Annotated in this window: 53 protein-coding genes, 2 pseudogenes and 1 CRISPR repeat array (2 of these 56 running past the window's edge); of the genes and pseudogenes, 28 read left to right on the forward strand and 27 right to left on the reverse strand. The window is 71.8% G+C overall.

Annotated features, from left to right (window positions below):
- Positions 1-414, reverse strand: the beginning of a protein-coding gene (locus ACFV18_RS13155; protein WP_380482442.1) for a sensor histidine kinase. Its footprint begins 795 nt before the window's first position; only the first 414 of its 1209 coding nucleotides appear in the window; the start codon lies at positions 412-414; the stop codon falls past the left edge of the window.
- A gap of 134 nt (positions 415-548) precedes the next feature.
- On the opposite strand from ACFV18_RS13155, the gene ACFV18_RS13160 reads away from it, so the two are divergent.
- The 6 genes from ACFV18_RS13160 (at position 549) to ACFV18_RS13185 (ending at position 8025) form a co-directional block, all read left to right on the forward strand.
- Positions 549-1460: an ABC transporter ATP-binding protein gene (locus ACFV18_RS13160; RefSeq protein WP_380482445.1), complete on the forward strand. Its 912-nt coding sequence runs from the start codon at positions 549-551 to the stop codon at positions 1458-1460.
- Positions 1457-2293 carry an ABC transporter permease subunit gene (locus ACFV18_RS13165; RefSeq protein ID WP_380482448.1) on the forward strand — a complete coding sequence of 279 codons (837 nt, stop codon included), beginning with the start codon at positions 1457-1459 and terminating at the stop codon, positions 2291-2293. The genes ACFV18_RS13160 and ACFV18_RS13165 overlap by 4 nt, the downstream gene beginning before the upstream one ends.
- Positions 2294-2325: 32 nt before the next feature.
- Complete coding sequence (locus ACFV18_RS13170; RefSeq protein WP_380482451.1) at positions 2326-3555, forward strand: alpha/beta hydrolase family protein; 1230 nt, start codon at positions 2326-2328, stop codon at positions 3553-3555.
- Positions 3556-3758: 203 nt separating this feature from the next.
- Entirely contained in the window at positions 3759-5960 is a 2202-nt protein-coding gene (locus ACFV18_RS13175; protein ID WP_380482453.1) for an MMPL family transporter, read from the forward strand.
- 152 nt (positions 5961-6112) lie between these two features.
- On the forward strand, positions 6113-7354 hold the full coding sequence (locus ACFV18_RS13180; protein ID WP_380482456.1) for a sensor histidine kinase: 1242 nt from the start codon (positions 6113-6115) through the stop codon (positions 7352-7354).
- The gene (locus tag ACFV18_RS13185; RefSeq protein ID WP_380482459.1) at positions 7351-8025 is read left to right on the forward strand and encodes a response regulator; all 675 of its coding nucleotides are present in this window, start codon (positions 7351-7353) and stop codon (positions 8023-8025) included. Before ACFV18_RS13180 ends, ACFV18_RS13185 begins: the two co-directional genes overlap by 4 nt.
- Positions 8026-8038: 13 nt before the next feature.
- Here ACFV18_RS13185 and ACFV18_RS13190 read toward each other — a convergent pair whose 3' ends face one another.
- From ACFV18_RS13190 to ACFV18_RS13230, 9 genes and pseudogenes are all read right to left on the reverse strand, one after another.
- Positions 8039-8527, reverse strand: a complete 489-nt coding sequence (locus tag ACFV18_RS13190; RefSeq protein ID WP_380482462.1) for a DUF2231 domain-containing protein — start codon at positions 8525-8527, stop codon at positions 8039-8041.
- 107 nt (positions 8528-8634) lie between these two features.
- Positions 8635-8775, reverse strand: a pseudogene (locus tag ACFV18_RS13195) (ABC transporter ATP-binding protein); the annotation flags it as partial.
- Positions 8776-8804: 29 nt separating this feature from the next.
- On the reverse strand, positions 8805-9053 hold the full coding sequence (locus ACFV18_RS13200) for a hypothetical protein (RefSeq protein ID WP_380482465.1): 249 nt from the start codon (positions 9051-9053) through the stop codon (positions 8805-8807).
- A 73-nt stretch (positions 9054-9126) separates the two neighbouring features.
- The gene (locus ACFV18_RS13205) at positions 9127-9336 is read right to left on the reverse strand and encodes a heavy-metal-associated domain-containing protein (RefSeq protein ID WP_380482467.1); all 210 of its coding nucleotides are present in this window, start codon (positions 9334-9336) and stop codon (positions 9127-9129) included.
- Between the two features lie 114 nt (positions 9337-9450).
- Positions 9451-10137 (reverse strand): sigma-70 family RNA polymerase sigma factor, encoded by a 687-nt coding sequence (locus ACFV18_RS13210; RefSeq protein WP_380482470.1) that lies wholly within the window; start codon positions 10135-10137, stop codon positions 9451-9453.
- Between the two features lie 138 nt (positions 10138-10275).
- Positions 10276-11025, reverse strand: a complete 750-nt coding sequence (locus ACFV18_RS13215; RefSeq protein WP_380482473.1) for a PE-PGRS family protein — start codon at positions 11023-11025, stop codon at positions 10276-10278.
- A 541-nt stretch (positions 11026-11566) separates the two neighbouring features.
- The gene (locus ACFV18_RS13220; RefSeq protein WP_380482475.1) at positions 11567-12100 is read right to left on the reverse strand and encodes a cysteine/serine endopeptidase inhibitor; all 534 of its coding nucleotides are present in this window, start codon (positions 12098-12100) and stop codon (positions 11567-11569) included.
- 263 nt (positions 12101-12363) lie between these two features.
- The gene (locus ACFV18_RS13225; RefSeq protein WP_380482478.1) at positions 12364-12843 is read right to left on the reverse strand and encodes a hypothetical protein; all 480 of its coding nucleotides are present in this window, start codon (positions 12841-12843) and stop codon (positions 12364-12366) included.
- Positions 12844-12968: 125 nt separating this feature from the next.
- Positions 12969-13478, reverse strand: a complete 510-nt coding sequence (locus ACFV18_RS13230) for a DUF4188 domain-containing protein (protein ID WP_380482481.1) — start codon at positions 13476-13478, stop codon at positions 12969-12971.
- A 92-nt stretch (positions 13479-13570) separates the two neighbouring features.
- On the opposite strand from ACFV18_RS13230, the gene ACFV18_RS13235 reads away from it, so the two are divergent.
- The 7 genes from ACFV18_RS13235 to ACFV18_RS13265 all read left to right on the forward strand — a co-directional run bounded on the left by ACFV18_RS13235 (position 13571) and on the right by ACFV18_RS13265 (position 19221).
- Complete coding sequence (locus ACFV18_RS13235; protein WP_380482483.1) at positions 13571-14221, forward strand: MerR family transcriptional regulator; 651 nt, start codon at positions 13571-13573, stop codon at positions 14219-14221.
- Between the two features lie 292 nt (positions 14222-14513).
- Complete coding sequence (locus tag ACFV18_RS13240) at positions 14514-14708, forward strand: hypothetical protein (RefSeq protein ID WP_380482486.1); 195 nt, start codon at positions 14514-14516, stop codon at positions 14706-14708.
- Between the two features lie 46 nt (positions 14709-14754).
- The gene (locus tag ACFV18_RS13245) at positions 14755-15402 is read left to right on the forward strand and encodes a restriction endonuclease (protein ID WP_380482488.1); all 648 of its coding nucleotides are present in this window, start codon (positions 14755-14757) and stop codon (positions 15400-15402) included.
- Between the two features lie 200 nt (positions 15403-15602).
- Positions 15603-16034: an AhpC/TSA family protein gene (locus tag ACFV18_RS13250; RefSeq protein WP_380482491.1), complete on the forward strand. Its 432-nt coding sequence runs from the start codon at positions 15603-15605 to the stop codon at positions 16032-16034.
- An 80-nt stretch (positions 16035-16114) separates the two neighbouring features.
- A complete protein-coding gene (locus ACFV18_RS13255) occupies positions 16115-16396 on the forward strand; it encodes a hypothetical protein (protein WP_380482493.1) in 282 nt (93 codons plus the stop codon).
- 61 nt (positions 16397-16457) lie between these two features.
- Positions 16458-18053 (forward strand): serine/threonine-protein kinase, encoded by a 1596-nt coding sequence (locus tag ACFV18_RS13260; protein WP_380482496.1) that lies wholly within the window; start codon positions 16458-16460, stop codon positions 18051-18053.
- Between the two features lie 661 nt (positions 18054-18714).
- A complete protein-coding gene (locus ACFV18_RS13265) occupies positions 18715-19221 on the forward strand; it encodes an RICIN domain-containing protein (RefSeq protein WP_380482498.1) in 507 nt (168 codons plus the stop codon).
- A 176-nt stretch (positions 19222-19397) separates the two neighbouring features.
- Here ACFV18_RS13265 and ACFV18_RS13270 read toward each other — a convergent pair whose 3' ends face one another.
- Complete coding sequence (locus ACFV18_RS13270) at positions 19398-20636, reverse strand: benzoate/H(+) symporter BenE family transporter (RefSeq protein WP_380482500.1); 1239 nt, start codon at positions 20634-20636, stop codon at positions 19398-19400.
- Between the two features lie 190 nt (positions 20637-20826).
- Here ACFV18_RS13270 and ACFV18_RS13275 point away from each other — a divergent pair, with 190 nt between their 5' ends.
- On the forward strand, positions 20827-22023 hold the full coding sequence (locus ACFV18_RS13275) for a GDSL-type esterase/lipase family protein (RefSeq protein WP_380482502.1): 1197 nt from the start codon (positions 20827-20829) through the stop codon (positions 22021-22023).
- 56 nt (positions 22024-22079) lie between these two features.
- Here ACFV18_RS13275 and ACFV18_RS13280 read toward each other — a convergent pair whose 3' ends face one another.
- Together ACFV18_RS13280 and ACFV18_RS13285 are read right to left on the reverse strand one after the other, a co-directional pair.
- A complete protein-coding gene (locus tag ACFV18_RS13280) occupies positions 22080-22757 on the reverse strand; it encodes a response regulator (RefSeq protein ID WP_380482505.1) in 678 nt (225 codons plus the stop codon).
- The gene (locus ACFV18_RS13285) at positions 22754-24112 is read right to left on the reverse strand and encodes a sensor histidine kinase (RefSeq protein ID WP_380482508.1); all 1359 of its coding nucleotides are present in this window, start codon (positions 24110-24112) and stop codon (positions 22754-22756) included. Before ACFV18_RS13285 ends, ACFV18_RS13280 begins: the two co-directional genes overlap by 4 nt.
- A gap of 291 nt (positions 24113-24403) precedes the next feature.
- On the opposite strand from ACFV18_RS13285, the gene ACFV18_RS13290 reads away from it, so the two are divergent.
- The 3 genes from ACFV18_RS13290 to ACFV18_RS13300 all read left to right on the forward strand — a co-directional run bounded on the left by ACFV18_RS13290 (position 24404) and on the right by ACFV18_RS13300 (position 27290).
- Complete coding sequence (locus tag ACFV18_RS13290; protein WP_380482510.1) at positions 24404-26596, forward strand: MMPL family transporter; 2193 nt, start codon at positions 24404-24406, stop codon at positions 26594-26596.
- A 179-nt stretch (positions 26597-26775) separates the two neighbouring features.
- Entirely contained in the window at positions 26776-27048 is a 273-nt protein-coding gene (locus ACFV18_RS13295; protein ID WP_380482512.1) for a transposase, read from the forward strand.
- Positions 27027-27290 carry a transposase gene (locus tag ACFV18_RS13300; protein ID WP_380482776.1) on the forward strand — a complete coding sequence of 88 codons (264 nt, stop codon included), beginning with the start codon at positions 27027-27029 and terminating at the stop codon, positions 27288-27290. The genes ACFV18_RS13295 and ACFV18_RS13300 overlap by 22 nt, the downstream gene beginning before the upstream one ends.
- A 176-nt stretch (positions 27291-27466) precedes the next feature.
- Here ACFV18_RS13300 and ACFV18_RS13305 read toward each other — a convergent pair whose 3' ends face one another.
- Positions 27467-28300 (reverse strand): NAD(P)H-binding protein, encoded by an 834-nt coding sequence (locus ACFV18_RS13305; RefSeq protein WP_380482513.1) that lies wholly within the window; start codon positions 28298-28300, stop codon positions 27467-27469.
- Positions 28301-28859: 559 nt separating this feature from the next.
- A CRISPR array of direct repeats spans positions 28860-29445; the repeat unit is 29 nt; unit sequence CTGCTCCCCGCGCCTGCGGGGATGGTCCC.
- Between the two features lie 499 nt (positions 29446-29944).
- Between ACFV18_RS13305 and ACFV18_RS13310 the strand changes: the two genes are divergently transcribed.
- Both ACFV18_RS13310 and ACFV18_RS13315 read left to right on the forward strand, forming a co-directional pair.
- Positions 29945-30520 (forward strand): hypothetical protein, encoded by a 576-nt coding sequence (locus ACFV18_RS13310; RefSeq protein ID WP_380482516.1) that lies wholly within the window; start codon positions 29945-29947, stop codon positions 30518-30520.
- A gap of 92 nt (positions 30521-30612) precedes the next feature.
- Positions 30613-31179 (forward strand): DUF4262 domain-containing protein, encoded by a 567-nt coding sequence (locus tag ACFV18_RS13315; protein ID WP_380482518.1) that lies wholly within the window; start codon positions 30613-30615, stop codon positions 31177-31179.
- 2467 nt (positions 31180-33646) lie between these two features.
- Here the strand turns inward: ACFV18_RS13315 and ACFV18_RS13320 are convergent.
- Positions 33647-33952: a hypothetical protein gene (locus ACFV18_RS13320; protein ID WP_380482521.1), complete on the reverse strand. Its 306-nt coding sequence runs from the start codon at positions 33950-33952 to the stop codon at positions 33647-33649.
- Complete coding sequence (locus ACFV18_RS13325) at positions 33949-35109, reverse strand: anion permease (protein WP_380482523.1); 1161 nt, start codon at positions 35107-35109, stop codon at positions 33949-33951. Before ACFV18_RS13325 ends, ACFV18_RS13320 begins: the two co-directional genes overlap by 4 nt.
- 179 nt (positions 35110-35288) lie before the next feature.
- On the opposite strand from ACFV18_RS13325, the gene ACFV18_RS13330 reads away from it, so the two are divergent.
- The 4 genes from ACFV18_RS13330 to ACFV18_RS13345 all read left to right on the forward strand — a co-directional run bounded on the left by ACFV18_RS13330 (position 35289) and on the right by ACFV18_RS13345 (position 38449).
- Positions 35289-36881, forward strand: a complete 1593-nt coding sequence (locus tag ACFV18_RS13330; protein ID WP_380482525.1) for a recombinase family protein — start codon at positions 35289-35291, stop codon at positions 36879-36881.
- Complete coding sequence (locus tag ACFV18_RS13335; RefSeq protein ID WP_380482527.1) at positions 36854-37042, forward strand: hypothetical protein; 189 nt, start codon at positions 36854-36856, stop codon at positions 37040-37042. The genes ACFV18_RS13330 and ACFV18_RS13335 overlap by 28 nt, the downstream gene beginning before the upstream one ends.
- Before the next feature lie 675 nt (positions 37043-37717).
- Complete coding sequence (locus tag ACFV18_RS13340; RefSeq protein WP_380482530.1) at positions 37718-37993, forward strand: hypothetical protein; 276 nt, start codon at positions 37718-37720, stop codon at positions 37991-37993.
- A 42-nt stretch (positions 37994-38035) separates the two neighbouring features.
- Positions 38036-38449: a phage terminase small subunit P27 family gene (locus ACFV18_RS13345; protein WP_380482533.1), complete on the forward strand. Its 414-nt coding sequence runs from the start codon at positions 38036-38038 to the stop codon at positions 38447-38449.
- A 105-nt stretch (positions 38450-38554) separates the two neighbouring features.
- On the opposite strand, the gene ACFV18_RS13350 is transcribed toward ACFV18_RS13345, so the two are convergent.
- Complete coding sequence (locus ACFV18_RS13350; RefSeq protein WP_380482536.1) at positions 38555-39778, reverse strand: helix-turn-helix transcriptional regulator; 1224 nt, start codon at positions 39776-39778, stop codon at positions 38555-38557.
- A 438-nt stretch (positions 39779-40216) separates the two neighbouring features.
- Between ACFV18_RS13350 and ACFV18_RS13355 the strand changes: the two genes are divergently transcribed.
- The 4 genes from ACFV18_RS13355 to tgmC all read left to right on the forward strand — a co-directional run bounded on the left by ACFV18_RS13355 (position 40217) and on the right by tgmC (position 43533).
- Positions 40217-40456: a hypothetical protein gene (locus tag ACFV18_RS13355; protein WP_380482539.1), complete on the forward strand. Its 240-nt coding sequence runs from the start codon at positions 40217-40219 to the stop codon at positions 40454-40456.
- Between the two features lie 736 nt (positions 40457-41192).
- Positions 41193-41456 (forward strand): putative ATP-grasp-modified RiPP, encoded by a 264-nt coding sequence (gene tgmA / locus ACFV18_RS13360; protein WP_380482541.1) that lies wholly within the window; start codon positions 41193-41195, stop codon positions 41454-41456.
- A gap of 11 nt (positions 41457-41467) precedes the next feature.
- On the forward strand, positions 41468-42421 hold the full coding sequence (gene tgmB, locus ACFV18_RS13365) for an ATP-grasp ribosomal peptide maturase (RefSeq protein WP_380482544.1): 954 nt from the start codon (positions 41468-41470) through the stop codon (positions 42419-42421).
- On the forward strand, positions 42418-43533 hold the full coding sequence (tgmC, locus tag ACFV18_RS13370; protein WP_380482546.1) for an ATP-grasp peptide maturase system methyltransferase: 1116 nt from the start codon (positions 42418-42420) through the stop codon (positions 43531-43533). Before tgmB ends, tgmC begins: the two co-directional genes overlap by 4 nt.
- Before the next feature lie 106 nt (positions 43534-43639).
- On the opposite strand, the gene ACFV18_RS13375 is transcribed toward tgmC, so the two are convergent.
- Positions 43640-43990, reverse strand: a complete 351-nt coding sequence (locus ACFV18_RS13375; protein WP_380482548.1) for a VOC family protein — start codon at positions 43988-43990, stop codon at positions 43640-43642.
- Positions 43991-44092: 102 nt separating this feature from the next.
- Positions 44093-44305 (reverse strand): hypothetical protein, encoded by a 213-nt coding sequence (locus ACFV18_RS13380; protein ID WP_380482788.1) that lies wholly within the window; start codon positions 44303-44305, stop codon positions 44093-44095.
- Here ACFV18_RS13380 and ACFV18_RS13385 point away from each other — a divergent pair.
- Positions 44297-45139 (forward strand): annotated as a pseudogene (locus tag ACFV18_RS13385) (aldo/keto reductase); the annotation flags it as partial. The gene ACFV18_RS13380 and the pseudogene ACFV18_RS13385 overlap by 9 nt on opposite strands.
- Positions 45140-45146: 7 nt before the next feature.
- Here the strand turns inward: ACFV18_RS13385 and ACFV18_RS13390 are convergent.
- From ACFV18_RS13390 to ACFV18_RS13425, 8 genes are all read right to left on the reverse strand, one after another.
- Positions 45147-45995 carry an LLM class F420-dependent oxidoreductase gene (locus ACFV18_RS13390; RefSeq protein ID WP_380482551.1) on the reverse strand — a complete coding sequence of 283 codons (849 nt, stop codon included), beginning with the start codon at positions 45993-45995 and terminating at the stop codon, positions 45147-45149.
- A gap of 164 nt (positions 45996-46159) precedes the next feature.
- Positions 46160-46531 (reverse strand): hypothetical protein, encoded by a 372-nt coding sequence (locus ACFV18_RS13395; RefSeq protein WP_380482553.1) that lies wholly within the window; start codon positions 46529-46531, stop codon positions 46160-46162.
- Positions 46528-48234 carry a cytochrome c oxidase subunit I gene (gene ctaD, locus ACFV18_RS13400; protein ID WP_380482778.1) on the reverse strand — a complete coding sequence of 569 codons (1707 nt, stop codon included), beginning with the start codon at positions 48232-48234 and terminating at the stop codon, positions 46528-46530. The genes ACFV18_RS13395 and ctaD overlap by 4 nt, the downstream gene beginning before the upstream one ends.
- A gap of 157 nt (positions 48235-48391) precedes the next feature.
- Positions 48392-49534: a hypothetical protein gene (locus ACFV18_RS13405; protein ID WP_380482555.1), complete on the reverse strand. Its 1143-nt coding sequence runs from the start codon at positions 49532-49534 to the stop codon at positions 48392-48394.
- A 1369-nt stretch (positions 49535-50903) separates the two neighbouring features.
- Complete coding sequence (locus ACFV18_RS13410; RefSeq protein WP_380482557.1) at positions 50904-52052, reverse strand: FAD-dependent monooxygenase; 1149 nt, start codon at positions 52050-52052, stop codon at positions 50904-50906.
- A complete protein-coding gene (locus ACFV18_RS13415; protein ID WP_380482560.1) occupies positions 52049-54052 on the reverse strand; it encodes a LodA/GoxA family CTQ-dependent oxidase in 2004 nt (667 codons plus the stop codon). The genes ACFV18_RS13410 and ACFV18_RS13415 overlap by 4 nt, the downstream gene beginning before the upstream one ends.
- 679 nt (positions 54053-54731) lie before the next feature.
- Entirely contained in the window at positions 54732-55730 is a 999-nt protein-coding gene (locus ACFV18_RS13420; RefSeq protein WP_380482563.1) for a zinc metalloprotease, read from the reverse strand.
- A gap of 343 nt (positions 55731-56073) precedes the next feature.
- Positions 56074-56519: the end of a PucR family transcriptional regulator gene (locus ACFV18_RS13425; protein ID WP_380482566.1), read on the reverse strand. The gene runs 661 nt beyond the window's last position; the window shows 446 of its 1107 coding nt (coding positions 662-1107); the start codon falls outside the window, past its right edge; it ends in the stop codon at positions 56074-56076.

Consider the following 56519-nt stretch of genomic DNA (forward strand, 5'->3'; position numbering starts at 1 on the left):
CACGCGCAGGCCGGAGTAGCCGAGCAGGGTGCCGAGCGCGAGCGCACCGGCGATGACCGAGGTGCGGGTGGGCTGGGTGGCCGCGAGGTAGCAGATCGCCACGTCCACGACGAGGTACTGGAGCAGCGGGATGTCGGCGACGGCCATCGCCATCACCGACGCGACGGTGCCGAACAGCAGCAGGCAGAGCGCGGTCAGCGGGCGGCGCCGGCGGCGGCCCGCGGCGAGCACGGCCAGCACGGCGATCACTTCGTTGAGTTGGTTGCCGGTGCTCAGGGTGAGGACGGAGATGCCGTCCCGCATGTGCATCTGCTCGAAGACGGTGTACGCGGTGACGGCGAACCAGAGCAGCACCATCCAGGTCCCGGGTGCCACGCGGGAGAGGACCTTCGACGGCACCCGGGTGAGATTCATGCCCCGAGCGTAGCGATCATCATTCAAGCGCCGCAGTCCTCCGTGGATGACATCCCGGAGTTGATCGTCCGTCGATCCGACTGTCCACCGTCGCCGAATGTGCCCGGGTGCCGCTGCCCGGCACCGTTGTCCCCGTGATCGAAGTAACCCGTCTCACCAAGCGCTACGGCCGCATCACCGCCGTCAACGACCTGTCCTTCACGGTCCGTTCGGGCCATGTCACCGGCTTTCTCGGCCCGAACGGTGCGGGCAAGAGCACCACCTTGCGGATGATCCTCGGGCTGCACGCCCCGACCTCCGGTTCGGCGACCGTGGCCGGCCGCGACTGCCGCACCCTGCGGCGGGCGCTGCGGCAGGTGGGGGCGCTGCTCGACGCCGGGGATGTGCACGGCGGCCGGACGGCCCGCGACCAGTTGCGTTTCCTCGCCCGCAGCAATGCGATCCCGGCGGGCCGGGTGGACGAGGTGCTGGGCGAGGTGGGTCTTTCGGCGGCTGCGGACCGGCGGATCGGCGGTTTCTCGCTGGGCATGCGGCAGCGGCTGGGCATCGCCGGTGCGCTGCTGGGCGACCCGCCGGTGCTGATCTTCGACGAGCCGCTGAACGGGCTGGACCCGGAGGGGGTGCTGTTCGTCCGCAACCTGTTCCGGCGGCTGGCCGCCGAGGGCCGCACGGTGTTCGTCAGCAGCCACTTGATGACGGAGATGGAGCACACCGCGGACCGTCTGATCGTGGTCGGGCGCGGCGAGTTGCTCGCGGACGAGACGGTGGCGGACTTCGCGGCCCGCGGCGCGCAGAGGACCGTCCAGGTCCGTACGACCGACCCGGCGGCGCTGGTGACGGCGCTGACCGCCGGCGGTGCGCAGGTGACGCAGGCACCGGACGGCCTGCTGACGGTGACCGGCCCGGACGCGACCTCGATCGCCCGGACCGCCCTCGACCACCGCCTGCTGATCCACGAACTGGTGCCCCGCACAGGCTCGTTGGAGCAGGCCTTCATGGAACTGACCGGCAGCAGCGTCGAGTACGCGGCAGGAGAACGAGCATGAGCACCCTTCACCCGACCATCGACCGGGTCGATCCGCCCGCCAGGTTCACCGACCTGCTGGCCGCCGAGTGGATCAAGCTGCGCTCGCTGCGGTCGATCCCCTGGTTCCTGCTGGTCGCCGCGCTGACCATCATCGGCATGAACGCCAACGGCGCCCGCGTCTCCCGCGCCGAGTTCGACTCCTGGACGGCCCAGGCGCAGGCGTACTACGCGCAGTTCGGCGCGCTGCACGACGCGTTCACCCGGCCGTGCGCCTCGCTGGTGCTGCTGATGATGGGTGCGCTGGGCGCGATCGCGATCCTCAGCGAGCAGACCACCGGCCTGCTGCGCACCACCTTCGCCGCCGTCCCGGCCCGCACGGAGCTGATGGCCGCAAAGCTGGTGGTGGTCGCCGCGACGGCCACCGGGTTCGGTCTGCTGGTGGCGTCCGTCTCGTTCTGGCTGGACGAGGCGATTCTGGCCGGCAGGTACGGCGGCGTGTCGATCGGCGATCCGGGCGCGCTGCGGCTGCTGCTCGCCTCCGTGCTGCTGGCGCCGGTGGGCGCGCTGGTCGGTCTGGCGCTCGGCGCGGTGATCCGGCACAGCGTCACGGCGATGGTCGCGCTGTTCGCGCTGCTGTTCATGGTCCCGATGTTCGTCCGCGACAACACCCACTTCGGCGCGGTCGTCGCGCACGCGCAGCCGTTCAACGCCTGGGACCGGCTGGGGCTGGTCGGGGAGCTCACCGGCGTCCCCTACCCGTCCTCGATCGGCGGGGCGTGGACGGTCTACCCGGTGTGGGCGGCTCTCGCGGTGCTGCTCGCGCTGTTCACCGTGCCCCGGCGCGACCAGTGATCCTCCCTGTCCACTCCACCTCTGGAGTCGAAATGTCCCTCCCTCGCCCCGAGTTGACCCGCCGCCGGCTGCTGGGCACCGCCCTGGCCCTCGGCGCGGTCGCACCGTTCGCCGCCGCACCGCTCGCCGCCGCGCGGCCCGCCCGGGCGGAGGGCACCACACCGTCGCGGCTCACCCTGCCCGCCCCCACCGGCCCGTTCCCGGTGGGCACGGCGCCGCTGCACCTGGTCGACACCTCCCGGCCGAACCCGCTGTCCGGCCCCGGCATGAGCCCGTACCGCGAGCTGATGGCGAGCGTCTGGTACCCGGCGTCCCCGGCCCGGGCGGGCGAGGGCCTGCCGCTCGCCCCGTGGCTGCCCGACGGCGCCATGCGGGCGTTCCTGGCGGCCGTCGGCTTCCCGCTCGACCCGGCGCTCGTCCCGCTCACCGCCGGCCGGCTCGGCGCTCCCGTGCACCGCACCGGCCACCGCCTGCCCGTCGTGGTGTACTCGCACGGCTCGGGCAGCCACCGCGCCGACCACACCGTGATGGTGCAGGAGCTCGCCAGCCACGGCTACGTGGTGGTGACGGTGGACCATCTCGGCAACTGCTTCAGCGAACTGCCGGACGGCCGGGTGCTCACCCCGGCGGACCTGCACGGCACGATGTACGCCCTGGACTACTCCGTTGACCTGCGCTTCGTCCTGGACTGCGTCGAGCAGCTGGCCGCCGGACACAACCCGGACGCCGGGGGCCGCCCGCTGCCGGACGGGCTGGGCGCGGCCGTGGACGCCTCGCGGATCGGCATGTTCGGCTGGTCGAAGGGCGGCACGGCCACCGCTTGCACCATGCTGGCCGACCGCCGGGTGCTGGCGGGTCTGGCGCTGGACGGCCCGATGCAGCCCGGCTTCGGCCACCCCAGCATCACCGCCGACCTGGACCGGCCGTTCCTGCTGATGACCGCCGACTTCGCGCGCGCCACGGACCCGTACGTCGCCGAGTTCTGGTCCCACCTGCGCGGCTGGCGCCTGGAAGTCCGGGCGGCGGGCGCCGTGCACCCCTCGTACGGCGACAACGTCACGCTGATCCCGCAGGCGGGCCGCCTGCTCGGCCTGGCCGAGGAGCAGATCCAGCGCATGGTCGGCACCATCGACCCGGCCCGCGCACTGCTGATCCAGCAGGCCTACCCACTCGCCTTCTTCGACCTCCACCTGCGCCACCGCGCCGCCCCGCTGCTCGACGGCCCCTCGCCCCGCTTCCCCGAGGTGGCGTACCTGCCCTGACCTCCAGGCCCGGAGGATGAGCGGACCTGCCCGCAACTACTGCGGACGCAGTACACAACTGTCTGCACAGCGACGACGACGCAGGTGGGGGCGGTGACGAAGGATGAATCATGCTGCGGGCGGACCGCGCCGGAATCCGGTGCCGGTGCCGCCCTCGGCGTGTTCCGCGACCGTGCACCGAATCCGAAGGAGGCCGCTCCCCCGTGGCCACGTTCCTGTACCGCCTGGGCCGATGGGCCTTCGACCGGCGCAAGCTGGTGACCCTGCTCTGGGTCGCCGTGCTGGCCGTCGGCGGAGTGCTCGCGGCCAAGGCGCCCGCCGCGCCCGCCGACGCCTTCGCGATACCCGGCACGGAGGCGCAGAAGGCCTTCGACCTGATGAACCAGCGCTTCCCCGGCGGCCACGCGGACGGCGCCCAGGCCCGGATCGTGTTCGTCGCCCCGGACGGTCAGAAGATCACCGCGGAGGCGAACCAGCAGGCCGTTCAGAAGACCGTCGGCGAGCTGGCGCACGCCCCCGAGGTCACCGGCGCGGTCGACCCGTTCCAGGCGCACACCGTCTCCCAGAACGGCACCACCGCGTACGCCACCGTCACCTACTCGGCCAAGGCCGGCGAGCTGTCCAAGGAGGCCACCGCCGCCCTGGAGCAGGCCGCGCAGCACGGCCGGGACGCCGGGCTGAAGGTCGAGATGGGCGGCACCGCGCTGGCCGGTCACGGCGAGGCGGGCGGCAGCAGCGAGGCGATCGGCATGGCGCTGTCCGCCGTCGTCCTGGTGATCACCTTCGGTTCGCTGGTCGCGGCGGGGCTGCCGCTGCTGACGGCCGTGGTCGGCGTCGGCCTCGGCATGACGCTGATCACCGCGCTGGGCAGCACCCTGGGCCTGTCCGCCACCACCGGCACGCTGGCGATGATGCTGGGCCTGGCGGTCGGCATCGACTACGCGCTGTTCATCATCTCGCGCTACCGCGCGGAGCTCGCCGAGGGCCGCGCCCCGCGCGAGGCGGCCGGGCGGGCCGTCGGCACGGCGGGTTCGGCCGTGGTGTTCGCCGGTCTGACCGTGGTGATCGCGCTGGCCGGCCTGTCCGTGGTCGGTATCCCGATCCTGTCCAAGATGGGCCTGGCCGCCGCCGGAACGGTCGTCATCGCCGTGCTGGTGGCGCTGACCCTGGTGCCCGCGCTGCTCGGCTTCATCGGCCGCAAGGTGCTGCCCCGCAAGGAGCGCAAGGCCGCCGCGGACAGCACCCGCCCGGCGAGCGGTGACAACGGCGGCGCCCGCTGGGCCCGGTTCGTGCTGCGCCGTCCGCTGCTGGTGCTGATCGGCGGCGTGATCGGCCTCGGCGTGATCGCCGCCCCGGCGCTGGACCTGCGCCTGGGCCTGCCCGGCGACGAGGCGAAGCCGACCTCGACCACCGAGCGCCGCGCCTACGACCTGCTGTCGGACGGCTTCGGCCCTGGCTTCAACGGCCCGCTGACCGTCGTGGTGGACGCCAAGGGCTCGCCCGACCCGAAGGCCGCCGCCGAGCAGGTCTCCAAGACCGTCTCCGGCCTGCCCGGCGTGGTCGCGGTCACCCCGCCGATCTTCAACCCGGCCGGTGACACCGCCCTGGTCAACGCGATCCCGGCGACCGGCCCGGCCGAGGCGAAGACCAAGGACCTGGTGCAGGCGATCCGCGACGACGCGGCCGCCCAGAAGTCCGCCACCGGCGCGACCGTGCTGGTCACCGGTACCACGGCGATGAACATCGACGTGTCGCAGAAGCTCTCCGACGCGCTGGTGCCGTACCTCGCGCTGGTGGTCGGCCTCGCGATCGTCCTGCTGCTGCTGGTGTTCCGCTCGGTGCTGGTGCCGGTGAAGGCCGCGGTCGGCTTCCTGTTCTCGGTGGCCGCCGCGCTGGGCGCCGTCGTCGCGGTCTTCCAGTGGGGCTGGCTGGCCGACCTGATCGGCGTCGAGCAGACCGGTCCGGTGATGAGCATGATGCCGATCTTCATGGTCGGCGTGGTGTTCGGCCTGGCCATGGACTACGAGGTGTTCCTGGTCACCCGGATCCGCGAGGACTTCGTGCACGGCGAGAGCGCCTCGGAGGCGATCGTCACCGGGTTCCGGCACAACGCCCGGGTGGTCACCGCCGCCGCCCTGATCATGATCTCGGTGTTCGCCGGCTTCATCGGCATGAGCGAACCGATGATCAAGATGATGGGCCTGGGCCTCGCCACGGCCGTCGCGCTCGACGCCTTCGTGGTCCGGATGGCACTGGTCCCGGCCGTGCTCGCGCTGCTCGGCCGCCGCGCCTGGTGGCTGCCGAAGAGCCTCGACCGGATCCTCCCGGACGTCGATGTCGAGGGCGCCAAGTTGCAGTCCGCGGCCGACGAGTCCGTCGAGGACCGCAAGTCCGTCACCGTCTGACCGGCACCGGAGCGCTCCGGGCCCGGGAATCGTTCGAGCCCGGAGCGTTACCGTTGCAGGGCGGGGCCGTCCTCTCCGGAGCAGGCCCCGCCGCCGCGCGCCGACCCGGCGCATCCCCCCGTCGAACCCCAGCGCCCGGCCCGGAGAGCACCGTGACGACCACCGACCTGTGGCAGCGCCTGCGCCGCGACCACCCCCGGCTGCTGGACGTCGCGGGCGGCGTCGCGCTGGTCCTCGTCGTCACCCAGGGCGTCAGCGCGGACCAGCACAACGGCCGCTTCGTCCTGCCCGACCTGGCCTCCGTACTGCTCGCCGCGGCCTCCACCGCCGCCGTCTTCCTGCACCGCCGCCACCCCCGGGCGGTGGTCCCCGCCACCTTGGCCTGCACCATGGCGCTGGGCGTGATCAACACCCGGCTCACCGTCGCGCTGGCCGCGCCGCTGCTGGTGGCGCTGTACCTGGTGGCCGTCCGCACCGACCGCTCCACCGCGCTGCGCGCCTCGGTCGCCAGCGCGGTGCTGCTCGCCGGAACGGCGCTGGCCTTCGGCCCCGGCGGTCCGATCGGCGAACGGCTGGGCGTGCTGGCCTGGGCGCTGCTGCCCGGCGCCCTCGGCGACTCGGTCCGCAACCGCCGCGCGCACCTCGCCGCGATCGAGCGGCGCGCCGAACGCGCCGAACGCACCCGCGAGGAGGAGGCCCGCCGCCGGGTCGCCGACGAGCGCATCCGGATCGCCCGCGACCTGCACGACGTGGTCGCCCACCACATCGCCCTCGCCAACGCCCAGGCCGGCATCGCCGTCCACCTGATGGACCGGCACCCCGACCGGGCCCGCGAGGTGCTCAGCCACCTCACCGACGCCACCGGCTCGGCCCTCCAGGAGCTGCGCGCCACCGTCGGCCTGCTGCGCCGGGCCGAGGAGCCCGCCCCGCTGGAACCCACGCCCGGCCTCGACCGGCTGCCGGACCTGATCAACGCCTTCGAACAGGCCGGGCTGCCGGTGCGGCTCACCGTCACCGGCGAGCAGCGCCCGCTCTCCCCCGGCGTCGACCTGACGGCCTTCCGAATCGTCCAGGAGTCGCTGACCAACGTCGCCAAGCACGCCCACGGCGCCGACGCCGAGGTCACCCTCAGCTACAGCGGCAGCCGGCTCGCGCTGTCCGTCGCCAACGGCCTGGCCACCGGACGGCCGGTCCCGGCCTCGCTCCAGCAGGACGGCCCGGGCGGCTTCGGCCTGATCGGCATGCGCGAGCGGGCCGTCGCGGTGGGCGGCCGGCTCAGCGCGGACCGCCGCGCGGACGGCGGCTTCCAGGTCACCGCCGACCTGCCGCTGCGCACCGGCAGCCGCGACACCCCCGCCTTCACCGACCAGGAAGAAAAGGACTCCCCCCGATGACCATCCGTGTCCTGCTCGCCGACGACCAGGCCCTGCTGCGCGGCGCCTTCCGGATGCTGATCGACGCCGAGGACGACATGGAGGTGGTCGCCGAGGCCTCCAACGGCCGCGAGGCGGTCGAGCTCACCCGCTCCACCCGGCCCGACCTGGTCCTGATGGACATCCGGATGCCCGGCGGCGACGGCCTCGCCGCGACCACCGCGATCTGCGGCGACGAGGAGCTGTCCGGCACCCGGGTGCTCATCCTGACCACCTTCGAGATCGACGAGTACATCGCCCAGGCCCTGCGCGCGGGCGCCGACGGCTTCCTCGGCAAGGGCGCGGCGCCCGCCGAACTCCTCGGCGCGATCCGCACCGTGGCGGCCGGCGACGCCCTGCTCTCGCCCGCCGCCGCCCGCGCGATGATCGACCGCTTCCGCGCCCAGCCGGGCCCGGCCGCCGAGCCGGCGGCCGACCGGCTGGCCGTGCTCACCGCCCGCGAGCGCGAGGTGATGGCGCTGGCCGCGACCGGCCTGAGCAACGAGGAGATCGCCGAGCGGATCTTCGTCAGCCCGTTCACCGTCCGCACCCACGTCCACCGGGCGATGTCCAAGCTGGACGCCCGCGACCGCGCCCAGCTCGTCGCGCTCGCCTACCAGTGCGGCCTGGTCCCGCCGGGCCGCCCGTCCTGAGGCCTTCGGCGGCTCAGTGGCCGTCGCCGCCCTCGGTGCTGCTGGAGGTGAGGGCGTCCTGCCAGGCGGCCTTCGCGCCGGAGTCGCCGATCCGGTAGACGTCCACGACCGCGCCGACGGCCACCACGGCGCACAGCACGGTGGCGCCGATCCGCATCGCGGTGGAGATCCGCCGGGTGCTGGCGTCGCGGGTGAACCACCAGACGGCCACGGCCAGCAGGAACAGCCCGCCCACCCACGGCAGCAGGCCGTCCCCGAGCTCGGCGTGCTTGCGCACCAGGTCGTTGCGCTCGACGTTGTGCTCCAGCCACTCGCCCGCCTCGGTGGTCAGCGGAACGCACGCCATCGTGACGAAGGCCAGCACCGGCAGCAGCAGGCCGGCCCGGCGGGCAACGGCCGGGCTGAGCGCGCACACGATCAGCGCGAGCGCGGTCAGCGGGACGAAAACCACCACGATGTGGACCAGAAGTATGTGCGTGGGCAGACCGTTGAGCGTGCTCACCGAGAAACTCCTTCCGACCGGCGGGCCCGGCAGCCACCCGGGGGCGGTGGCCGCCGGGCCCGCACCATGGTGGCAGCCCAACTTCTCAGTTCCCCATGAACGGGCACTCAGGCCGCGGGCGCCCGGTGGTCGAAGGCGATCAGCGGGTCGCCGGTGAGCGGATGCGCGGTGACGGCGGCCCGGACGCCGAACACCTCGGCGAGCAGCTCCGCCGTGAGCACCTCGCGCGGCGGCCCGGAGGCCACCAGGGCGGTGACCTGGCTCTGTGCGGTGGCGCTCACCGCCCGCGCCCGTGGCTCTGCGCGGTGGCGTTGGTGGCGTCGGTGGCGTCGGTGGCGTCAGTGGCGTCAGTGGTTTCGATGGCGTCGGTGTGGTCGGTGGCGTCGGTGGCCGGGCGCAGGCCGGGACCGATCGGGCCGAAGGCGTGGCCGAGGGCCCAGGAACCGGCGGGAACCGCGGCAAGCAGCAGCAGCGTGAAGCCCACCGGAATCAGCAACGGCCCGGGGGCCGGTCGGGTTGCGTTCACACCTCAGCAGTCGCGTCGGTCCGCAGCCGGATTCCCGCCGTTTCCAGGCCCACCCGACCGGCCCGGCGGGCGGTCAGATCCGCCCGGTGACGGTGAAACCGGCCCGATCGACGGCCGCCCGGACCTCCTCCTCGTCCACGCCCCCGGTGACGGTGACCCGCCCGGCCTTGGCGTCGGCGCTGACGTCGGTGACCCCGGGCAGGGCGGACAGCCCGGCGCTGACGGCCCGCTCGCAGTGGCCGCAGCTCATTCCCTCGACGGCGAAAACGGTGGTGCTGGACATACCTGCTCCCATGGTTGCGATCAACGATGTGCGGCTCCACGACAGCGCACCGGGAGCGCCGAGGGCACCGGGACACGCGGCCCGGTGCCCCCTTCGGATGGAGCCGGGAACCGTTCAGGCCGCGCAGCCGACGGCGACCTGATCGGCGGGCCCGGCGTCGGCGGGCCCGGCGTCGGCGTGTTCGGCGTCGGCGAGCTTGCGGATCAGCACGCCGCGGGCCCGGTTGACCCGGGAGCGGACGGTGCCGATCGGGCAGCCCGTCAATGCGGCGACCTCCTCGTAGGGCAGGCCGAGCAGCGCGGTCAGCACGAAGGCGTCCCGGCGTTCGGCGGGCAGCGCTTCGAGCAGTTCGCCGAGCGCGATGCCCTCGTCGAAGCCCGGCAGGTGGTGGGGCTGGACCTGCTCGGCGGCGCTCTGCCAGTCGTCGGTGTCGAGCAGCCGGGGCCTGCGGGCGGCGAACCGGAACCGGTCGACCACGGTGCGCCGGGCGATGGACAGCAGCCAGGTGCGGGCCGAGGAGCGTCCCTCGAAGCGGGGCAGGCTGCGCAGCGCGCGCAGGTAGGTGTCCTGGGTGAGGTCGTCGGCGGCCTGGGGTTCGCCGCTGAGGTGGGTGACGAACCGCCGGACGTCGGGCCGGGTGGCGCGGACGAAGCGTTCGACCGCGGCCGGGTCGCCGCTGCGGGCGGCCAGCGCCCAGGCGGTCACGGTCTGGTCGTCGGCGCGCGTCCGTGCAGTGGGGGTGTGGTCGTCGGCGCGTGTCCGCCCGGTGACGGAACGTGGCGCGGGAAGAGCGGAAATCATCTCCGGGTGTCCTTGCTCGGGAGACGGAAGCGGCCGGATCGGGCCGCGAGGCCGGCCCGGGGCGCGCGCCGACGGCACCGCCGCCCGAGCAGGGCGTGCGGTGGTGGGGCGGAGCGGCTCCGGGATGTGACGAGGCCGTCAGCGGACGGCGGCCACCACCGGCGGTCCCCGCGTGGCAAGGGAGTGGACGAGCAGCCGCGACCGCGGCCGGCGCGCCGAGGTCCGGGGCCGGCGCGAGCGCAACGGCACCCAGGCGGGCCGAACCGCGCCGAGCAGCAGCAGGACGGGCGCGAACAGGCGGGCGGCGACGGTCCGGGCCAACGTGTGCACGGCACGCTCGCCGGCCGCCAGCCACAGGCCGAGCAGCAGCGCGGCCAACAGGTGCGCGGCGAGCATGCCGCCGCCCCCGTGCTGCCCGGTCATCGCCATGGCGTGGTGCTCCATCCCCGGCATGCCGGGCATGGCGGACATCCCGGACGGATCGACGAGCGACGCCACCGTCCCCGGGTCGAGACCGGCGGCCTCGACCAGCCGGGCGGCCTGTTCGTCGGTCAACGGCCCGGCATTGCACAGCAGCAGGTGCGCCCACCGGGCGGCAAGCCCGTCCGACGCGGGAGCCGCGGCGGGCACCGCCGCAGCCTGGCCGAACGAGAACACCGTGTGCAGGGCGGCCTGAACGCCGACCGTCAGCGCCGTCACCACCAGCGGCCCGCGCTCCCGGCGAGCCGTCAACCAGCCCACCCCGGCAACCCCACCGAGCGCGGCCGCCAGCACCGGAGCCGCCACCGGCCGCCCGGACATCAGCACGTGCGCGACGGCAGCAAGCAGCACACACCCGGCCGCGAACACCGCAGCCCGGCCTGCCCGTACCACTCGCCCTGCCTCCATGACGGGCTCATCATCACACCCTTCACACCCACCGAACCCCGCCCTCCCCCACCTTTCCCCCACCCGCACGACTATGACGACCGTCACACCAACTCCCCGGGAACCAGGCCGCCTTCCCCACCGACCACTAATGTGCGGCGCCGCCGCGCCCCCGAACGGACGCGAAACCCGGCACCCTCCAGGCGGAAACCCGAAGAGATCTTCAGTCCCCCAGCTCGACCCGACCCCGCTGCCGCCAGGCCCGACCGCGCCACCACTGCGGGCACCACGACAATGCCCCGGACCGGACCAGCCGGGCGGACAGCGCTCCGCTTCACCCGCCCGCTCGGCACCTGTTTCGCCGACCGGGCCGCCCTCGGCCGGGAGCGCGGCAGCCTCGACTTCGCCACCGGCCCGGCAAGTCCGGTGGTCGCCGTGGTGATCGTTGTGGCGGTCCTCGCTCTGGCGGCCGGCGACCGCAGGTGCCACCGACGGGCCGTCGCACCACCCCGGCCGGTGCCCGCCGTTCTGTCACGGAGCGGCGGGCACCACATGGGCCGGTCTAGAAGCCGGTGAGCGGAGCGTCCTGCGGAGCGGACTGCGAGGCACCCTGCCCGCCGCCGGAACCGGTGATCGGGGCGCTGAGCGCGACGGTCTGCCCGGTGAGGGTGGTCTGCACGAACTGCCAGGTGATGCCGTTGATGACGCCCTGGGAGAGCGGGGCGAACTGGGCGAAGGCCGGCTTGCTGAGGTCGAGGTGGGTGGAGGCGCAGGACGGGCACTTGTCCTTGACCGGCAGGGTGAGTGTCTTGCCCTGGTACGTCACCTTGACCGAAATGCCCTTGCAGAGCGGGTCGTTGTTCGGGTTCGCGGTGGTCCACCAGCTGGCGGGGACGGCAACCAGCAGCTGGGTACTGGCGTTGATCTGGGTGCCGCAGGCACCGTAGCCGGTGTCGGTGAAGTAGGTGGCCATGCCGGTCATCGGCTTGTTGATCGGTATCGCGGCACCGGCGGGGCCGGCACCCAGCGCGAGCAGGGCGGCTGTGGCGAGCGGGACGCCCGCCAGCAGCCTCAGGTTCCTACGGGTGGCACGCATGCTTTCCTCCGCATCGCAGCACTCGACGTGGCAGTAGCAACTCGCCGCCCCCGGATGGGAGTTCGGCGATCGCACTGTCACCGGAAGGCACCGAACCTACGGAAGCAACCCTTCGTGGTCCACACCTTTGACATATTGTCATGGCCACAACTCGGTAAACTTTGCCACCCTCCCCCGCGACGACCCCACGAACGACTTCGCAAACGGCCCCGCGAACGCCCCCCACGAACGCCCCCGTGAACGCCCTCACGACTGAAATGCCGTCAGGACCCGACCACGTCCAAGTGGTAGGTGGTGTCCACCTCGAAGTCCCCGGACGCCCCCTTGATCGACAGGACGTACTGGCCGGGCGTCAGCGGTTCGACCGAGCTCCACAGGCCCCACGCGACTCGCGGGAGCACGCCCGCCATGAACCGCCCGGAGGCGAACTCCTGCATCGGCAACGGGCTTCCGTTCAGTTCGGCCTCGGCCCGGGACACCTCCATCGTCCACGGGCGCGAGGAGAAGCCCAGCGCCGGACGGACGTTGTTCAGCACGGGGAAGAACAGCGGCTTGCCGGCCGGTATTTGGCACCGTCGGACCACCCGGCCGCCGTACGTCCCGGCCAGGAACCAGACGTCCGACGGCTGCTGCCAGCCGGCGAACTCGCCGGTCTCGTCCGCGACCGGCGAGCTCTCCTCCGGCGCCGACAGCGCCCACTTCCACCAGCGGGCCGCCAGCTTCCCACCCTGGCCCGGATCCATCGGCCCGACACTGCTTCCCTGCAACACACCCTCGCTCGGTTCAGCCCTCGACGGCGCCCACGCCGGACGCCGTTCCGACCGGACTCTATCCGCCGCGCTGCGCTGACTCCCGGTCAACCCCCATGTCAGGAGGGCTCCGCCGGACCCTTCGCACCGTGTGCGAGCCGCTGGCGGGCGGTGGCGCCGCGGCGCTCGATCGGAAGGGTTCCGGTGGCGGCGGCGAGGCCGTACGGGGGCATGTCGCCGTAGATCGCCTCGTAGGAGCCGGGCGGGACGATGTACGTCTCGTGCCAGATCCCCACGTGCTGACGGGACTTGCGCTCGAAGCGGTTGATCATCGCCCAGGCCTTGCGGTGCAACTGCTGGGGCGCGGCGGCGTACGTGAGCAGTTTCTCCTCGGACTCCCAGTACTGGACCACGTAGTAGGTGCGCGGCGAGCCGGAGAGCAGGTGGTAGCCGAGCAGTCCGCTCTGCGGGTCGCGGGAGAGTTCGCGCAGCATCCGCGGCATCGCGATGAACACGGGCAGCCAGTGGTGCGGCGCCCAGAAGTGGTTGATCCGCATGCCGATCAGGAAGAGAACGACCTTCCCTTCGGCGGCGGCGGTGGTTCGGCCGGGTATCGGCTTGGCGAACATGACGCCCCCTCTCGTCGGACCGTCCATGATTGGATAGCCCCACTCATCAATTGCCTTGGATAGTGACACTCGCCGACGGAGGGCACAAGGGGATGCGTCTGGCAGATCTCAGCGAAATCAGCGGCGTCTCCCTCGCCACGATCAAGTACTACCTGCGCGAGGGCTTGCTCCCGCCCGGCCGCCTGGTCAACGCCACCCAGGCCGAGTACGACGAGTCGCACCTGCGGCGGCTGCGGCTGGTGCGGGCGATGATCCAGGTCGGCCGGATCCCGGTGGCCACCGTCCGGGAGGTGCTCTCGCACATCGACGACGACTCCCTCGGCCTCACCCTCCGCCTCGGCGCGGCGCTGTGGGCGCTGCCCCACCCCACCGAGCCGGCCCTCGGACCGGCGGACGATCCGTCAACCACCGACGCCCGCAAGCTCGTTGACGACCTGCTTGCCCGCCTGGGCTGGGCCCACGTTCGCGAGGTCGGCGAACTCTCCCCCGCCCACCGCGCCCTGATCGCCGCCCTCGCCACCCTCGGCCGGCTCGGCTACCCGCTCGACGCGGACGACCTGCTCCCGTACGCCCGCACCATGGCACAGGCCGCCGCCTACGACCTCGACCGCATGGAGGCACTGCCCACCCCCCAGGAACAGGCCGAGTACGCGGTCGCCGCCGCCGTCCTGTTCGAACCCGTCCTGCTCAACCTCCGCCGCCTCGCCCAGTCCGAGGAGTCCGGCCGCCGCTACGGGGTGTAGGCGGATTTCGCCAATCTGCGGGCGGTGCTCCGGCGTTCGCCCCGCGCAGGCCGTCCTCCCGGCTCGCCCCCGGTGGCCGCGCCCCACGTGGTGCACCGCACCCCCGAACCCCACCGGCCGCCCCCGAGGTGGGAGCCAGGACGCGCCGCGGCGTACGCCCCCGGCGCACGTGTCCTGTTCACGGCCATCGAGCCCTTCGAGTGCGGACAATCGCCCACCGGCCGTCCCCCGCCGCTGGTACACCAATCGGTCAGGCGCAGCGGGCGCCGGACCGACGAGTGGAAGGAACACCGTGGCGAGCAGCGGCGACCGGATCTGGGTACGCGGGCACTTCCGACGCAGGGCCGGTTCCGGCGGCTCCGCGAAGTGGGGGCTGGGGACGGTCCTCGCGATCGCGGCGGCCCTGCTCTTCCTGAACAGCACCGTCCACGACTCCACCCCCGCGCAGCCCGCACCGTCCGCGTCCGCCACGCCGAGCGGCCACTGATGGGACAGCCCAACATCCCTTCTACCAGCCCGACTTGGTGGCTGCGATGAGCGAGGACGCGGTCAAGGTCGTGCTGTGGATCCTCGCCCTGGGCGCCGCCGTGGTGGTGCTGAAGGCGGCCTGGGGGTGGGCCGCCGCACACCTGCTGTACCTGGGCGTCGGCCTCGGCGGGCTCGCCCTGCTGCTCGCCGTCACCGTCACGGCCACCCTGGTCGGCCGGGCGGGCGCGCCCGGCGGGTTGTACGCCGACCCGCGCCACGAGGCCGTGACCGCGCAGTGGTCGGCCGACTACACCCTCGACGACTTCGCGAACTCCTCGCCGCGCGGCTTCGAGGAGATGTGCCGAACGCTGCTCGACCGGGACGGCTTCTCCGGCGCGCTGCGGGTCGGCGGCGCGGGCGACTTCGGGGCCGACGTGATCGCGCACGACGAGGACGGCCGGAAGGTGGTCGTCCAGTGCAAGCGCTACCACCGCCCCGTCGGCAGCCGCGAACTCCAAACCTTCAACGGCACCGCCCGGCCCGTCCACAAGGCGCGGATCGCCATCGTGGTCGGCCTGTCCGGATTCACCGCCCCGGCCCGCACGTTCGCCCACCAGCAGCGCATCCACCTGGTCGACCGGGCCGCGCTGGAGCGCTGGGGCGCCGGCGAGCACCTCTACGACATCCTCGGCATCGCGGCCGCCGCCGCGTAACCGTCAAACGAGCCCGAGACCGTCCAGCACGGTGCGCGCCCCGACGGTGAACGCGGGGCCCGCAGGGGTGGCGTCGCGGGTGGTGAGAGCGGCGGCGAGCAGGGGGAAGGCGTCGGGGGTGGGGCCGGGGTCCGCGCCCTGGTGTTCGAGTTCGAGGGCGCCGATGGTGTAGGCGACCAGCGCGTGCAGGGCGGCGGCCCGTGCGGGGCCGTCCAGCCCGGCGGCGGGCCGCCGGCATTCGCGAGGCGGCCGTCTTCCACTCCCCCGCCCCGGAGCTCCGGCCGTACGCCGACGACCTGCCGTTCACCCTGGTCGCCGACTCCGAGCAGCGCCTGTACCGCGCGTACGGCGTCGAGCACGGCGTCCGCGCGCTGCTCGACCCGCGGGCCTGGCCGGCCATCGCACGGGGCGTGCTCCGCAGCATCCCGCTGATCCTGCGCGGCCGCGAGCGGCCCCCCGCGTCCCGCCCGCTCGGCGGCCGGATCGGGCTGCCCGCCGATTTCCTGCTCGCGCCCGACGGCCGCATCCTGGCCGCCCACTACGGCACCCACGCCGCCGACCACTGGACGGTCGACCAGGTACTCGCCCTCGCCGCCGAGCACCGCGAAGCGCCGCTGCACCAGCCCGGCTGAGCCCGCACGATTGGGCGCCGCCCAGCCGGGCACACGCGGAAGAAGACCCCGTCCGACCCGCGAGGAAGGGAGCCGGCGCCATGGACGAAATCCCGCAGAGCGGCGTGCCCGCGCCCGAGCCGGACCACGAGAAACTCCGTGAAGAACTCCACGAAGAACCCCGCGAGGAGCAGCGCGAGGACTTCCGCGCCGAAGGCCGTCCGCCGACCGTCACCCACGACTGGCCGCCGGACGAGGAGGCCGCACCCGCCAGCACGCTGCGCCGGCCGGTCCGGGAGGCGCACCGCGCCGAAGGCCGTCCGCCGACCGTCACCCACGACTGGCCGCCGGACGAGGAGGCCGCGCCCGCCGACGAGCACTGACGCCCCCGGACCGGCCCGTCCGACTGCACGGGTGTCCGCCGGTGCCCCTACGATGACCGCCATGATGACAGGGGGCGCGGGCGCCCAACTCGTTGACGGCCGTTTCGAGTTGCTGGGTCGGCTCGGTGGCGGCGGGATGGGTCTGGTGTGGCGGGCCAGGGACACCGTGCTGGAGCGCGAGGTCGCGCTGAAGGAGGTCCGGCCGCCGGACCCGGCGATGCTCGCCGCCGACCCGGCCGCGGCGTTCGAGCTGCGCGAGCGGGTGCTGCGCGAGGCGCGGGCGCTGGCCCGGCTCCAGCACCCGCACGTGGTGACCATCCACCACATCGTCGACTCCCCCGAGCTCCCGCACCCCTGGCTGGTGATGGAGCTGGTCGCCGGGGGCTCCCTCCAGGACCGCCTCGCCCGCGGCGCCCTCTCCCCGCAGGAGGCGGCCAGGATCGGCCGTGGCGTCCTCTCCGCACTGCGCGCCGCGCACACCGCCGGCATCCAGCACCGGGACGTCAAACCCGCCAACATCCTCCTGCGCGCCGACGGCACCCCCGTCCTGACCGACTTCGGCATCGCCGCGCTCAGCGAGTCCACCAGCCTGACCGCCACCGGCGCCCTGATCGGCTCCCCCGAGTTCATCGCCCCCGAACGGATCCGCGGCCACGAGGGCGACCCGTCCTCCGACCTGTGGTCGCTCGGCATGACGCTGTACGTCGCCGTCGAGGGCCACCACCCGCTGCGCCGCGCCACCAGCATCGCCACCCTGGCCGCCGTCCTCGACGAGCCGCTCCCCCCACCCGTGCGCTCCGGCCCGCTCGGCGCCACCCTCACCGCCCTGCTCGCCCGCGACCCGGCCGACCGCCCCGACGCCGACCGGCTCGACCGTCTGTTCGCCGCCGCCGAGCAGGGCATCGACGGCACCCTGGGCGGCGGAACCTTCGCCCCCACCCAGCTCAACACCACCGGCGCCGCCACCACGTACTCCCCCACCGAACTCAACGGCACCACCCGCCAGTTGGCCCCCCGCCGCCGACGCACCGCCCCGCTCCTGGCGGCCGCCCTGGCCGCCGTCGCGGTGGCGGGCCTGCTCGGCTGGCAGTTCACCGACAGGCTGCGCACGCCCGACGGCCACCACGCCGCCACCGGCTCCTCCGCCACCGGAGCCACCGGGACCACCGGAACCACCGGAACCACCGGAACCACCGGAACCACGGGGACCACCACCACCGAGAATCTCCTCACCCCGGACGGCGCCCGCGCCCTGGTCGACTCGATCCGGGCCGCCACCGGCGACGCCACCATCACCCAACTGGTGATCCACCCGGAGTTCGCCAGTGCCAAGGTGGTGACCAAGGACAACCCCAAGCACTACGACGACGTCAGCTACCGCGCCGGCAAGATCACCAGCAAGCCCGGTGGCACCCTCGGCACCAACGAGAAGCCCGTGGACCTGACCCGGATCGACTGGACCCAGCTCCCGTCGGTCTTCACCAAGGCCCAGACCGAACTCGGCGTCCCCGCCCCCAAGTCCCGCTACCTGATCGTCGACTACGGCTGGTTCGCCGACGAAATCACCATCCGCTACTACCTCTCCGACGACTACGGTGGCGGCTACCTCTCCACCGGCGCCACCGGAAAGGTCCTCAAGGTGGCCAAGTCCGGCTGACACCAACCCTCTTCGCCGTCAGTCGGCCATGAACCACAGGTAGTTGCCCGGCATCGCCGCACCCGCTTCGAGCATGGCGTCGAGGGCGAGCAGCGCCGACCTCCGACACTCGGAGACGCAACGCTCGGTCAGCACCGCAAGCTCCCGGCGGGCCACCTCGGCCCCTGCTCGTTGATCACGGCGTCCCGGTACGGATCCACCCCCACCGAGCACCCTCGCGCCACGCAGTCCGATCGCGCTCAACGCCCGCGCCGGCCCCTCGCCCCGCCCCTCCTACGTGTCCGATCGTTCCGCCGGGCATCCGTCGGCGACCGCAGAAATGTGTCCGCGATCTGCCAACCCGATGCGGAACCATTCCGGCGGGACGAGCGTTTCGGAGCTGCCGAGAAAAAGAGTTGACGGTCCATCATATCCTGTGCAGTCAAGCCAGGTTGGCGAGCTCCGGAGCCCGGAGAACGGAAGAAGTTCCCTGGTCGTCCCGGCCGACTCACGGTTGCGGTGAGGCTCGGACCGGCGCCGGGCTTGCGCGCCGCCCTCAGTTGCGGATGGCAAAGAAACTGTCATGAAACAGCCAACAGGATCCCCTGGCGAATCAGATCTCGCGACCGATAGAACCGTATCGGGGGGAAGATCCCCTCCGTCTCATCGGGAGGATTCAGTCATGAAGAAGCTGGCACGCATGCTCGCGGTTCTGGGCTCGGTGGCCGCCCTGCTGTTAGGAGTTGCCACCCCCAGCCAGGCCGACGACATCTTCATGTGGGACCCGGCCGCTCGCTACCTGCTCCAGAATGTGAACAGCGGTCAGTGCCTGGTCGTGCAGGACAGGGACAACGGCAATCCCGCCTTCCAGTACCCCTGTTCCAACTACATGGACCAGAGGTGGTGGTACACCTCACTCGAAACCCTGGTCAACAACAACTCGGGCAGGTGCCTGGAGATCGCCGACTGGCGCACGGACAATGGCGCTCCCGCGCGTCAGTGGCAGTGCACCGGGGGTGAGAACCAGCGGTGGCGGGTGCGCTCGAACGGCTGGGCCGGGATCGAGTTCATCAACGGTCATTCCGGCAAGTGCCTGGTTGTGCGGACCCTCAACAGCGGGCAGCAGGCCGCCCAGTACGACTGCAACAACCCTCCCTACCTGGACCAGCTCTGGCGGCTTCGCGCCTGACCCGCCGGCCTCCCGACAGCCCCACTGCCGCTCGCAGCGGGGCTCGTCGCGTTCCTGCGGCAGTAACGCTTCGTTCCTGTCCGGACCCCGGCCGTCGCCCCAGGGCCCCTTGCACCCCCACCGCCGAACGCAAGGGACCCACCCACGCACGCGCACAAATCCGGCCCTCCCGGCCATCAGCGCCGGCCGCGCAGCCGAGGAAGCCCTCCGGGCGTGACCGCGTGGGTGGCGAGGCCGAAGATCAGGCCCCAGAACGCGGAGCCGATGCCGAACAGCGTGGTGCCGGAAGCGGCGGCCAGCAGCGTCACCACGGCGGCGTCGCGGCCGGGTTCGGGGGTGAGCGCGGCGGCGAGGCTGTTCTGCAGCGAGGCGAGCAGGGCGACACCGGCGACCACGGCGACCAACTCCTTCGGCAGGCCGGTGAACAGGCCGACCAGGACACCGCCGAAACTGCCGACGAGAACGTACAACGCACCGGACGACATGCCGGCCACGTAGCGGCGACGCGGGTCGGGGTGGGCCTCGGGGCCGGAGCAGATCGCGGCGGTGATGGCGGCCAGGTTGACGCCGGGCGAGCCGAACGGGGCGAGCAGGACGGAGGCCCCGCCGGTCACGCCGATCAGCAGGCGGTCGTCGGGGCGGTAGCCGAAGGCGCGCATCACGCCGAGCCCGGGGGCGTTCTGCGAGGCGAGCGAGACGATGGTGAGCGGCAGCGCGAGGCCGACCAGCGCGGGCCAGGAGAACGCGGGGGCGGTGAGCACCGGCACGGTCGGCCCGCCGGATCCCGGGTGCAGCCGAAGCCCGACCGTCAGCGCGGCCAGCACTCCACCGGCCACCAGGGCGATCACCACGGCGTAGCGCGGCGCGAGACGCTTGGCGAACAGGAACGCGACGAAGCTCCCGACCACCAGGACGGGTGCCCCGTGCACCGCCCCGAAGATCCCGGTGCCGAAGGAGAACAGGATCCCGGCCAGCATCGCGTGCACGACGCCTTCGGGCACGGCGGCGATCAGCCGGCCGAACCAGCCGGTGATGCCGAACAGGGTGACGGCGACGGCACTCACCAGGAACGCACCGACAGCCTCCCGGTACGGGTAGTGCCCCAGACTCGTGACCAGCAGCGCCGCCCCGGGGGTCGACCAGGCGGTCACCACCGGCGTCCGGGTCCACCAACTGAGCGCGAACCCGGTGACACCACTGCCGATCGCCACCGCCCAGATCCACGACGCGGTGTGCGCAGCGTCCAACCGCCCGGCCGCGGCCGCCGCGAGCACCACCACCAGCGGCCCGGAGAACGACACCGCGACACACACCAGCCCGGCGAGCAGGGCCGGCCCGGACACATCCCGCCGCAGGCTCCGCCGTTGCTCCTCAACCGCCCCGGCTTCTGATCGGACCGTCAGATCGTCTGTCATTCGGGCAGTATCCCGGGGAATCGGCCGGGAGTCGCCGACGGGTCAGCCCCACCCCGAGCCCTCGCCCACCACCGGGGTACCACCCACGACTGGCGCCACAAAGGCTTCGCATCACACCATCACGACCACACCATTTGCCTAAGCCACTTAGGGAGATGCATGATGCGCATAGGCGATCGAAGGAGAGGCCATGGCCACCAAGGCGGAAGCGACGAGCACCGACGCGCCGGACTGGATCACCACCCCCATCACCCCCCAACTCCTGCGCGGCCACCTCGACTTCGAGGTGACGCCGCACGGCCTGCTGCCGCACCGGTTGCCCGACCGCGCGCGGCGGCAGGTGCCGGACCAGCAGTTGGCCGTCGCGGAGGCGCAGCCGTCGGGGGTTCGGGTGGTGTTCCGGACGGCGGCCACCCGGATCGAGCTGGACACCTTGCCGACGAAGCGGGCCTACCGGGGCTTCCCGCCGCCCGCCGACGGGGTGTACGACCTGCTGATCGACGGGCGGCTTACGGCGCAGGCCACGGTGGCGGGCGGCAACCTGCGCACCGTCACGGACTTGGTGACGCAGGCCGCCGAGCTGACCGAAGGGCCGGTCGGCACGGCCCGGTTCGAGGGGCTGCCGGGGCGGGCGAAGGACGTGGAGATCTGGCTGCCGCACGCCGAGGTCACCGAGCTGGTCACCTTGCGCACCGACGCGCCGGTCGAGCCGCTGCCGGAGCGCGGGCGGCCGGTCTGGCTGCACCACGGCAGTTCGATCAGCCACGGCTCCAACGCGGCGCACCCGAGCGGGACTTGGCCGGCGATCGCGGCGGCGCGCGGCGGCGTGGAGCTGGTCAATCTGGGTTTCGGCGGCGGCGCGCTGCTCGACCCGTTCACCGCCCGCGCGATCCGGGACGCCCGGGCGGACCTGATCAGCCTGAAGATCGGCATCAACGTGGTGAACAGCGACGCGATGCGACTGCGCGCGTTCGGCCCGGCGGTGCACGGCTTCCTGGACACCGTGCGCGAAGGGCACCCGCGCACCCCGCTGCTGCTGGTCTCCCCGATCCTGTGCCCCCTGCACGAGGACACGCCCGGCCCGCTCATGCCGGACTTCACCGGCGGAACGCTCCGCTTCCGGGCCACCGGCGACCCGGCCGAACGCGCCGCCGGCCGCTTGACGCTCACCGTGATCCGCGACGAACTGGCCCGCATCGTCGGGCTACGGGCGCTGGACGACCCGCACCTGCACTACCTCGACGGCCGTCAGCTCTACGGCGAGCGCGAGTACGCCGAACTCCCCCTCCCGGACGGCCTCCACCCGGACCAGGCCGGCCACCGCCGGATCGGCGAGCACTTCGCCCGGCACGCCTTCGGACTCGACCGGCCCTTCCGTAGCCGGTGAGCGGCGCCGCCCGCCGAGGGCTTCTCGGTTCCTGACCGGACGCGACCCGCAGGGGGTCAGGCCCGGTGCGGGGTGATCAGTCCGGATTCGTAGGCGGCGATGACGGCCTGGGCGCGGTCGCGGACGTCGAGTTTGGCGAACAGGCCGGTGATGTGGTTCTTCACCGTGGACGGGCTGATCTCCATCGCGTCGGCGATCGCGGTGTTGTCCAGGCCGGTGGCCATCAGCCGCCAGACCTCGCGTTCGCGCGGGGTGAGGTCGTCGGGGACCGGGGCGGCGGCCGGCGGGGCGGGGCGGGGGGCCCGGACGTGGGTGGCGATCAGGCGGGTGAGCAGGCGGGGTGCGACCACGGCGTCACCGGCGTGCACGGTGCGGATCGCGGCCGCGAGGTCCTCCGGGGAGACGTCCTTGGGCAGGAAGCCGTGGGCGCCGGCCCGCAGCGCGGCGACCACGTACTCGTCCAGGTCGAAGGTGGAGAGCGCGAGCACCCGGCAGTCGGGAACCAGACCGGCGAGCTGTTCGGTGGCGGCGACGCCGTCGAGGACGGGCATCCGCAGGTCCATCACCACCACGTCGGGGCGCAGGCGCTGGGCGAGGGCGACGGCCTGTTCGCCGTTCTCGGCCTCGCCGACCACCTCGAAGGACGGGTCCGGGGAGAGGATCAGCGAGAGTCCGCGGCGGACCAGGGGCTGGTCGTCGGCGACCAGGACGCAGATCGCGGGGGCGTCGTTCATGCGGGCACCTCTCCGTACCGGGGCTCGGCCCCGGCCGTCTCCTCGGCGGTCGGGGGCTCGACCCCGACCGTCCCGTCTCCGTACCCGGGTCCGGCCCCGGCCGTCTCCTCGGCGGTCGGGGGCTCGACCCCGACCGTCCCGTCTCCGTACCCGGGTCCGGCCCCGGCCGTCTCCTCGGCGGTCAGGGGCAGTTCGGCCAGCACGGCGAAGCCGCCGTCGGGGTGCGGGCCGCAGCTCAGGCTGCCGCCGTGCAGGACGACGCGTTCGCGCATGCCGATCAGGCCGTGGCCGCCGCTCTCGCCACCCCCGCCGTGACCGCCGCCCTCACCCACGCCGTCGTCGCGCACCAGGACCACCACGGCGTCCGGGCGGTAGGTCAGGCGGACGGTCGCGCGGGCCGCCGGACCGGCATACTTGCGGGCGTTGGTCAGGCCCTCCTGGACGATCCGGAAGACCGTCAGGCCGAGGGTCGGCGGCAGCGGGCGCGGGGTGCCGTGGACGGTCAGCCCGGTGGGCAGGCCGGCCCGGCGGGAGTCCTCCACGAGCCGGTCGAGGTCGTCGGCGCCGGGCTGCGGGGCGGGCGGGACGGCGTCCGGTTCGTCGCCGGCCCGCAGGACGTCCAGCAGTTGGCGCATCTCGCGCAGCGCGAGCCGGCCGGAGGACTCCAGCGTGATCAGGGCGTCCCGGACCACCTCGGGGTCGGCGAGGTTGGCGCGGGCGCCGCCGGCCATCAGCTGCATGGTGGTGATGTGGTGGGCCACGATGTCGTGCAACTCCCGGGCGATGCGCCGCCGTTCCTCGGCCACGGCGCGGTCGGCCAGCAGTTGGCGGTTGGCGGCCACCTCGCGCTGCCAGCGGGCGACCGCCAGTCCCGCGCCCGCCACCAGCAGGCCGGAGGACGGTGCGGCGACCACGGCCTGCCAGTCGGGCATCCGGAAGTGGCTCTGGGTCAGCACCGTCAGCACCGAGGTGACGGCGATGGCTGCGGCGGTCACCCGGAGCCGGCTGTGGCGGGCGAGCGTGTACAGCGCCACCGTCAGGACGGCGCCGAAGTGGATGCCGATCGGCTCGGCCAGGTTGGTGCCCGCCTGGAGCAGCAGCACGCCGGCGAACATCGGCACCGGGTGGGTGCGCCGCGCCAGCAGCGGCAGCCCGGAGATCAGGGCGAGCAGGAAGCCGGGCACGCCCGGACCCCCTTCGGCCGCGGCGAACAGCAGGTAGCCGAGCACGTCCAGCAGGCCGGCGCCGACGGCCACCAGGGCGTCGGCCTGGCTCCACGGCAGGCCATCCGGCCGGCGACGCGAGGCCGCGCCCGCGCCCGGTCCGGCCGTCCTGGGACCCGCCGTCCCCCTCATGTCCCAACTCCCTGGTTCCCGGCCGTCCCCGGGTCGCTGATCTGCAGTGATGGCCCCATTCTCGCACCGGCCGGACGGGCCCGACATGGGCCCCCGGAGGCAGCTCGCCCTGGGAGCACGGTCCCAGACCCGGACGGACGGCGGGAGCGGGGGCCCCACCGCGGATCGTCCGTCGCCAGGACGCCCCGGCCCGAACCGACTGATGAGCTGTGATCAGGCCGGGAACTCCCGGCGCAAGCACCGACGTTCACGCCCATCGGCGGCGCGCGCGTCCATCAGCGGGAGGGTTCCGTGATCCGCGCACTGACCGGATTCGCCACCAGAAACGCCTGGAAGGTCATCGCCGCCTGGGCGGTGCTGGGGATCGGCCTGACGATGCTCGGCCCGCTGCTGTTCGAGCGGGTCACCCAGTCGCAGTCCGGCGACTTCCTGCCCCGCAGCTACGACTCGGCGGCCGCGCTGCGGATCGCCGAGGACCACTTCGGCCTGGACCCGGACGCCACCGTCGTCACCGTCCTGGTCGCCCGCACCGACGGCCGGGCGCTCACCGACGACGACCAGCGGCGGATCGAGGCCGAGGCGGACCGGCTCGGCAAACACCGCGTCGTCATGCCACGCAAGAAGGACGAGCCGGCCTTCCTGCTGCCCGACCACTCGCAGACCCCGAAGGTCGCCCCGGCGATGCTCGCCCCCGACCGCAGCTTCGAGCTGCTCGCCGTCGAACTGACCGGCGACTCCTCGAACGAGGGCGTGCAGGGCGTCTACCGCACCTTCCGCGACGACGCACGCGAGCGGTTCGCCGGCGCCGGGATGCGCACCGGCTTCACCGGCGGCCTGGCCGACGCGGCGGACTCCGCCGACGAGCACCGGACGGCCGCGACCATCGGCAGCGCGCTGCTGGCCGGGCTGATCGTGCTGCTCAACGTGCTGGTGTTCCGCAGCGTGCTGGCGGCCGTCCTGCCGCTGCTGGCGGTCGCGATGATCGGCGGCGCGGCAGGCGGGGCGGTGGCCGGGGCGGCGGCGCTCACCGGGCTGAAGCTGGCCCCGTCGACGTCGAGCCTGATCTCGGTGGTGCTGCTCGGCATCGGCATCGACTACCTGCTGTTCCTGCTGTTCCGGTTCCGCGAGCAGCTGCGGGCCCGGCCCGAACAGCCCGCCCGGGAGGCGGCGGCCGAGGTCGCGGGCCGGGTCGGCACCGCGATCACCTCGGCCGCGCTGACCATCGTCGCAGCCTTCGCCACCCTGGGCGTGGCGAGCTTCGGCCAGTTCCGTTCGCTCGGCCCGGCCGTCGCGGTCGCCGTGCTGGTCATGCTGCTGGGCAGCCTCACGCTGATGCCCGCCCTGCTCGCGGCGTGCGGCCGGGCGATGTTCTGGCCGTCCCGCGCGCTGCGCCGCCCGGCCCGGGAGGGCTTCGCCGGACGGTTCGGCGAGCTGGTCGCCCGGCGACCGGCGGCCCTGCTGCTGGCCTCCGTCGCACTGCTCGGCACGCTGACCGCCGGGGCGGTCGGAATCCGGATGGACTACGGCCAGGGCGGCTCCTCGGGCACCCCGGCGGCGGCCACCGCGGCCGAGATCTCCCGGGCGCTGCCCGCGGGCGTCTCCGACCCGACCACGGTGTACCTCACCGCGACCGACGGCGGCACCGTCGAGGCACGCCAACTGGACGGCCTGGCCCAGGCGTTGGCCCAGGTGGACGGCATCGGCCAGGTCGGCCGGACGGTCCTCGCCCCGGACGGCCGAGCCGCCCGCATCGACCTCTACCCCACCGCCGACCCGCAGAGCAAGGCCGCCCGCGACCTGGTCTCCGGCCCCATCCGCGCCACCGTCGCCGCGCACACCCCCGCCGGAACGAACGCCCACGTCGGCGGCACGGCGGCGATCTTCGCGGACATCTCCACCGCCGTCGATCACGACCTGACGCTGGTCTTCCCGGTCGCGGCGGCGCTCATCGCCGGCATCCTGCTGCTGCTCCTACGCAGCCTGCTGGCCCCGCTGGTGCTGATGCTCGCCGTCGGCGCGGGCTTCACCGCCACACTGGGCGCGGCCACCCTGCTCTTCCAGCACCTGCTGTCCGAACCCGGCGTCAACTTCACCCTGCCGCTGGTGCTCTTCCTGTTCGTGGTGGCGCTCGGCACCGACTACAACATCCTGATCACCGACCGGATCCGCGAGGAGATGCGCCGCCCCGGCTCCGCCCGTGCCGCCGTCGCCCGTGCCGTCCGCCACACCACCCCCACCATCGCCACCGCCGGCCTCGTCCTGGCCGGCTCCTTCGCCACCCTCGCCGCGACACCCGGCACCGAACAGATCGCCTTCGCCCTCACCCTCGGCATCCTGCTCTCCGCCGCCGTCCTCTCCCTCGCCCTCGTCCCCGCCCTCGCCGCCCTCCTCGGCCGCACCCTCTGGTGGCCCCTGCGCCCCACCCCGCGCGAACACCCCTCCGAGCCGACCCACCTCCCCTCGCCGGCCCGTCAACCCCTGTAAGAGGGTGCTCGACGGGGGAATCCCCCAACTGACCGGCTTTGATCGGCACAGCACGGACCCGGTCCCATGACCTCGTGGCGGCCGGGTCCGTGTCCGCGACAGTCATCAACCGTGCCGGAACGGAACGACGCCGGTACCCCTCGGACCTGAAGGACGATCAGTGGTAGCCCATCGAACCGATGCTGCTGCGATGGCGCGCGGCCCGCGCCGAAGGCCGTGAGCCGACCACCGAACTGCGCGAGGTGGCCAACGCGATCCTCCACGCCGCCCGGACCGGAATCGCCTGGCGGTACCTGCCGCACGACTTCCCGCCCCACACCACGGCTACTTCAAGGAGTGGAAGCGCGACGGCACCACCCAGCAGATCCACGACACCCTCCGCGACCAGCCGCGGGCGAAGAAGGGCCGCCGCACCCTGCCGACCGCGGCAATCACCGACGCCCAGTCCGTGAAGGCCTCACCCAACGCCCCCGCCGACTCGCAGGGACTCGACGGCGACAAGAAGACCAAGAGCCGCAAGCGACACATCGCCACCAACACCCCCGGCCCGCTGCTGGTCCTGATCGTCACCGCCGCCGGCGTCCAGGACTCCGCCGGAGGCCGGCAGGTCCTCGACACCCTCGCCAACCGGTGGCCGACCGTGACCAAGGCCTGGGTCAAGACCGCCGAGCGCGTGGAACCCAAGGCCAGCTGACCCGACTGCCGGTCCATGACCGGCGAAGACCTCCTCGACCTCCAGGTCGAGGAGGCCTTCGCCGTCGGCGCCGGGTTCGCCACCCAGGGTCCTCCCCGCGTGCGCGGGGATGCTTGTCGGCGTACACCGGAACGTGCCCAGTCGCGTAAGAGTGACCCCGCTCAAGGCGAGGAAGCTCAGCGGAAGGCTGCAACGTTCTCCGATGCCCACTGTTGGAAGGGCCTGGCCGCTGAGCCGGTGACCCGTGCAACCGTATCGCGCACCCGCTGCAGTGCCTCGTTGACATCTCCGCCCATCACGTCGAGCACCGCGTCCGCAGTCTCGGCGCCGAAGACCGCGGTCATCTGAGCGTGGGCCTCCTCCCGGCTGATCTCGGCGAACGGCACCTCCTGTCCGAGTGCCGCCGCGACGGACTCGACCTGCTGACGGGCTGTCACCTGTTCTGGACCGGTCAGTGCGTATGTCCGGCCCCGGTGACCGGGCTCGGTCAGAGCGACGCGCGCGACGGACGCGATGTCCGCGGGGTGGATCGTAGGCAGCCCGATGTCCGCGTACGGCATGCGGACCGTCTCCTGCTCTCGGATCGACGCCGCCCACATCAGGGCATTCGAGGCGAACTGTGTCGGCCGGAGGATCGTCCAGGCCATGCCGCTGTCCTGGAGCAGCCGCTCGACAGCGAGATTCTCTGCGGCAGGGCCGAGGTGCGGATGGGTCTGGACGGTGATGGACGAGACGAGCACGACATGCTCCACGCCCGCCTGCCGGGCGGCCTCGAGGATGTCGGCGTCCGGACCCAGGCGTGACACGAGGAACAGCGATCGCACACCCTCCAGAGCGGGTTTCAGTGACGCTGTCTCGGCGAAGTCGCCCTCGACGACCTCGACCCCTTCAGGGAACGCGGCCCGTGCAGCATCACGGGTGAGTCCCCTGATCGGGCCGGCACCGCACGCCTGCAGTTCCTTCAGCAGAACACTTCCGATGTTCCCGGTGGCCCCTGTCACGAGGATCACGAGCGTCTTCCCCCTTCGTCGGACGATCAACTGGAAGGGACCCTAGAGATTCAAGCGCGCTTCAAGTCAAGACGGCCCTCGGCGGTTCGCCGGGCACGTCATCCGTACCTGCCTGAGCACCTTCGCGGGTACGCCGACAATGCTCCCCGGACCTCCGAAGCGGTCGCCCGGATCAAGCGCCGCTCCCCGCACGCGCGGGGATGATCCCTGGCGACGGGCGACACGTTCGGACGCTCACCACTGCTCACCGCACGCGCGGGGATCGTCTTGACGTCAGCAGACCGTCGGGCAACACGGCCGGATTGCTCCCCGTGCACGCGGGCGTCGTACTGCCGTGGGAGCATCCACCCACGCGCCACTGCTCCTTGACACCTTCACAGCACCACTGATCCCGGAGGGCGGCGCCGTTGCACTCGAACGCCGCCGGCCGGGCCAGCCCGAGACCGAAGCGGCCCGCGCCGACAGCCGCTCCAGAAAGAGCCGGACGTCGTTTATGTCTGAACCTCTGGAAGTGGGTCATTTCCGCGTCAGCGGCGTATGACACCGCAGGTCAACGAGTCTGCTCCCCGCGCCTGCGGGGATGGTCCCACCTGCGAGGAGCGGGCGTTGGTCTGCACATCCTGCTCCCCGCGCCTGCGGGGATGGTCCCTGTTGTCGACGACCAGGCGCAACCCGCCCGCTCTGCTCCCCGCGCCTGCGGGGATGGTCCCCCGCACACCGGCAAGGACGACTGAACCGGCCGGGCCCGAACCTGCTCCCCGCGCCTGCGGGGATGGTCCCGAGGTGCGACGCGTGTTGCACCCGCGCGCTCACTGCTCCCCGCGCCTGCGGGGATGGTCCCGACTCGCCGCCGCCCTCGGCCGCACCACCCTGCTGCTCCCCGCGCCTGCGGAGATGGTCCCGCCGGATCGCTGGCGGCGCGTTCGTTCAGCTCCTGCTCCCCGCGCCTGCGGGGATGGTCCCGCAGCCTGGCTGGTGCTGACGGGTTTACCCAACTGCTCCCCGCGCCTGCGGGGATGGTCCCTGCTGCCGATGTTGGAGGCGGTGTCCCAAGCCTGCTCCCCGCGCCTGCGGGGATGGTCCCGCCGCCGTCGCGCAGAAGGGACGCCGGGCCGCCTGCTCCCCGAGCCTGCGGGGATGGTCCCCGCCTGCTCCACGAGTGGCAGGACTTCGCCGCCCGCCTGCACGACGCCGGGCGCCAGCTGCCCTGCCTGGTATGGCCCTGACCTGTGGCTTCACCCCTTCCTGATCTTCCTTTCGGGGCTACTCGGAGGACGGTCGGAAGGGGGTCGTCAGACAGCCAGCTCACATTGAGGGCACATCCCTCCAGAAGTGCCCCCACCGGCCGTGCTGCCGCCGCCGGATGACCGCCCGTCGGTGCCCGGCGATAGCGTGTGCGCGCCCGCTCGTGGCCCGCGACTCGGAAGGCTCAATGGTGGATCATCAGCGTCCCTCCACGGAGGAGATCCTGGCACGCATGCCGGAACTCGCACCCTACGGCCGCGAGGCCGCTCTGCTGCGCCCCGAGCGTGGGGCACCCGAGGTCGGCGACAGCTCGATCGGCGGCCCGCTGCTGTGGCCCGCCGACGAACCGTGGCCCAGGTGCCCAGTGCGGGAGGACGACGGGCCGGACGGGTACCCACGATGGTGCCACTGGCGCAGATCCACACTCGTGACGCACCCGGCCCGTGGTGGCCGAACGGCGCGGACCTGCTGCAGGTGCTCTGGTGCCCTGTCGAGCACTGGGACCCGCCGGCCGACCAGGCCGACGGGAGCCCGGTGGTCGAACTGCGCTGGCGGCGCACCGCCGAGCTCTCCGGCCCTCCGGTGGCGGGCCCGCCGGAGCCGTCGATGCACTACGAGGACGAGTACCTGCCCGAGCCGTGCATCTTCTCGGTGGAGCACCTCACCGACTTCCCGTATCGCGAGGAGTTGCCGCCCGAACTGCGGCCCGCCCTCCAGCAACTGGTGAAGGACACCCACCCCCAAGGCAAGGACGTGATTACCCGCGTCGCCGGCTGGAAGCTCGGCGGCTGGCCGACCTGGCACCTCAACCACCCTCACCCATACGAGTGCGAGACCTGCGGGAACCGAATGACGCTGCTCTTCACGATCGCCAGTGACGACGTGACGGGCATCGTCGTCGGCCGCTGGGGCGAACTGCGGATCTTCACCTGCCCGGCCGACCACACGCACCCGTTCACCGCCGACCTGCACTGACATCCACTCGGCGCCGCCAAGCCCATCCCGCAGTGCCCGAGTGGGCAGCCCCCGGGGGCATTGCCACAATCCGCCGCCGTAGGCTCACCGGCATGGATCTCCCCGCCTGCGGCTGTCTGCTCTGCGACACCACCAGCGACAAATCCGCGTGGGACGCACGCGACAACCGCATCGCGGCGAACATCCGCGAGTACGACTGGAACGTCAACGGAGTCGCCGGCGGCGAACTGCCCGGCGACTGGTCCTACTCGATCGGACTCTGGCACACCCTGCGCAGCCCCGAGGTCAGCATCTTCGGCATCCCCTCGCAGACCGGCATGCGGATCGTCAACGCCCTCGCCCGCGAGATCCGAGCCGGGCATCCGCTCGAACCGGACCAGCGCCGCGACGACGTCCTGGGCAGCGGCCTCTCGGTGGCGATCCGGCCGGTCCACCCCAGCTGGTACCTCAGCTTCTTCGGCGCCGGTGTCGACTTCTACCAGCGACCGCCGCTGCCCATCACGCAGATGTTCTGGCCGGACAAGCAAGGACGCTTCCCCTGGGACGAAGGCGTGGACAAGACCTGCCGCACCACCCAGCCGCTCCTGTGGATACCCCGCGAGGAATCCACCGGTCCCTGGGCGAACGCCGAACCCGCCCAGTACCGACCTCACGAGTAACCGGAGCGGGGTCGATCTCGGTCACAGCCCCAGTCGAGCCCAGTCCGCGCCCGGATAGTCGGACTTGCGCTCCCTCGCCCTGCTGGACGGTGCCCTGACCGAGGAACTGTTCCCCGCGCCCGCAGAGATGGTCCCTGGGCCAGGGCCGCAGACCGTACGAACACTTCCTGCTCCCCGCACCCTCGGGGATGGTCCTCGCGAGGTGTCCAGAACGAAGAGGTTGTGCGACTTCTCCCCGCCCGCGCGGGGATGGCCCCCGAGCGGGAACCTCCCGCGGTTCCCACCCGGTCTACTCCCCGCGCCCTGCGGAGATCCGTCCTCGACGCTGCTGCGTACGACCACCAGGCCTGCGCCCCACTCGCGGGGATCGTCTCGCCGTCGGCAGACTGTCGGGCACCACGGCCGGCTGCTCCCCGTGCACACCAGCGTCATGCTGCCGTGGGAGTATCCCCCTACGTACTACTGCTCGTTGACACCTTCACCCCGCAGCTGAAGGGCGGCACCACCGCGCTCGAGCGGCGTCGGCCACAAGCCGGCCCGCGCCGGAAGCATCCGGGAAAAGGGAAAGGTCACTTATGCCCGAATCTCTGAAAGTGGGTAATTCCAGGGTCGGTGGCATGTAACGCCGCAGGTCAACAAGTCTGCTCCCCGCACACGCGGGGATGGTCCTGACGGTCGGTGGGCGGTGCCCGCGTACAATTCCTGCTCCCCGCACACGCGGGGATGGTCCCTGGGCGCCCATCACCTTGCTGGCCTGGCCCCACTGCTCCCCGCACACGCGGGGATGGTCCCTCGGAGATCGTCGTTCCGGACCTGTCGCTGTTCTGCTCCCCGCACACGCGGGGATGGTCCCGACGCACCGTCCGGCACATCCTCGGGCCGGTTCTGCTCCCCGCACACGCGGGGATGGTCCCATCAGCGCACCCCCGTGAACTCGCCGGTGACGCTGCTCCCCGCACACGCGGGGATGGTCCCAGACCCAGCATCAGCTCACATCAACTCAACCCCTGCTCCCCGCACACGCGGGGATGGTCCCAGGCTGGGGGCGATCGCGCCGCAGAGGGCGTCCTGCTCCCCGCACACGCGGGGATGGTCCCGGGTGGATCGTCACCTCGCTCGGTGTGTCAGCCTGCTCCCCGCACACGCGGGGATGGTCCCGCGGTCACGTTGGCGCGCTGATCGGGCTCGTTCTGCTCCCCGCACACGCGGGGATGGTCCCGGGCGGCGATGACGTCGGTGACACGGTAGATCCTGCTCCCCGCACACGCGGGGATGGTCCCCATCGGGATGCGAAGGCCATTTGGAGACCCCCCTGCTCCCCGCGCACGCGGGGATGGTCCCCAGACCATGGAGGCCTCCGCGGTGGCCCGGTTCTGCTCCCCGCGCACGCGGGGATGGTCCCGACGCCTCCGCGCCAGCCTGGCCACCGCGAAGCTGCTCCCCGCGCACGCGGGGATGGTCCCGCGTCTACCGGCAATGGCCGATCATCCCCCGACTGCTCCCCGCGCACGCGGGGATGGTCCCACGCCCTTGAGGTCTGCCGAGAAGTCGGCCAGCTGCTCCCCGCGCACGCGGGAATGGTCCCTCGCCATCAGGGCAGGCGAGTCGTGGGTTCGGCTGCTCCCCGCGCACGCGGGGATGGTCCCAGGCGCTGCTCAACACTTTCGTGAGCGGCGGTCTGCTCCCCGCGCACGCGGGGATGGTCCCTCCGGGCCGGGAGCGAGGGGCATATCGGCCTCCTGCTCCCCGCGCACGCGGGGATGGTCCCTGGGCGTAGTCCAGGGGCGGGGCCACGGTCTCCTGCTCCCCGCACACGCGGGGATGGTCCCGTCCGCAAAGCCACCATCGACGACCTGACGATCTGCTCCCCGCACACGCGGGGATGGTCCCCACGTGATGTCGCGCAGCGGTGTGTGCTGCCACTGCTCCCCGCACACGCGGGAATGGTCCCACCTCAGCCGACGGCAGCTCCGCGTGGGGCGACTGCTCCCCGCACACGCGGGGATGGTCCCTCGAAGTTCAGCGTGCGCACGTGTCGCACCCCCTGCTCCCGCACACGCGGGGATGGTCCCGGGTCGCAGCTGGGGTAGTCGGTGTCCAGCACCTGCTCCCCGCACACGCGGGGATGGTCCTCACGCCGGTCGCCATCGCGCCAGCATCGGTTCGACGAGCTGCCACTGATCGTCCTTCAGGTCCGAGGGGCACCGACGTCGCTCCGTCACAGTTGATCAATATCGCGGGCACGGACCCGGCCGCCACAAGATCACGGAACCGGGTCCGTGCCGTCACGACCAAAGCCGAACAGCTGGGGGAATCCCCTATCGAACACCCTCTGGGAGGACCCCTCGGCGGGAACTCCGTGGGCGGCAGGATCCGTCCCGGTCCGGGTGGGCACCGGCAGTCGGCTCTCCCCCGCCAACGCGGTCGCCCCGCAGCCCCGAACGCCCAACTGAGGGCGCCGGGCAGGTCATCTGTGGTTGACGATGACGGTGATGCCCCAGCCGATCGCGGCGAGCACCACCGCGAACATCAGCCCGGCCATGGCGCGAGCGACCGGCCCAGCGGCAGGCCGGTCGGCGGCGGGCCGGTCGGCGGTGGGCCGGTCGGCGGCAGGCCGGTCGGCGGCAGGCCGGTCGGCCGCAGGCCGGTCGGTGCCCGTTGCCGGGTTGAGCAGGCGCAGAGCGATCGCGAACAGGGCGGGGAGGCCCGCGCCAGTGAGCAGGCCGACCATGACGATCCGCCAGAGCGCGTCCAGGTTGATCCAGGAGTTCACGGGCTCACCTGGTCATTGGACTTGACCCGCTCGGGCACCACCGAGCCCGTCCATACGGCGTTGACGTTGTCCGGCGTGACGGCCGCCCGGCGGGACGCCACGAAGAAGGCCGCCGACGCCAGGACCAGCAGCACGAAGATCACCACCACTCCCGCCGTCCCGCCGATCCCGTCCGCCACCCAGTAGGCCAGCGCCCCGACCAGCGCGGCGGCCGGCAGCGTCAGCAGCCAGGCCGTCACCATCCGACGGGCGAGCCGCCAGCGGACCATGGCGCCGCTGCGGCCGATTCCCGAGCCCAGGATCGATCCGGTGGCGACATGGGTGGTGGAGAGCGAGTAGCCGAAGTCGGTGGAGCAGAGGATCACGGCCGCCGAGGCCGACTCGGCGGCCATGCCCTGCGGCGACTCGATCTCCACCAGGCCCTTGCCCAGGGTGCGGATCACCCGCCAGCCGCCGATGTACGTCCCCAGGGCGATCGCCACCGCGCAGGAGAGGATCACCCAGTCCGGCGCCTTCGACCCGGCGGGCAGGGTGCCGTTGGCGATCAGGGCCAGGGTGATGACGCCCATGGTCTTCTGCGCGTCGTTGGTGCCGTGGGCGAGCGAGACCATCGACGCCGAACCGATCTGGCCGTACCGGAACCCACGCCCACGCGCGTCCTCGGGGACCCCGCGGGTGAGGCGGTAGACCAGGACGGTACCGGCGGCGGCCACCGCACCGGCGATGAACGGCGACAGAGCTGCGGGCACGATCACCTTGGAGACCAGTCCCTGCCACTTGACGGCCGAGGCCCCGGCCGCCGCCACCGTCGCCCCGATCACCCCGCCGATCAGCGCGTGCGAGGAACTGGAGGGGATCCCGAGGAACCAGGTGGCCAGGTTCCACAGGATGCTGCCGGTCAGTCCGGCACAGACCACGGTCAAGGTCACCGCCCCCGTGGCCACCAGCCCGTTGGCGATGGTCGCCGCCACCGCGGTCGACAGGAACGCCCCGACCAGGTTCAGCACCGCCGACACCGCAACCGCGACCCGCGGAGGGAGAGCCCCGGTGACGATCGACGTCGCCATCGCATTGCCGGTGTCGTGAAACCCGTTGGTGAAATCGAACCCCAGCGCCGTGACCACCATCAACGCCAGGACCGCGTCGTTGCCGGTCACGGACCCGAATCTACCCCGCACCCCGCGCCGATCCCGGCCCCAAAACGACGCCCCGCACCGATCGGATCAGTCCCCCGACCGGGCAGCCGCACCCCGCTCGGCGGCACTGCGCAGTACACAGAACTCGTTGCCCTCGGGATCTCCCAACACACAGAACTGGATGTTCTGGAGTGTGAGAGATGGCAGCGGCATCTGTGCTGGTCAGGGGCTCGGAAGCTGGTCAGGGGCAAGGCGCGCTCCCCAAGTGGGACATGGAAGATGCGCGCAACCCACTGTCCGGCACGGTGTTCACCGAGACCCTTCGGGGTGTCCGGTGCATCCGGCTGTCCGTCCTCACGGACGAGACCACCAGCCCCGAGCGCCAGCGGGAAGCGTGCGACCACGTAGCCGGAGAGCTGCGGGTCACGTTCGGCGAGGGTGACGCGCTCCGCGAAGCGGTGGACCTTGACGTCAGCGCGTCCAAGACGTCCCCGTGGGAGCGCCCGCAGCTTCTCCGCTGGCTCAGCAACCCGGGCGCGTACGACGCGCTGGTGTTCTGGCGTTTTGACCGTGCCATCCGCTCCATGGGGCACATGTACGCCCTCGCCAACTGGGCGCGCGAGCACCGAAAGGTACTCATCTTCGCCGAGGGTCTGGGCGGGGGCCGGCAGGTGTTCGACTTCCGCAACCCCATGGATCCCATGGCAGAACTCCAACTGTTCATGCTGGCTTTCGCCGCACAGTTCGAGTCGCAGTCCATCAGCGACCGCGTGAGCGGCGCGCAGGCCGCCATGCGCAAGATGCCGCTTCGCTGGCGCGGCGGGGGTCGTCCGCCGTACGGCTACATGCCCGCCCCGATGCCCGAGGAATTCCGCGGCAAGGGCTGGACCCTGGTGCCCGATCCGGACGCCGTGGCGGTCATTGAGCGCATCGTCCGTGAGCTGCTGGAGGGAGCCACGGTGTCCGCCATCGCTGCGGATCTCAACGCCGATGGTGTGCTCAGCCCGCGCGACTACTGGGCCGACAAGATGGGCCGCGAGCGGGGCGGCAAGACCGGCGGAACGAAGGGCTCGCACGTCGTGCGGGAGACGTTCAAATGGACCCCGGCCGTCATAGCCCGGATGCTCCGCAACGAGGTGTTGTTGGGCTGGAAGATGCACAACGGCGTGCCTGTGCGGGACGACAAGGGCAACCCGATCATGTGCAGCGAGACGCCGATTCTCACCCGTGAGGAGTTCGACCAGATCGGCGCCGTTCTGGACGAACGCAGCATCAACAACGGCGACCGGTCCGACACGGACGCGCTGTTGCTGCGCGTCATCCACTGCGATTCGTGCGGCGGGCGCATGTACCTCAACAAGCAGGACGGCAAGCAGCCCACGTACAAGTGCAATTACCACGCCCGGGGCGACAAGTGCGAAGCGCCCGCGAACATCCGGGGAGACTGGGCGGACGAGTACGTGATAGCCGAGTTCCTGCGCCTGGTCGGCGGAATCCAGACCCGAACGACCGTGGTCGTCCCCGGGTACGACCCCGAGCCCGAGTTGAACGCGACCGTGGCCGAGTTCACCGCGCACCTGAAAATTCAAGGACAGCAGAAGTCCAAGCACGCCGCGAACGAGTGGCAGAAACGGCATGACGCGCTGGACAGCCGCATAGCCGAGTTGGAGTCCCGCGAGAAGACCGAGCCGCAGCGCATCACCACGGCCACCGGGCGCACCTTGCGGACGACTGGCAGGCTGCCGACACCGCAGAGCGGCGCGGCATGCTGGTTGACGCCGGAGTCCGGCTGAACGTCCGCCGGGGCACCCGTGGCGGGTGGCGCAAGCTCGACACCCGGCGGGTGGACTTCACCATGAACGGCGAACTCGACCCCGCCGCCGAGGAACTGTTGGCGGTCGCGCTCGACATTGAGTCCGAGGGAAGGTCCAAGCTGCTGCCCGCAGCCGCATAACGGCCCCATAGAGCCCCGAACAGCCCCGAACAGCCCCGGTCGGCCCCCCGTTGGTCGGCCGGGGCTCTCGTGTGCCCGCAGACGGGCGCCTGTGGCCTCGGGATCCGCCGGCCCCGGACCGGCCGACAGCGGCAAGAGGGGTGATGAGGTGGTGGTTCTTCCCTATTTTTTTGAACACATAGAAAAAACTAAGAAAAAACAGAAACAGGACCACTCTCGCCACCCCACCACCAGGACGGGAAACCTCCGCCCTTCACTACTTCCGAGACGGGAAACCTCTGCTCCCCATTACTTACGAGGGGGAGCGGGCAAGGTCCGGTCCCTACTCATACCGGGAAGGGCCACAGCCGCACGCCCCACAAGGGGCCTGGCAAGGTCTGCTCCCTATTACCTACAGAGGGCCGATACAACCTGCGGCCCGTGAAGGACGGAGAACATCACGGGCGACACCCTGAACCGGGCCGGCTACCTGGACGGCCCCGGGACAAGGACGCGATCCGCGCTGCCGAGTGGCAGTGGGACGAGCGCATGGAGCGCCTGGCCGCCCTGCGCACTCGAACCCCGAGACGTACGACCGCATGGGCACCACCGCCCGCATGTCCCTCGGCTACTACGAGAACGCGAAGAAGTTTGCAGCCCAGTACGGGCGCGACACCACGAAGGGTGGCAACTGATATGAGCGCCGAGATCGAGAAGGCCGCCGAGCGCCTTGCCAAGCTGCGCGCACAGATCGACAAGGTTTCCGGTCCGCTGGCTGACGCCGAGGCGCAGTTGCGTGCCGCCGAGGATGCTGAGAAGGCCCGCCGCGCGGAACGAGAGATCGAGTACAGCCGCGAGTTCGTCAAGAACTCGCCGGAGCGGGCCAGCGAGGCAGCGAATTCCGGCGACGACGCCCGACAGCGATTCTATGACGCCCTGTCGGCGGAACCGTGGTTCGCGGCCATATGTTGAATTCCGAGCCGCCCGACACAAGCGCGGACACGTCCTGACGGGGTGATTGTCCCGCGCGCTGTTCTCTCCGAGCCTGATTGGCGCGACGTTTTCAAGGACTCGCCGGCCGCCGAGATCCAGGTAGCCAATATCCGCTGTCGGGAAATGGCCTCGGCCGAGTGGCAGCGCGTTGTGCCGATTCTCGAAGTGACCGCAGGGCTCGGCGAGGTGGACCACTCGACCGTCAAGGATTTGTGCGTCTGCGTGGCCCGCATCGACCAGGCCGAGCGGGACCTGTCCGAACGCGGACTCATGGTCACTGCCGAGCGCGGCACGGTGAAGAACGGGGCCGCCACCATCGCGGCACAGTACCGCTCCCAACTCGCCCGGTACATTCGAGAGTTAGGCTTGTCGCCGAGTGCTCGTGTCGCTATTGCCCCGCCGGAGCCGGATGCCGATTCCGACATTTGGGATTGACCGTCTCGCCAGATGGTGGCAGCTAATCAGTCAGCAGAATTGCATGGGCCCCATCCTGTCTTCCATAAGCGGAGGATAGGACGGGGCCTTTTGTGTTTCTCGCTTTCAATCGCTTGATGGTGCTATCTGTAGGCGCATTCCTTCATAGACTTCCCTGAGGTCCCGTGCATCGGAAATCTTTCGCACTTCTACTGCCTTGACGACTTCGAGGGCGCGCCAATGATTGGATGGCGCTACTCGACCAGACAGCATGGCGCGCTGTGCCGAATCACATGCTTCATCCAATCGATTAGTGGCCACCAAGGAAAGCGCCAGGTCGATATTGGCGGATGCCACCCGGCGAGGCCATTTGCTAACATCCTCCGAGGGCGATAGTCGCGAAATAACTTCTCGCGCGTATGCTTCGGCCGCCGGATCGCCGAGCCATGCAAGTGTGGTTGCCGCATAGGCGAGTGACTTGGCTGGATCGTATTGGAAATGATGCTCTGGCCGATTTGGAATGCCCAACGCAGCGGAAAGTTCTTGCACTCGATCTATTGCGGCATGAGTCTCGGTCGAATAGCCCAAGCGTGCAAATGCTCGCCCCTGCTGCGCAAGCGACTGGATTTCAATCGAGCTTCCGGCAGGCGCCAACTGTTGAGCAGTCGCGCTAAGTTCTACCGCCTTGGAGTAGTTGCCGTCAGTGAGAACCCGCCAAGCATCAGTTTCAAAGCACCAAGCCTGGATTTCTGAATTCTCGGCATGCTGCGCAAGAGTCATCGCCGTTCGCAGTCTCGCAGTTGCTGCGTCCTGCTGGTTAAGGTCAATATGCAGAGTTGCGCCGAGAAGAGAGAACCAGCCACCTATGACGAGTAGCTGCCGGTGCTCGGAAAGAGTCTTTTTTGCATCCATGAGATTGGCTACATAGAGTGTATATTTCCGCACCTTCCCCAAGAGTTCCTGAGGGGCTACGGTCGGATATTTGGTTGCCAGTTCATGAAAAGTCAGCTCAAGTCGTTCAAGCGTTTCCTTGCCTACGTCACTGGCAGATACCCTGCGCGCAAGCTCCAATGCTTCGATCTCATCGTCATATTCCAACGTAATGACGGGGATATTTTTGTCTCGCGATGGCTTCGGGGTGGTTGCGGTGTACAGGAGAGAGTTAAGCTCAATTAGCGTGACTCGCAAGACCTTGGCCAGGGTCGGGCGCTGCCAATCCTGGGGGTCCACCTTTCCGCTTTCCCATCTCGCCACAGTAGAGCGATCCACACCCAGATCCTGTGCCAAGGACTCCTGAGTGAATCCAAGGGCCCTTCGCCTTTCAACAAGGGCCCTGCGCCGCTCTGCCATGCCGCCTCCCGGTCTCTGACTATCCGTTCTAGCAGGTCAGACCACCCATTGCAGAGAGTCTGAGACATGGATGCCACACGGATGCGTCATCCCTGCTCTGTCCAACTGCGAACGGCAGCCCTGTACTGGTGAATCACACAGTCCGGCGCTGATCGGAGGGACAGCAGTGAAACGCCCAAGCATCGTGACCGGCGCCCTGGCCGTGGCGGTCGCTCTCGGGCCCGCCGCACTTGTGCTCGCCCTCGCCAAGCTCGACCCGCAGAGCGCCCGCCGTTGGGTCTGGTGGTTTTTCGCCCTGGCGGTCGCCATGCTCGGCGTCGTCTATGGCGGAGACTGGGAAACCTGGTGGCGCCGAAGACGTGCCCGAGGCCGAGTGAGAGCGTCCCGGCGGCACGGCACCGCGCTGTGCCGAGAGGCGCGACAGGGACGGGCCCGCTCATGACCATGCCGACCGACACACCCACCGTGCCGGACGGGCTGCACTGGGAAACGGGCTGGTGCTGGCCCTGCGGCGAAACCCTGGACGTGACGCCGATACCGGCCATAGGGCGGCGCACGGTCATGACCGTCTGTCAGTACCACTACGGGAAGTACACCGCCCGGTTCCGCCGGACGATTCAGCTCCACCCGTGGCACGGGTTGCTGTCGCGGACGCGCGCCCGCTCGGCGGTCTCCTGATCTCCCGGAGTGGTCCCCCACGCTCCGGGTTCGCCCGCCGGTCCCACCCGGCGGAAGGGTGCGCAGGGTGGCGCGCACCTGGTCGCCTCGGTTCGGTTCCTCGGCCCGGATCGGGGCGACCCCTTGAACTCCCGGCGGTGCCTGCGCTGCGCCGGGCTGCACAACCCCCGCCCTGGTGACGTGACGGTGGACGGCACGGACGACCGGGGCGGGGCACAGACGAATCACGGTATGGAGCAGCGGAGATGCACGAGTGCCCCGAGGGCCCCGGACACAAGGTCGAGACGACCACGGAACCCGGCGCCTTACAGAGCGGTCCGGGCGGGCCGGTCTGGCGGTGCCTGACGTGCGGCCGGTGGGGCGGTGTCATGGGCGCCGAGTGGGCTGCGCTGTTCCCCGGTGAACCGGTGCTGTTCCCCCTCGGGTGGACGCGCCCCGGCGCTCCGGCCCCGTTCCGCAAGGCACGTCCCCTCGGGCGCGGATAGCCGCGCCACATGAACTCCCGTCCTGGCGGACGGAAAGGGAATCACCCGCCAGGACGGGGCCCAACTCCCGCTCCGGGCGTACCAACCCCGTACCGGGGCGGGCCACAGGTCCCGTCCCGGGCTTTGGTTGAGGTCCATTCCGCCCGGGGCGGGGTACAGCCCCACATTGTCTGTTCTCACCCGGCAACGGGCCGGAGCGGGCAAGGTGGGTCGTTCGCACCTCCGATCAACACCAAGACTGAGGAGGAAAGTTGAGTACCGCTACCGAACTCGTCCGCGTCGCCCCGTGGGGCATGGGGCGTATGGCGCCGCTCCGCAACGGTGAGCCGTCGCAGTGGCAGTACGCGGGGTTGGACCCCGCGACGCAGACCGGGCTGTGGTTCGGCAAGGACGGCACCATGAGCCCCGCCGAGCTGGGAAAGCACGGCACGTCGGTGGGCACCTACCCGCCCACCCAGGTCGGCAAGGACGGCAAGGTTGACGGCGACTCCGGCCACGACGCGACGCAGGACTAGGAGGTAACACCATGGACGGACGCCCGGTGCTGGTCTCCACCGAAGCCGAGGACCCGACCGCCGATCTGGTCATAGCGGAGTTGAACCGGCGCTGGGTGCCCGTCCTCCGGTTCGACCCCGGACGAGACTTCCCGGCCCGCGCGACGCTGGCCGCTTCGATCACGGCTGACGGCTGGTCGGGAAGTCTCACGGTGGGCAAGCGCACTGCCGATCTCTCCCGCGTCCGCGCGCTCTACCACCGGCGGCCGAACCCGTACGCGCCGCAGAGCGACCACCAGGCCGACCGGTTCGCCGCCCAGGAGAACCGCCGGGGGCTCAATGGCGTGCTCGGCGCACTTCCGGGCTGTCTCTACCTGAGCCACCCGCAGGCCATCGCCCGCGCCGAGTACAAGCCCGCGCAACTCTCCCTCGCTTCCCGGCTCGGGTTGCTGGTCCCGGCGACGTTGATCACCAACCATCCGGCCGAAGCGAAGCTGTTCGCCGCTGCGCAACCTGCGATCTACAAGCCCCTGCACGCCGGGGCCTACCACGTGGACGGCGAACCCGCCGGTATCTGGGCGGCGTCGGTCGAGCCCGGGGAGATCACCGACGCCGTGAGCACCTGCGCCCATCTCTTTCAGGCGCAGGTGCCGAAGTCCGGCGACGTGCGCGCCGTAGTGGTCGGGGAGCAGGTGTTCTGTGCGCTGATCACTGCCCCTCCCGGGGTGCTCGACTGGCGCAGCGAGTACCGGAACCTGAGCTACGAACCCGTGGACTGCCCCGGTCCGGTCCGGGCCGCCCTGCTGCGGTTTCTCGGTGAGTTCGGCCTGCGCTTCGGGGCGTTCGACTTCGCCGTGACCCCCGAGGGTGAATGGTGGTTCCTGGAGTGCAACCCGAACGGTCAGTGGGCGTGGCTGGAGCACGCGGCGGGCCTGCCGATCACGTCCGCTATCGCGGATCTTCTGGAGAACGGAGTAACCGAGTGAACGAGTCCGAGGGACTGCGGGCGGTGCTGGCCGCACAGCTCAAGGAGGCGGGCGCGATCCGGTCCGCTGAATGGGAAGCGGCCGTGCTGGCTGTCCCGCGTGAGGCGTTTCTGCGGGACGGCTGGTTCGAGTACGACGGCGATGGGTGGTACCGGCCCGTGTCGCTGGACGAGTCGCCCAAGCTGATCGGCCGCGTGTACGAGGACGACACGTTGGTGACGCAACTCGCCGGCTGCGTGGTGCCCCGACAGGTCGAGGGCCGGTTGGCGCAGGTGCCCACGTCGTCTTCGACGCTGCCTGGCCTGGTGGTCCGGATGCTCGAAGACCTGCGGGTACAGCCCGGCATGTCCGTGCTGGAGGTGGGCACCGGCACCGGGTACTCAACTGCCCTGCTGACGCACGTCCTTGGCGACGATCAGGTGACATCGATCGAGGTGGACGCGGACGTGTCGGCTCGGGCGTCCGTGGCGCTCGGCGGACTCGGCTACTGGCCCGAGCTGGTGACCGGTGACGGGCTCGCCGGGCACGCCAAGGGGGCGCCGTATGACCGGATCATCGCCACGTGCGGGGTCCGAACCGTTCCGGCCGAGTGGATCACGCAGACCCGGCCGGGCGGTGAAATCCTGGTGACCGTGGGCGGCTGGATGAACGCTTCCGAGCTGGTACGGCTCACGGTGGCCGATGACGGCACGGCAACCGGTCCGGTACTCGGCGGCGGTGTGTCGTTCATGCTCGCCCGCCCGCACATGCCCCCGCCGCTCGGCATGCTGCCCGCGCTCGACCAGGGCGAGGCCCGTCCGGCGGGGATCGGCGCTGACGTGCTCGACCAGTGGGCGGCCCGGTTCGTGGCGCAGTTCGCGGCGCCCACGGCGCAGTACTTCGCCATGCCCCGGAACGGACGCACCGAGCACGTGTTGGTGGACGTGGACGGCGGGTCATGGGCCGTGGTGCTCGAGGACGGGGGCCGGTGGCTGGTCCGGCAGGGCGGACCGGTCCGGCTCTGGGACTCAGTGGCCGAGCTGATCACCCGGTGGCGCGTCGCGGGTGAGCCCACCGGCGAGCGGCTGCGGATGGTCGTCAGCGCCGAGGGCCAGCGGATCGAATGGGACTGAGCGAGGAAACTCGGGCGCCTGGCCAGTAGGCCCCATGTACGACGATGCCCCGTGCGGTCTCTTTGACCGTGCGGGGCCTCTTGCATGCTCTGGCGTGACGATATGCTCAGCAGAACTGGTAGTCGCGTGTGTTGGGATCGGCGAGCACGGCCCACCCGGTCCCGTCGGGGTTCCGGTGGTCGGCGACGAACCTCGCGCCCAGGGCCGCCAGCCGCTCGATCTCACCATCGCGCGCGGTCTCGGGACGCAGGCACAGGTGGACGCGGTTCTTGACCGTCTTCGGCTCCGGCACCTGGTTGAAGTACAGCACCAGCCCGCCACCGAGCGACACCTGCGTCTCCCGGTCCCCCGGCACCGCGTCCGGATCGACCGGCCGACCCGTCACCTCGCCCCAGAACCGGGCCAGTTGGTACGCGTCGGCGCAGTCGATCGCCACGTTCTGCAGTACCGAGACCATGCGCGCGAGTCTCCCCGATCTGCCGCCGGGACGCCAACTCCCGCGCGACAGGGGGGTCCAGGCGCCCGCCCCGCGAAGGTCGCCTGATCCCCGGCACCGCACTCAGCCCGCCGGAACGGAGTCCTGCTGCCCCAGATGGTCCCCGTACACCGCGACCTTGTACCGCACAATGTCCAACGACCGTTGCAGCTCGCCGAGTTGGCCGAGCGCCCGGCCCTCGTGCGTGCGCAGCAGGGCGAGCCGGTCGGGTTCGGTTCCGACGCCCGCGCGGACGAGTTCGGCCCGGCGGGCGGGTTTCCATCGGATCAGGTGCATTTCCCGATGGGCGAGGGGCCGAACCGGGGCGGGAACTCGCGGCGGTGGATCGTGCAGGCGGTGGAGGACAGTCTGCGGCGGCTGCGCACCGACTGGATCGACCTGTACCAGGTGCACCGGCCGGACCACCGGACGGATGTCGAGGAGACCCTGTCGGTGCTGGGCGACCTGGTCCGGCAGGGAAAGATCCGGGCGTTCGGCTGCTCGACCTTCCCGGCCGAGCAGATCGTCGAGGCGCACTGGGTGGCGGAGCGCCGCGCGCTGCCGCGCTTTCGGACCGAGCAGCCTCCGTACTCGCTCCTGGCGCGCGGCGTCGAGTCCTCGGTGCTGCCAGTGGCGCAGCGCTACGGGATGGGGGTGATGACCTGGAGTCCGCTGGCATCGGGTTTCCTGACCGGCCGTTACCGCAAGGGCGGGACGATCGACCTGTCCTCGGGACGGGCGGCGCTGACGCCGCACCGGTTAGATCCGGCGCTGCCGGTGAACGCCCGCAAGCTGGAGGGGGTGGAGCAACTGGTCGAGCTCGCGGACGAGTTGGGCTGCACGCTGCCGGAGCTCGCGGTGGCGTTCCCGCTGGCGCACCCGGCGGTCACCTCGGTGATTCTCGGCCCGCGCACGGTGGAGCAGCTGATGGGCCTGTTGAAGGGCGCCTCGCTGGTGCTGGACGACGCGGCGCTGGACCGGATCGACCGCGATCGTCGCGCCGGGCACCGACCTGTACCCCCCCCGGACGGCGTCTGGACCTCCCCGGGGCTCGCCCCCGCCGCCCGCCGCCGCCCGGCCGCCGAGCGCGCGGCGGCGACGGTGGCGGTGGCGGTGGCGGCGGACCACTGACGACCGCTCAGCGGGGCAGCTCGGCGTGCCGTCGCAGAAAGGCTTCGACGTCCGCCGGGTCCTCCAGCGGCAGCGGGTAGAGCAGCAGCCGGTCGACGCCGAGGTCGGCGTAGCGCCGCGCGTCCTCGGGGCTGGTCTCGACCGGGTCGATCTGCATGAAGTTGATCTCCAGCCGGCCGAGGTGCGCGGGCCGGGGCACCTCGGCCGCGGCCTTGCGCAGCCCGTCGAGGTGGCGGGCCAGGTCCTGCGGGCTGCGGCCGTTGCCGATCCAGCCGTGGCCCTTGGCCACGGCCCGGCGGTAGGCGGCGGGGCTGTGGCCGCCGATCATGATCCGCGGGCCGTCCGGCCGGACGGGGCGCGGGTGCGCGTCCACGTGGTCGAAGTCGGCGTACCGGCCGTGGAACTCCGGTTCGGGCGAGCTCCACAACTGGCGCATCGCGTCCAGGTATTCGTCGGTGCGCCCGCCGCGCTCGGCGAGCCGCACGCCGACGGCGGCCAGTTCCGGCTCCAGGTAGCCGGGTGCGACGCCGAGCAGCAGCCGGCCGCCGGAGAGCACGTCGAGGCTGGCGGCCTGCTTGGCCAGCACCACGGGGTTGCGCTGCGGCAGGATGAGGATTCCGGTGCCCAGTTCCATGCGTTCGGTCAGCGCCGCGACGAAGGACAGGTGCACCAGCGGATCGAGGATCGGATCGGTGGGTGCCATCGGTGATTCCGGCACCCGGGGGCTGGGCAGTACCACGTGGTCGCCGACCCACCACGACCGGTAGCCCCACTCCTCGGCCCTGCGCGCCAGCCGCGCCGTGTCGGCGGGCCCCAGCGTCGCCTTGGCGCTCAGCCCGTACACACCCAGTTCCATCGCCCCCGCCTCCGTCGGTCCTGCCCCGCCCCGGGCTCCGGCCACAAACCGGCCGGAGCCGTACCGGCCCCTGCTCACCCACGAACAGGCGAGCGACCTCGATCATTCCCCGGGCCGCCCCCCGGCCTGTCCCGGGAACGCCCCCCGCGACCGGTGGCGGCCGGTCAGTACCGGACGACCGCCAGGAACGCCATCGTGCAGAGCACGGTGGCCAGCAGGGCGGAGAGCAGGCAGCGGACGCGCAGGCGGTGGTAGCGGGCACCGTACTGCTCGCGGAGCCGTTCCCGGGTCTCCCGGAACTGTTCGAGCCTGCGCCGGGCGGCCTGGAGCTGGGCGTGCGCGAAGTGGTGCTCCAGATCGAGGCGTTGAGTGGCGGTCAGCCAGGGCAGCAGGTCGGCGAATTCCGCGGCGGCCCGCCGGGCCTGCCGGGTCTGGTCCTGCCAGTACAGGTAGCCCTCGAGTTGCCGTAGGCCCGTGTCGGCCTCGCCCGCGGCGCCGACGGAGGGGCCCGGGCCGGTGGGCGTCCGCTCGGTCATGACCGCTCGTCGCGCGTGATCACCCGGCCGCCCTGGTGTCCGGCGTCCTGGAGCTCGTCGGGGACGTCGGGGTGGTTCAGGTTGAACGCCGGGGATTCGGAACGGACCTTCGGCAGGGTGACGAAGTTGTGCCGCGGCGGCGGGCAGGAGGTCGCCCACTCCAGCGAGCGGCCGTAGCCCCACGCGTCGTCGACCGCGACCTTCTCGCCGTACTTGGCCGTCTTCCAGACGTTGTAGAGGAACGGCAGCATCGACAGGCCCAGCAGGAACGAGCCGATGGTGGAGATCATGTTGAGGGTCGTGAAGCCGTCCGAGGCCAGGTAGTCGGCGTAGCGGCGGGGCATGCCTTCCGCACCGAGCCAGTGCTGGACCAGGAAGGTGGTGTGGAAGCCGACGAACAGCGTCCAGAAGCAGATCCTGCCGAGCCGTTCGTCGAGCATCCGGCCGGTCATCTTGGGCCACCAGAAGTGGAAGCCGGCGAACATCGCGAAGACGACGGTGCCGAACACCACGTAGTGGAAGTGCGCGACCACGAAGTAGCTGTCGGAGACGTGGAAGTCGATCGGCGGGGAGGCCAGCAGCACGCCCGTCAGGCCGCCGAACAGGAAGGTGACCAGGAACCCGAACGCCCACAGCATCGGTGTTTCGAAGCTCAGTGAGCCCTTCCACATGGTGCCGATCCAGTTGAAGAACTTCACGCCGGTCGGGATGGCGATCAGCAGCGTCATGAAGGAGAAGAACGGCAGCAGCACTTGGCCGGTGACGAACATGTGGTGCGCCCAGACCGTGACGGACAGGCCGGAGATGGCGATGGTGGCGGCGATCAGGCCGGAGTAGCCGAACATCGGCTTGCGGGCGAAGACCGGGATGATCTCGGAGACGATGCCGAAGAACGGCAGCGCGATGATGTACACCTCGGGGTGGCCGAAGAACCAGAACAGGTGCTGCCACAGGATCGGGCCGCCGTTGCCGGGGTCGAAGACATGGGCGCCGAACTTGCGGTCCGCCTCCAGGGCGAGCAGCGCGGCGGCCAGCAGGGGGAACACCATGATGATCAGCACGGCGGTCAGCAGGGTGTTCCAGACGAAGATCGACATCCGGAACATCGTCATGCCCGGGGCGCGCATGCAGATGATCGTGGTGATGAAGTTGACCGAGCCGAGGATCGTGCCGAAGCCGGAGAACACCAGGCCCATGATCCACAGGTCGCCGCCGATGCCCGGCGCGTGGATGGCGTCCGAGAGCGGGGAGTAGGCGAACCAGCCGAAGTCCGCCGCGCCGTTGGGGGTGAGGAAGCCCGCCGCCGCGATCAGCGAGCCGAACAGGTACAGCCAGTAGGCGAACATGTTCAGCCGCGGGAAGGCCACGTCCGGCGCGCCGATCTGCAACGGCATGATCCAGTTCGCGAAGCCCGAGAACAGCGGGGTGGCGAACACCAGCAGCATCACCGTGCCGTGCATGGTGAACAGTTGGTTGAACTGCTCGTTGGAGACGATCTGCGTGCCCGGCCGGGCCAGCTCGGCGCGCATGATCAGCGCCATCACGCCGCCGATCAGGAAGAACGCGAACGACGTACCCAGGTACAGGGTGCCGATGGTCTTGTGGTCGGTGGTGGTGATCCAGCGGACCAGCACGCTCCCCGGCTTGCGCACTGCGCCGCGCGAATCGGGTTCCGCCGCAGGCGACGGATTGCGGTCGGTCAGGACGGTCATGGTGGCTCCCTTGCCAAGACGGACCCCCCATCTCTATCAGTAATCACCCGAACCCGTACGGTTACGAAACGGCCTGCGGGCGCACCACGCCCCGCCTCCCGAGGACACGAAGGCGGGGCGCAAAAACGATGCAGCGTCAGAACGCTCGTCAGAACGCGGAGGTGTACGCGGTGAAGAACGGCGCGGTGGTCGGCCCGCCGCCGGGGGTGAAGCAGATCGGATACAACTGGACGGCGCCCGAGCTGCGGACCCAGGGCTGCGCGAGCTGGCACCAGCCGGCGCCACTGCCGAACGCGGTGACCTGGGCGTGGTCGGCCGGTACGGCAACACCCGGCAGGGTGACGGTGGACGGGACGCCGACGGTCAGCGTGTTGACGGCGCCCGCCGAGTTGAAGGTGGTGGCGGGCGGCACCGAGCCGTTGTACCAGAGATAGCCGAAGGACTTGGGCGGGATCGCGGGTCCGTGCACGGCACGTTTGACGGAGTAGCTGAGCGTCCATTCGGTGTCGAAGGGCGCGTTCGAGGCGTCGAAGCAGGCCACCACGAAGGTCTGGCCACTGCTGGACGGCCCCCACTCGGTGACCTTGCAGCGGGCGCCCTGGCCGGGGTCCACGGCGGTGACCTCGACGTTGCCGAGGTAGCCGGGGCCCCCGACGCCGGGCAGCCAGGCCTTCCAGCTGCCGGTGGCGCCGTGGAAGGAGCTGTTGCCGCCGCCGGAGGAGTTGTACTGGTCGAGCAGCGTGCCGCCGGCGGTGGAGTCCAGGTAGGCGTAGGCGGCGCCGGGCGGGAGGGGAGCGCCGCTGCTGGCGGTGTACAGCACGGTGAACGGCGAGTCGTCGAGCGCGCCGCCGGGCCGGTGGCAGCTCACGCCGACGTCGATACCGCTGCCGGCGGCGACCCAGCCGGCCACCTGGCACCAGGTGCCGGCGCGGTTGACGGCGGTGACGTGGGCGACGCCGCCGGGCCCGGCGATCAGCGGGAAGTGCACCACGTAGCTGCCGGTGCCGAGCTGGTCGACGGTGACGGGGTTGGTCGCGGGCGACGGCCAACTGCCCCACTGGCGCGACGGGTCGGGGACGTAGCCGGGCGGCGGGGTCGGGTTGTCGAGATAGGCGAAGCCCCAGCGGTCGGGAACGGCGGCATGCGCGGGGCCGGCGGTGGGGACGGCGGCGGCAAGCAGCGCGGCCAGCAGGGCCAGCACCAGCAGGACGGCCCGAACGGGCCGAACGGGCCGGGCGGTCCGGGCGGTCCGGGCGGTCCGGGCGGGTAGTACGGCGGATCCGGTGTGCATGGGCGGTCAACCCCCAGGGTGGCGAGGACGGGTGCGGCCGCCGTGCGCGCGCCCCGCCGCCGGGCTGCGGGACGGGGCGGGGCGGCGGGGCAGACGGCACCCGGCACGACGGACGGTGTGGTGCGGTGCGCGGTGCGGTGCGGTGCGGTGCGGTGCGGTGCGCGGTGCGGGGTGCGTGGTGGCACGGGAGTCCGGTGGCCACACATGCTAGGCGGGTCGTCGGCCGGTGGCCCAGCGTCCCGACCCGAACCCGTACGTCCGGCTACGGCGGGCGGCCGTTCGCAGGGCGGCCACTGCGTCGGCCGACGGAGCAGCCGCTACCGGTTGTGGCGTAGCAGTGAAGGGCCCGGGGCGGCTGGGGCGTCCGGTGCCCGGTGGGGGCCGGGCCGCTCGGCGCCGAGGGGTGGCGTCCCGCCAACCCTGGCGGCCCGCAGGGAAGTTGACGGACCGGCCATCGATCCGGCCCTGGCACTCCCCACCGGCGCGCAGGAGACCTGCTGGCGCTTCGTGCTTGCGCTCGGCACGCTCCTTGAGGTGCCGCGCACGAAGCTCCTCGTCCGAGCCGAACAGGGTGATCACCTGCCGATCAGCGGGAAGCGGCGGCCGCGCCGGGTCGCATCGGCGGCGACGCCGGTCACCTCGGCACGCAGCGCGGCGGGCCCGGGATCGCCACCGGGGTCGGCTGTCCGCCCCCGCCGGGATGCGAGTGGCGGCGGCACCAGAACGGCCGACCCGGCCAGCACTGTTCAGCGGCGGCGCCAGTCACCCCGACACGCAGCGCGACGAACCTGGAATCGCCACCGGGGTGGGGTGTCCGCTTCCGCCGGGATGCGAGTGGCGGCGGCGCCAGAACGGGCGGTCCGGCCAGCGCTGTTCGGCGACGACGCCAGTCACCCCGACACGCGGGCCGGCGTGCATGCGATCTCCACGGGGGTCGGGTGTCCGCTCCCGCCGGGAGGCGGGTGGCGGCACCAGAACGACCGGCCCGGCCAGCACTGCTCGGCGGCAGCGCCAATCACCCCGGCACGTGGGGCGACGGGCCCAGGATCGCCACCGGGCTCGGGTAGCCGCCCCCGCCGGGATGCGAGTGGCGGCGGCACCAGAATGGGTGGTCGGGCCAGCGTTGTACGCGGGGCGGTTGGCATGGGATCTCCACGGGGGTCGGCTGCCCGCCCCCGCCGGGATGCGAGTGGCGGCAGCGCCAGAACGGCCGGCCCGGCCAGCGCTGTTCGGCGACGACGCCAATCACCCCGGCACGCGGGGCGGTTGGCATGGGATCTCCACGGGGGTGGGTGTCCGCTCCCGCCGGGAGGCGGGTGGCGGCGCCAGAACGGCCGACCCGGCCAGCACTGCTCGGCGACGACGCCAATCACCCCGGCATGTGGGGCGACGGGCCCGGGATCGCCACCAAGGTCGGGTGTCCGCCCCCGCCGGGAGGCGGGTGGCGGCGGCGCCAGAACGGGTGGTCGGGCCAGCGTTGTTCGGCGGCGTAGTGGGTGCGGTGGTTGCGCAGGTAGGTCGCGCCGATGGCGGCCAGGTCGGCGCGGTAGGCGTCGAGCGCGTCGGCCTGGCCGACCAGCCGGGCGTGCACGGCCCGGCCGGCGGCCAGGCCGGTGTACAGGGCGGTGAGGATGCCCTGCGAGGACAGCGGGTCGAAGGCCGCGGCGGCGTCCCCGGCGGCGATCCAGCCGTCGCCGGTGGGGTCCGCCAGCCGGGCGGTGTGCGCGGGGGCCCGCCGGGGTGCGGCGCCGGCGGGCCACGGGTGGCGGGCCGCCAGTTCGAGGATGTGCCGGGTGGCGGCCAGCCGGGCCGCGAACGCCGGGCGCCCGGGGTCGGCGGCGGGCAGGTCCGCGTCCGTGTACCAGACCAGCAGGCGGCGGCCGGTGGGCAGCGGCGCGGTGTACCACCAGCCGTCGGGGGCGGCCTCGACGGTGGTGGTGGTGTCGGGGTCGGCCGGGTCGGCTGGCCCCAGGGTGAGGTGCAGCGCCACCAGTCGGTCGCCGGTGCGGCGGCGCGCCCCGCACGCGGTGGCGAGGGCGGCCCGCCGCCCGGTGGCGTCGATCAGCCACCGGCAGCGCACGGTCCGCCGCTCCCCCGCCCCGCGCAGCTCGACGACCCAACTTCCGTCCGCCGTCCGCCCGTTGGGCTGCGCTGTCACTCCGGTGGCGAGCCGGGCGCCCTGCGTGCGGGCGTGTGCGCGCAGTTGACGGTCGAACCGGACGCGGTCCAGGTGCCAGCCGTGGCCGTGCGGGTCGAAGACGCTGTCGGTGGACGCCAGCCGGGGCCCGCCCCAGGCGGAACGGTTCGCCAGGCACGGCAGGTGGCCGTCCGTCAGGGCATCGTCCGCGCCAAGGTCGCCGAGCAGCACCCGGGCGGCGGCCGGCAGCGCCTCGCCGACGGGGGCGGGGCCGCGCCCGGAGTGGGCGAGCAGCACGCTGCGTCCGGCCCGGGCCAGGGTCAGCGCGGCGGCGGCGCCCGCCGGTCCGCCACCGGCCACCAGCACGTCGTAGCAGGTCACGGGCCGGTGGGCGCGGCGGGGCGGGCGCCGCCGCCGTTGGCGGCCTCCTCGCCGAACGGGTCGAGCTTGTCGATGTAGCCGACGGTGATCTGCTCGGCCCGGAAGCCGGTGCGTTCGACGGCGTCGCCGAGCAGTCCGCTGACGGCGGTGACGTCCAGCGCGGAGGTCTCCGGCACGTGGACGGTGACCAGGTTGCGGTCGTGCGGGACGCCTTCTAGGTCGAAGCCGGGAACGGACTCGACCTGCAGCACGGACGGGAACTTCCCGTCGCCGACGGTGTAGCGGCGGGTCTCGACGATGCCGAAGTGGTGCCACTCCTTGACGGCCTGCGCGAGCTGGTCGGGGTACTCGCCGAACAGGCCGCGCAGCCAGGACGCCCGGCGGGCGAACGCGTCTTCCCGCTCCTCGTCCGAACTGCCCTGCCCGTCCTCCTTGTTGACGATCCGGAAGTCCTCGTCGGTGAGGACGTGGTTGGGCACCCGGGCGGGCCAGAAGGTCGGCACGTAGGGGTCGTAGCGGTCCGGCGGCAGCACCTGGATCTCGTAGCCGGCCCGGCAACTGGCGGTGTCGGTCTGCCAGGGGACGGCCATCCAGCGGGTGAGGTCGCCGGGGCCCTGGGCGTGCAGCGGGCCGTCGGGGCCGAGCGCCCGCTCGGCGCTCAACTGCGGGCCGTAGTCGGGTTCCTGCTGGCCCTCGGGGCGGCGCAGGATCCGGAACGGGTGCTCGAACATGGAGGAGTGCCGGATCGGCCAGGTGACCTCACAGCCGGGGTGGAAGGCGTCGGCGAGGCAGAAGTCGAGGGCGGCGCGGTCCAGCAGGCCGGGCTGGTCGGCGACCGGGGCGTCCTCCAGGCGGCGCGGGAAGCCCGGCCAGGGGGTGGTGCTGAACTCGCCCTTGGACCAGGCGGTCAGCTGCGCGATCTGGGTGTCGGACAGCGCCAGGTACTGGAGCACCGACTTGGGCGTCCTGGCCATGGCGTCGCCGTAGATCCACGGCCACGGCACGGGCGACATGCCGTCGCGGCTGTGGTCGCGCATCGTGGTGAGCACCTGGTGGCGCAGTTCGCGGTTGCGCTCGGCCGGGCTGGCCAGGCGCTTCAGCAGGTCCGGGGCGAGGAAGTCCTCGGGGCCGCCGAAGCCGAAGTGGGTGGCGAATCCCTTGTTGGCCCACTGGAGTTCGCAGAACCGCCGCAGGATCGGCTCGATGTCCCGCGCGAAGTTGACGCCGTCCTGGTCGTTGTCCCCGAAGCCCGCGCCGGCACCGAACACGTCGTGCAGCACGTCCCACAGGGTGCGCACGGCCTTCAGGTCGGGGCCGTAGTTGGGTGGGGCGACCACCACCCAGGCGCCCTGGACCGGGATCTCCCGGCCGCCGAGGGTCAGGCTCGCGCTGACCGGGCCGTCCGAAGTGTCGTCGTACCAGCCGTCGTTGTTGCCGAACGAGTGCAAGGGCTCGCCGCCGGGCGCGCCGGAGTCGCCCATGCCGCCGAGGACGACCAGGCGGCCCTGGTCGTCGGTGTGCATCCGGCCGAGCGGAACGGGCTTGCCCAGGAAGCTTCCGCCGGTGAACTCGACGGCGCCCGTAGTGCCGGCGGTCAGGGTCTTGGGCCCGGGGTCGATGACCAGGCTGTCGCGGTCGGCCTGCTTGGGGTTGCGGCGGGCGGACGCCTGGCCCTTCATGTCCGGGATGTCCAGCGCGAGATCGAAGTTGTACCAGGCGGCCTTCCGGTTGGCCACGTGCACGGTCCACTCGATCGTCACCCCGGCCTCGGTGGCGGTGAGTTCGCGCACCACCTGGTGCCGGCTGTCGTACCCGTAGATCCGGAACCGGGCGGCCTGCCGTTTGATCGCCCCGGTCTCGTCCTTGTAAAAGCCGGCCGGCGCAGGCTCCGGATCGGGCGTCTCGGGCCCGTGGAACCAGCCGTCCTCACGGGTACTGTTGCCGATCCGGGCCACACCGATGGCGGGGTGGATCCGGGCATACGCGATCTCGTCGGTCATCGCTGCGAGGTCCTCTCGTCCGTGGTCGGGGATTGCCCGCACAGGCCCAAGAAGCGCACGGCACGCGCGGGGCGGGAGGGGCGGAGCCGTCAGCCACCCTGGCAGCTCGGCCACAACCGGCCCCGACGGCTCGCAGCCCCCTCTCCCGACAATCACCTCAACGGGCCCCGCCCTCGGAGAACGCCAGAACGGGGCAGGCGCCGGCTCCGCCCCCCACGGACGCCGGCCCCTCCCCCTTCCTCGACGCCCCACCCCCCGAGTCAGGGCGTCTCCCCCCTCCGGCGCCGACGCTCCACCCCCCGGTTCCGGGCATCGACACCCGAGCCAACGGAACGAATCCCCCCGATTCCCGCCGGCCCGACCGCGCCGGTCTCCCGGCGACAGGGAAGATCGTGTCAGCTCGGCCCCACTCCGCGCATTGCCAGGATCCGGCAATCTTGACGCTCCATTGACGCCCTATCCGCGCACCACGAAGAGACACGAGACGCACGCGGACGCGAAACGCAGGCAGGCGCGAAACCAGGGGCGCGTGGGGGCACCTCCCGGCCCGCTAGGGCTGGGGGAGAACTGCGCGCAGCGGAAGGCACCCACCCGCAAGATCGCGACGCAGGACAATCACTTGCACGTGATCGCGACCTTGCGGATGTGATGTGCGCTTGTCGCGCAGTTCTCCCCGCCGTCAGGCCCGGTACGCGGCCCAGGAGGTGGCCATCCGGGCAACCTGGCCTGCGGTGAACTGCGTCATGCAGGAGTCGTAGGTGTAGTCCATGAAGTTGTGGATGGGGTCGACGCCGGTGGCGGTGCAAGTGTCCCGGCCGGCCGGGCACTGGTAGGCGGCGCTCTTTTCGGCCGGGGTGTCGGAGACGGAGTCGCCCTGGCCGCCGCAGCCGCCCTGGAAGGTGTGGTACAGGCCGAGCCAGTGGCCGACCTCGTGGGTGACGGTGTCGCCCTCGTTGTAGTTGGTGGCCGAGCCGCCGGGGAACGAGGTGTCGAGTATGACCACGCCGTCGTCGGTCGGGTTGGACTTGTAGCTGCTCGGGAACGTCGCCCAGCCGAGCAGCGACTGTCCGAGACTGGCGCTGTACACGTTGAGGGCGTTGGCGCCGCCCTTGCGCAGCGCGCTCTTCATCGAACTCTCGGCGGTGGAGCCCGGCGCGACGCCGGCGTACCAGCTCGCGTTGTCGGTGTAGTCGGTGGAGACCAGTTGGAACTGGAACTGGCTGGGGGTGTTGCCCGCGCCCTGGCCGCCGTAGGCCGCGTTGAGGACGTCGATCTGCTTGGCGATGGTGGTGGCCGACAGCTTGCCGGTGGTCCCGGAGTGGATGACGTGCATGTACACCGGGATGGTGGTGGTCGCCGTCACGCCGGGGGCGAGCAGTGCGCCGCCCTGGGCGGAGTTCGCCAGCTGGGCGACGCGGGCCTTGAGGTCCGCCTCCATCGTCTTGACCTGCGCGTCGGTGACGGCGTTGGGGTCGCGGCCGACGGAGTTGCCGGCCGGCTTCCGGGCCGCGGCGTCGTCGTGGGCCGCCGCCCCGGCGCACTCGGTGGAGGCCGCGGCCTGCGCGGTGGTGGCCGTGGAGGGGACGGCGAACTGAGTGAGGCCGAGGCCTGCGACCAGTGCCGCGGCGCTGAGGAGCCTGCCGACGGCGCGCGAGGGCATGCGAACGGAACGACGCATCTGTGCTCCTGGGGAGTTGTGGGGGACGGCGGTCGAGGGGGGCCGCCGGGTCAAGGCTACGCAAAGGAGCATGTCCGCGTCAGGCGCGTTCCGGCCTGGAGATTCTGACGACGAATCGGACAAAATCCGAAAGTTTGAACGGCTCGGCCCCGGCTGCACATGGACGATTTCCGGTCGCGCGCGGACCCGGCACCGGCCCGCGGGTGTCCGAAAACCGACGGTCCGCCACCAGCCGTGCCGACCCCCGTGTGCCGACCCGCGCGTACCGACCCCCGCGTACCGACCCCCGCGGCCCTCCTCGGTGCCGACGTCCGGCCCGATCACGGATTCGCACCCAGCCGCACTACAGCCCCTGTTGCGGCCACCCCAGCAGCCGCGCCCCCATCGCCGCCGTCTCCAGCGTGTAGCGGTGCAGCGCGTCGGCCGGGTCGTAGCCGGTCAGGGCCTTGATGCGTTCGGTGCGGTAGCCGAGGGTGCGGACGCTGATGCCCAGGCGGCGAGCCGCTTCCGCGTTGACGTAGCCGGCCTCCGCCTGCACGGCGATGGTGTCGAGCAGCGGGCCGGCCCCGCCGCGCGCCGCGGCGAGCGGGCCGAGGACGGTGCGCACCAGGTCCGCCATCGCGGCCCGGTCGCGCATCAGGACGGGGAAGACCAGCAGCTCCTCGGCCTTCAACAGCTCGGCCGGCAGGCCGAGTCGCTCCGCGAAGTCGAGCGCGTCGAGCGCCTCCTCGTAGCTGCGCACCACACCGCCGGCCCCGGAGTGCCGCCGTCCGGTGGCCACCCGCCGGG

The sequence above is a fragment of the Kitasatospora sp. NPDC059673 genome (assembly GCF_042734215.1).
Classification (GTDB): Bacteria; Actinomycetota; Actinomycetes; order Streptomycetales; family Streptomycetaceae; genus Kitasatospora.

Bases quoted from the DNA above. Each gene is read 5' to 3' on its own strand.
- ACFV18_RS13165 (WP_380482448.1), top strand. From the start codon at position 1,457: ATGAGCACCCTTCACCCGACCATCGACCGGGTCGATCCGCCCGCCAGG.
- ACFV18_RS13170 (WP_380482451.1), top strand. From the start codon at position 2,326: ATGTCCCTCCCTCGCCCCGAGTTGACCCGCCGCCGGCTGCTGGGCACC.
- ACFV18_RS13185 (WP_380482459.1), top strand. From the start codon at position 7,351: ATGACCATCCGTGTCCTGCTCGCCGACGACCAGGCCCTGCTGCGCGGC.
- ACFV18_RS13205 (WP_380482467.1), bottom strand. From the start codon at position 9,336: ATGTCCAGCACCACCGTTTTCGCCGTCGAGGGAATGAGCTGCGGCCAC.
- ACFV18_RS13210 (WP_380482470.1), bottom strand. From the start codon at position 10,137: ATGATTTCCGCTCTTCCCGCGCCACGTTCCGTCACCGGGCGGACACGC.
- ACFV18_RS13215 (WP_380482473.1), bottom strand. From the start codon at position 11,025: ATGGAGGCAGGGCGAGTGGTACGGGCAGGCCGGGCTGCGGTGTTCGCG.
- ACFV18_RS13220 (WP_380482475.1), bottom strand. From the start codon at position 12,100: ATGCGTGCCACCCGTAGGAACCTGAGGCTGCTGGCGGGCGTCCCGCTC.
- ACFV18_RS13225 (WP_380482478.1), bottom strand. From the start codon at position 12,843: ATGGATCCGGGCCAGGGTGGGAAGCTGGCGGCCCGCTGGTGGAAGTGG.
- ACFV18_RS13230 (WP_380482481.1), bottom strand. From the start codon at position 13,478: ATGTTCGCCAAGCCGATACCCGGCCGAACCACCGCCGCCGCCGAAGGG.
- ACFV18_RS13235 (WP_380482483.1), top strand. From the start codon at position 13,571: ATGCGTCTGGCAGATCTCAGCGAAATCAGCGGCGTCTCCCTCGCCACG.
- ACFV18_RS13245 (WP_380482488.1), top strand. From the start codon at position 14,755: ATGAGCGAGGACGCGGTCAAGGTCGTGCTGTGGATCCTCGCCCTGGGC.
- ACFV18_RS13255 (WP_380482493.1), top strand. From the start codon at position 16,115: ATGGACGAAATCCCGCAGAGCGGCGTGCCCGCGCCCGAGCCGGACCAC.
- ACFV18_RS13260 (WP_380482496.1), top strand. From the start codon at position 16,458: ATGATGACAGGGGGCGCGGGCGCCCAACTCGTTGACGGCCGTTTCGAG.
- ACFV18_RS13265 (WP_380482498.1), top strand. From the start codon at position 18,715: ATGAAGAAGCTGGCACGCATGCTCGCGGTTCTGGGCTCGGTGGCCGCC.
- ACFV18_RS13270 (WP_380482500.1), bottom strand. From the start codon at position 20,636: ATGACAGACGATCTGACGGTCCGATCAGAAGCCGGGGCGGTTGAGGAG.
- ACFV18_RS13275 (WP_380482502.1), top strand. From the start codon at position 20,827: ATGGCCACCAAGGCGGAAGCGACGAGCACCGACGCGCCGGACTGGATC.
- ACFV18_RS13280 (WP_380482505.1), bottom strand. From the start codon at position 22,757: ATGAACGACGCCCCCGCGATCTGCGTCCTGGTCGCCGACGACCAGCCC.
- ACFV18_RS13285 (WP_380482508.1), bottom strand. From the start codon at position 24,112: ATGAGGGGGACGGCGGGTCCCAGGACGGCCGGACCGGGCGCGGGCGCG.
- ACFV18_RS13295 (WP_380482512.1), top strand. From the start codon at position 26,776: ATGCTGCTGCGATGGCGCGCGGCCCGCGCCGAAGGCCGTGAGCCGACC.
- ACFV18_RS13310 (WP_380482516.1), top strand. From the start codon at position 29,945: ATGGTGCCACTGGCGCAGATCCACACTCGTGACGCACCCGGCCCGTGG.
- ACFV18_RS13315 (WP_380482518.1), top strand. From the start codon at position 30,613: ATGGATCTCCCCGCCTGCGGCTGTCTGCTCTGCGACACCACCAGCGAC.
- ACFV18_RS13330 (WP_380482525.1), top strand. From the start codon at position 35,289: ATGGCAGCGGCATCTGTGCTGGTCAGGGGCTCGGAAGCTGGTCAGGGG.
- ACFV18_RS13335 (WP_380482527.1), top strand. From the start codon at position 36,854: ATGCTGGTTGACGCCGGAGTCCGGCTGAACGTCCGCCGGGGCACCCGT.
- ACFV18_RS13340 (WP_380482530.1), top strand. From the start codon at position 37,718: ATGAGCGCCGAGATCGAGAAGGCCGCCGAGCGCCTTGCCAAGCTGCGC.
- ACFV18_RS13350 (WP_380482536.1), bottom strand. From the start codon at position 39,778: ATGGCAGAGCGGCGCAGGGCCCTTGTTGAAAGGCGAAGGGCCCTTGGA.
- ACFV18_RS13355 (WP_380482539.1), top strand. From the start codon at position 40,217: ATGACCATGCCGACCGACACACCCACCGTGCCGGACGGGCTGCACTGG.
- tgmB (WP_380482544.1), top strand. From the start codon at position 41,468: ATGGACGGACGCCCGGTGCTGGTCTCCACCGAAGCCGAGGACCCGACC.
- ACFV18_RS13375 (WP_380482548.1), bottom strand. From the start codon at position 43,990: ATGGTCTCGGTACTGCAGAACGTGGCGATCGACTGCGCCGACGCGTAC.
- ACFV18_RS13380 (WP_380482788.1), bottom strand. From the start codon at position 44,305: ATGCACCTGATCCGATGGAAACCCGCCCGCCGGGCCGAACTCGTCCGC.
- ACFV18_RS13390 (WP_380482551.1), bottom strand. From the start codon at position 45,995: ATGGAACTGGGTGTGTACGGGCTGAGCGCCAAGGCGACGCTGGGGCCC.
- ACFV18_RS13395 (WP_380482553.1), bottom strand. From the start codon at position 46,531: ATGACCGAGCGGACGCCCACCGGCCCGGGCCCCTCCGTCGGCGCCGCG.
- ACFV18_RS13405 (WP_380482555.1), bottom strand. From the start codon at position 49,534: ATGCACACCGGATCCGCCGTACTACCCGCCCGGACCGCCCGGACCGCC.
- ACFV18_RS13415 (WP_380482560.1), bottom strand. From the start codon at position 54,052: ATGACCGACGAGATCGCGTATGCCCGGATCCACCCCGCCATCGGTGTG.
- ACFV18_RS13420 (WP_380482563.1), bottom strand. From the start codon at position 55,730: ATGCGTCGTTCCGTTCGCATGCCCTCGCGCGCCGTCGGCAGGCTCCTC.